General features: G+C 49.7%; 41 protein-coding genes and 1 riboswitch (2 of these 42 running past the window's edge). Of the genes, 28 read left to right on the top strand and 13 right to left on the bottom strand.

Annotation, left to right across the window (positions count from 1 at the left end; translation table 11 throughout):
* Window positions 1-183, top strand: partial view of a Sec-independent protein translocase subunit TatA/TatB gene (locus tag LRP54_RS00900; protein ID WP_231234643.1) — the 3' portion only. 90 nt of this gene lie to the left of the window's left edge; 183 of the gene's 273 nt are visible here — the last part of the coding sequence; its start codon lies off the left edge, out of view; its stop codon occupies window positions 181-183.
* Here the strand turns inward: LRP54_RS00900 and tatC are convergent.
* Entirely contained in the window at window positions 101-883 is a 783-nt protein-coding gene (tatC, locus tag LRP54_RS00895) for a twin-arginine translocase subunit TatC (protein ID WP_231234642.1), read from the bottom strand. The genes LRP54_RS00900 and tatC overlap by 83 nt on opposite strands.
* Window positions 884-906: 23 nt before the next feature.
* Window positions 907-1140, bottom strand: a complete 234-nt coding sequence (locus LRP54_RS00890; protein ID WP_231234641.1) for a twin-arginine translocase TatA/TatE family subunit — start codon at window positions 1138-1140, stop codon at window positions 907-909.
* Between the two features lie 118 nt (window positions 1141-1258).
* On the opposite strand from LRP54_RS00890, the gene efeU reads away from it, so the two are divergent.
* Genes efeU through efeB form a run of 3 tightly spaced genes read left to right on the top strand, consistent with a single transcriptional unit; the run spans window position 1259 to window position 4756 of the window.
* The gene (gene efeU / locus LRP54_RS00885; RefSeq protein WP_231234640.1) at window positions 1259-2149 is read left to right on the top strand and encodes an iron uptake transporter permease EfeU; all 891 of its coding nucleotides are present in this window, start codon (window positions 1259-1261) and stop codon (window positions 2147-2149) included.
* Between the two features lie 40 nt (window positions 2150-2189).
* The gene (gene efeO / locus LRP54_RS00880) at window positions 2190-3386 is read left to right on the top strand and encodes an iron uptake system protein EfeO (RefSeq protein WP_231205451.1); all 1197 of its coding nucleotides are present in this window, start codon (window positions 2190-2192) and stop codon (window positions 3384-3386) included.
* The gene (efeB, locus tag LRP54_RS00875) at window positions 3383-4756 is read left to right on the top strand and encodes an iron uptake transporter deferrochelatase/peroxidase subunit (RefSeq protein WP_231234639.1); all 1374 of its coding nucleotides are present in this window, start codon (window positions 3383-3385) and stop codon (window positions 4754-4756) included. The genes efeO and efeB overlap by 4 nt, the downstream gene beginning before the upstream one ends.
* Before the next feature lie 222 nt (window positions 4757-4978).
* On the opposite strand, the gene LRP54_RS00870 is transcribed toward efeB, so the two are convergent.
* The 4 genes from LRP54_RS00870 to pta form a co-directional block, all read right to left on the bottom strand.
* Window positions 4979-5344, bottom strand: a complete 366-nt coding sequence (locus LRP54_RS00870) for a hypothetical protein (RefSeq protein ID WP_231205449.1) — start codon at window positions 5342-5344, stop codon at window positions 4979-4981.
* 118 nt (window positions 5345-5462) lie between these two features.
* On the bottom strand, window positions 5463-7574 hold the full coding sequence (locus LRP54_RS00865; RefSeq protein WP_231234638.1) for an NAD(+) synthase: 2112 nt from the start codon (window positions 7572-7574) through the stop codon (window positions 5463-5465).
* Window positions 7575-7793: 219 nt separating this feature from the next.
* Complete coding sequence (locus LRP54_RS00860) at window positions 7794-8990, bottom strand: acetate/propionate family kinase (protein ID WP_231234685.1); 1197 nt, start codon at window positions 8988-8990, stop codon at window positions 7794-7796.
* Window positions 8991-9078: 88 nt separating this feature from the next.
* On the bottom strand, window positions 9079-10590 hold the full coding sequence (gene pta / locus LRP54_RS00855) for a phosphate acetyltransferase (RefSeq protein ID WP_231234684.1): 1512 nt from the start codon (window positions 10588-10590) through the stop codon (window positions 9079-9081).
* Between the two features lie 145 nt (window positions 10591-10735).
* On the opposite strand from pta, the gene LRP54_RS00850 reads away from it, so the two are divergent.
* The 6 genes from LRP54_RS00850 (at window position 10736) to LRP54_RS00825 (ending at window position 19593) form a co-directional block, all read left to right on the top strand.
* Entirely contained in the window at window positions 10736-11035 is a 300-nt protein-coding gene (locus tag LRP54_RS00850) for a DUF3017 domain-containing protein (protein ID WP_231234637.1), read from the top strand.
* A gap of 140 nt (window positions 11036-11175) precedes the next feature.
* Entirely contained in the window at window positions 11176-12399 is a 1224-nt protein-coding gene (locus LRP54_RS00845; RefSeq protein WP_231234636.1) for an NADP-dependent isocitrate dehydrogenase, read from the top strand.
* A 205-nt stretch (window positions 12400-12604) separates the two neighbouring features.
* On the top strand, window positions 12605-13921 hold the full coding sequence (locus LRP54_RS00840; protein WP_231205445.1) for a dicarboxylate/amino acid:cation symporter: 1317 nt from the start codon (window positions 12605-12607) through the stop codon (window positions 13919-13921).
* Between the two features lie 217 nt (window positions 13922-14138).
* Window positions 14139-16436, top strand: coding sequence for a 6-phosphofructokinase (locus LRP54_RS00835; protein WP_231234635.1), 2298 nt, complete (start codon window positions 14139-14141; stop codon window positions 16434-16436).
* A gap of 80 nt (window positions 16437-16516) precedes the next feature.
* Entirely contained in the window at window positions 16517-18199 is a 1683-nt protein-coding gene (gene pgi / locus LRP54_RS00830) for a glucose-6-phosphate isomerase (RefSeq protein ID WP_231205443.1), read from the top strand.
* Window positions 18200-18603: 404 nt separating this feature from the next.
* Complete coding sequence (locus LRP54_RS00825; RefSeq protein ID WP_231205442.1) at window positions 18604-19593, top strand: malate dehydrogenase; 990 nt, start codon at window positions 18604-18606, stop codon at window positions 19591-19593.
* Between the two features lie 94 nt (window positions 19594-19687).
* On the opposite strand, the gene LRP54_RS00820 is transcribed toward LRP54_RS00825, so the two are convergent.
* Entirely contained in the window at window positions 19688-20779 is a 1092-nt protein-coding gene (locus LRP54_RS00820) for a cation diffusion facilitator family transporter (protein WP_231234634.1), read from the bottom strand.
* A 132-nt stretch (window positions 20780-20911) separates the two neighbouring features.
* Here LRP54_RS00820 and purU point away from each other — a divergent pair, with 132 nt between their 5' ends.
* From purU to LRP54_RS00795, 5 genes are all read left to right on the top strand, one after another.
* The gene (purU, locus tag LRP54_RS00815; protein WP_231234633.1) at window positions 20912-21778 is read left to right on the top strand and encodes a formyltetrahydrofolate deformylase; all 867 of its coding nucleotides are present in this window, start codon (window positions 20912-20914) and stop codon (window positions 21776-21778) included.
* A gap of 187 nt (window positions 21779-21965) precedes the next feature.
* A riboswitch (ZMP/ZTP riboswitch) is annotated at window positions 21966-22048 on the top strand.
* 64 nt (window positions 22049-22112) lie between these two features.
* Window positions 22113-23402: a serine hydroxymethyltransferase gene (gene glyA / locus LRP54_RS00810; protein ID WP_231234632.1), complete on the top strand. Its 1290-nt coding sequence runs from the start codon at window positions 22113-22115 to the stop codon at window positions 23400-23402.
* Window positions 23399-24304, top strand: a complete 906-nt coding sequence (locus LRP54_RS00805; RefSeq protein WP_231205438.1) for a bifunctional methylenetetrahydrofolate dehydrogenase/methenyltetrahydrofolate cyclohydrolase — start codon at window positions 23399-23401, stop codon at window positions 24302-24304. The genes glyA and LRP54_RS00805 overlap by 4 nt, the downstream gene beginning before the upstream one ends.
* A 235-nt stretch (window positions 24305-24539) precedes the next feature.
* Complete coding sequence (locus tag LRP54_RS00800) at window positions 24540-29642, top strand: SHIRT domain-containing protein (RefSeq protein WP_231234631.1); 5103 nt, start codon at window positions 24540-24542, stop codon at window positions 29640-29642.
* Window positions 29643-30293: 651 nt separating this feature from the next.
* Entirely contained in the window at window positions 30294-31130 is an 837-nt protein-coding gene (locus tag LRP54_RS00795) for an exodeoxyribonuclease III (protein WP_231205554.1), read from the top strand.
* Between the two features lie 273 nt (window positions 31131-31403).
* On the opposite strand, the gene LRP54_RS00790 is transcribed toward LRP54_RS00795, so the two are convergent.
* Window positions 31404-31949 carry a 2'-5' RNA ligase family protein gene (locus LRP54_RS00790; RefSeq protein WP_231205553.1) on the bottom strand — a complete coding sequence of 182 codons (546 nt, stop codon included), beginning with the start codon at window positions 31947-31949 and terminating at the stop codon, window positions 31404-31406.
* Window positions 31950-32356: 407 nt separating this feature from the next.
* Between LRP54_RS00790 and galK the strand changes: the two genes are divergently transcribed.
* The 5 genes from galK (at window position 32357) to eno (ending at window position 40169) form a co-directional block, all read left to right on the top strand.
* A complete protein-coding gene (galK, locus tag LRP54_RS00785) occupies window positions 32357-33625 on the top strand; it encodes a galactokinase (protein ID WP_231234630.1) in 1269 nt (422 codons plus the stop codon).
* A gap of 71 nt (window positions 33626-33696) precedes the next feature.
* The gene (gene pth, locus LRP54_RS00780) at window positions 33697-34305 is read left to right on the top strand and encodes an aminoacyl-tRNA hydrolase (protein WP_231234629.1); all 609 of its coding nucleotides are present in this window, start codon (window positions 33697-33699) and stop codon (window positions 34303-34305) included.
* Between the two features lie 52 nt (window positions 34306-34357).
* Window positions 34358-37999 carry a transcription-repair coupling factor gene (mfd, locus tag LRP54_RS00775; RefSeq protein ID WP_231234628.1) on the top strand — a complete coding sequence of 1214 codons (3642 nt, stop codon included), beginning with the start codon at window positions 34358-34360 and terminating at the stop codon, window positions 37997-37999.
* A gap of 6 nt (window positions 38000-38005) precedes the next feature.
* Window positions 38006-38647 carry a hypothetical protein gene (locus LRP54_RS00770; protein ID WP_231234627.1) on the top strand — a complete coding sequence of 214 codons (642 nt, stop codon included), beginning with the start codon at window positions 38006-38008 and terminating at the stop codon, window positions 38645-38647.
* A 241-nt stretch (window positions 38648-38888) separates the two neighbouring features.
* Window positions 38889-40169, top strand: a complete 1281-nt coding sequence (eno, locus tag LRP54_RS00765; protein ID WP_231205552.1) for a phosphopyruvate hydratase — start codon at window positions 38889-38891, stop codon at window positions 40167-40169.
* Window positions 40170-40288: 119 nt separating this feature from the next.
* On the opposite strand, the gene LRP54_RS00760 is transcribed toward eno, so the two are convergent.
* A complete protein-coding gene (locus LRP54_RS00760; RefSeq protein ID WP_231205432.1) occupies window positions 40289-41356 on the bottom strand; it encodes a LacI family DNA-binding transcriptional regulator in 1068 nt (355 codons plus the stop codon).
* Between the two features lie 103 nt (window positions 41357-41459).
* Here LRP54_RS00760 and LRP54_RS00755 point away from each other — a divergent pair, with 103 nt between their 5' ends.
* From LRP54_RS00755 to LRP54_RS00745, 3 genes are all read left to right on the top strand, one after another.
* Complete coding sequence (locus tag LRP54_RS00755) at window positions 41460-44567, top strand: glycoside hydrolase family 2 TIM barrel-domain containing protein (RefSeq protein ID WP_231234626.1); 3108 nt, start codon at window positions 41460-41462, stop codon at window positions 44565-44567.
* The gene (locus tag LRP54_RS00750) at window positions 44564-45007 is read left to right on the top strand and encodes a hypothetical protein (RefSeq protein ID WP_231234625.1); all 444 of its coding nucleotides are present in this window, start codon (window positions 44564-44566) and stop codon (window positions 45005-45007) included. Before LRP54_RS00755 ends, LRP54_RS00750 begins: the two co-directional genes overlap by 4 nt.
* Window positions 45008-45089: 82 nt before the next feature.
* Window positions 45090-46565: an amino acid permease gene (locus tag LRP54_RS00745; RefSeq protein WP_231205429.1), complete on the top strand. Its 1476-nt coding sequence runs from the start codon at window positions 45090-45092 to the stop codon at window positions 46563-46565.
* Window positions 46566-46749: 184 nt separating this feature from the next.
* Here LRP54_RS00745 and LRP54_RS00740 read toward each other — a convergent pair whose 3' ends face one another.
* Window positions 46750-48261 (bottom strand): zinc-dependent metalloprotease, encoded by a 1512-nt coding sequence (locus tag LRP54_RS00740; RefSeq protein ID WP_231234624.1) that lies wholly within the window; start codon window positions 48259-48261, stop codon window positions 46750-46752.
* 133 nt (window positions 48262-48394) lie between these two features.
* Here LRP54_RS00740 and LRP54_RS08455 point away from each other — a divergent pair, with 133 nt between their 5' ends.
* On the top strand, window positions 48395-49618 hold the full coding sequence (locus LRP54_RS08455; RefSeq protein ID WP_231234623.1) for a YlbL family protein: 1224 nt from the start codon (window positions 48395-48397) through the stop codon (window positions 49616-49618).
* Between the two features lie 65 nt (window positions 49619-49683).
* Here LRP54_RS08455 and LRP54_RS00730 read toward each other — a convergent pair whose 3' ends face one another.
* Window positions 49684-50244: a PPA1309 family protein gene (locus LRP54_RS00730; RefSeq protein WP_231234622.1), complete on the bottom strand. Its 561-nt coding sequence runs from the start codon at window positions 50242-50244 to the stop codon at window positions 49684-49686.
* A 162-nt stretch (window positions 50245-50406) separates the two neighbouring features.
* Between LRP54_RS00730 and LRP54_RS00725 the strand changes: the two genes are divergently transcribed.
* Complete coding sequence (locus tag LRP54_RS00725; protein WP_442984575.1) at window positions 50407-53514, top strand: UPF0182 family membrane protein; 3108 nt, start codon at window positions 50407-50409, stop codon at window positions 53512-53514.
* 206 nt (window positions 53515-53720) lie between these two features.
* On the opposite strand, the gene LRP54_RS00720 is transcribed toward LRP54_RS00725, so the two are convergent.
* Entirely contained in the window at window positions 53721-54308 is a 588-nt protein-coding gene (locus LRP54_RS00720; RefSeq protein WP_231234621.1) for a 1-acyl-sn-glycerol-3-phosphate acyltransferase, read from the bottom strand.
* A gap of 302 nt (window positions 54309-54610) precedes the next feature.
* Between LRP54_RS00720 and typA the strand changes: the two genes are divergently transcribed.
* Window positions 54611-56530 (top strand): translational GTPase TypA, encoded by a 1920-nt coding sequence (gene typA, locus LRP54_RS00715; protein ID WP_231205424.1) that lies wholly within the window; start codon window positions 54611-54613, stop codon window positions 56528-56530.
* On the opposite strand, the gene LRP54_RS00710 is transcribed toward typA, so the two are convergent.
* Complete coding sequence (locus LRP54_RS00710) at window positions 56521-56850, bottom strand: putative acetyltransferase (RefSeq protein WP_231234620.1); 330 nt, start codon at window positions 56848-56850, stop codon at window positions 56521-56523. The genes typA and LRP54_RS00710 overlap by 10 nt on opposite strands.
* A 42-nt stretch (window positions 56851-56892) precedes the next feature.
* Here LRP54_RS00710 and fdxA point away from each other — a divergent pair, with 42 nt between their 5' ends.
* Window positions 56893-57216, top strand: coding sequence for a ferredoxin (fdxA, locus tag LRP54_RS00705; RefSeq protein WP_231205422.1), 324 nt, complete (start codon window positions 56893-56895; stop codon window positions 57214-57216).
* A gap of 54 nt (window positions 57217-57270) precedes the next feature.
* Window positions 57271-57671 carry the beginning of a succinyldiaminopimelate transaminase gene (gene dapC, locus LRP54_RS00700; RefSeq protein WP_442984574.1) on the top strand. It continues 766 nt past the right edge of the window, so the window shows 401 of its 1167 coding nt (coding positions 1-401); its start codon is at window positions 57271-57273; its stop codon lies off the right edge, out of view.

The raw sequence follows: 57671 nt of genomic DNA, 5'->3' as shown, positions 1-57671 counted from the left end.
GCTCGTACCCTGCTCAAAGCTCGCTCTCGCCTTCAAGAATTTCAACAGGCGGCTCATGAACAAATGCAGACAGTGATTGAAGAAACGGAGCTACCGGATATTAGCGTTCCCCAAATTGACGTAATTTCTTTGTCAGAGCAGAAAAAAGAAGCCGACCACGCTGAGCCCACCACATTCGCGTAGCGCATATGCCAACAGCGCAGTAATACAGTCCAAGTAAAGCGAGTGATTGCACGATCATTGACCAGATATCTGGAAGCGGATTCGTAATAGCGGCAAAAGTGAAAGCTCCCATTACTGCCCATCGCCAGCCGCGAATGTATCCGCGAACAGAGACTATGTGTAGCGCATGTAAACCAATGATGACGAGAGGAAAGAGCGCACTGATTCCCATGACAACAGTCAATGTGATGACGAAAGTGATGTAAGAATCAATATCGAGTAGGGAACCGGCTCGTTCAGGTATTTCTGATAAAAGAATCCCAAGTAAACGGGGAAAGAAAAACCAGCCCAGCATTGCTCCGCCGGAAAATAAAATGACGCTTGCGCATGTTAAAGCGATGATGAGGCGACGGTGGTGGCGTTCCAAAGCGGGGGCGATAAAAAACCATACCTGTGCAAGCCACCAAGGGCTTGCACCTATGAGTCCAATCCAGGCAGAAACCGATAAGCGGAGAGTGAGCGGGGAAAGAACTGTCCGAAAATTTACTCCGTCATGATGTATGGGCTGGGTCTGGGCGGCAAAAATCTCATCGAGGGGCTTTACGAGCATCTCAAGCAAAAGGGGATATATGCACCAGCCAGCGATTGCTATAAGAGCAATACCCATTAAAGAGAGCAGGATGCGTTTGCGAAGCTCAAGTAAATGCTCCGTCAGGGGCATGAGACCTGTGGGGTTAGCAGAAATTAGTGTGTGCTTTCTGAAGGGGAAGGGTCTGTCTCTGTAGGTGGGACGGAAGGCGCAGCTTCAGATGTGATTTTTTCTACTTGAGGAGCATCTGAGGACGGCTCATCATCTTGAAGTTCTTTTTTCAGAATTTTTACTGATTGTCCTAGTGATTTCGCCAAATCAGGGAGTTTTTGTGCGCCAAAAATAATGAGGGCAACAAGTAGAAGGATAAAAAAATGTATGGGTCGCATATAAGTATTTCCTTATGAGGGAGGTTGAAACCTTAAAGCAATAAGGTTAGTCTAATCCACACTTTACAAAAAAGGATCATTACGTAAATATCTTTCTCTCGTTCTAGGAGGGTTAGCTGTGTTCCTAGCCAACTTTCTGATTGCCTTACGTGAAGGTGTTGAGGCATCTCTCATCGTCGGCATCATTTTGGCTTACCTAGCCAAAGTTGGACGTAAAGACCTGTTCCCACAGGTTGCTTTAGGCACCATCATTGCTGTCCTCGTTCCCTTGTCTTTAGGTGCCTATATGACCTGGGGACCTTATACCCTGAGCTTCGCTGCCCAAGAAATCATCGGCGGAGGACTTTCCTTAGTTGCCGTGGCAATGGTCACGTGGATGATTTTATGGATGAGTAAAAACTCGCACGCACTCACAGAAAAACTCCGAAGCGACACCAATGCGGCTCTTAAAACAGGGTCCACATGGGGCATCGTGTGGATTGCCGTTGTCGCCGTTGGACGCGAAGGAATCGAAACAGCCCTATTTGTCTGGGCCACAGTGAAATCTTCTGCAACAAACTCGGTCATTGACCCAACCTTGGGTGTACTCACCGGTCTTATCGTTGCAGTACTTATCGGTTGGGCAGTCTATACAGGTGCTGCTCGTATTAACCTCTCCCTTTTCTTTAATATCACAGGATTATTGTTAATCTTCGTGGCAGCCGGAGTCATGTCATACGGCATCGGTGACTTCCAAGAAGCCAATGTTCTGCCCGGCTGGGGAGTACCGATCTACGACTTCACGTACCTCGTTGACGGTTCCCTTGCCTCATGGCTGAACACATCAGCATGGTGGTGGGTCCTCCTTGAAGCCATGTTTAACCTCAATGCGGCCCCCACGCATCTTCAATTCTTCGCATGGCTTATCTACATCGTCAGTGTTTTACCCATTTTCCTCGTGCGTTCACGAATATGTTCACCTGCAGATCGTCCGTCTGCGGTGGCTCACAGCCACGCGGAAACAGCGTAAACACCACTACATCCCAAGAAAAATCTCACAAAGGAGAAACATGAAAATTTCACGTGTGAGCATTGCCGCTTCTACGGCAGGTGTTCTTGCTTTCACCCTCGCCGGTTGCGTGGCAAATAACCCTAGCGCAAATAATCAATCAGAAAAAGCAAATCCTTCCGCTTTGAGCGTAGCCATCAGCGATGACACATGTGTTGTGTCTGCAGCAACCGCCCCTTCAGGTGTCACCACATTCACCTTGACGAACAACGGCACAGTACGCAACGAATTTGAAATCCTCGCTGATGACAAACTCCGTATCGTCGGTGAACGTGAAAACCTTGGCCCCGGCACAACCGTCGAATACACCATCGCATTAGAACCTGGTACCTACTACACCGCATGTAAGAAGAATATGGTGGGTGCCCTCGTAGGAACCGCACAATTCACAGTCACTGACTCAGGCACAAAAGCTGAAGTCAGCGCTGATGAACAAAGCATGATTGATTCAGCTGTCACAAACTACACCGCTTACATCCGTGACCAAGCAGGACAACTCTTAGCTGAAACACAAAAATTCGCCGAAATCTACATCTCCGGTGCCACAGAAGCAGCAAAAGCAGCATATGCACCAACCCGCATGTACTACGAACGTATCGAACCGACCGCCGAAGCATTCGGTGACATCGACCCAGCCCTCGACCTACGCGAAGCTGACTTCCAAGAAGGCGAATCCGGTATGGACGAATGGACCGGCTGGCACCTCATCGAGAAAGACTTGTGGCGTCCCGAAGGCTATGAAGGCCTGAGCGAGGAACAACGCAAAGACACTGCCGGTAAACTCGTTGAAAATACTCAGCATCTGTACGATCTGGTCTATTCGGCAGAATTCTCTGTTTCACTTGACGACATCTCCAATGGTGCAATTGCGCTACTCGAAGAAGTAGCCACCAGCAAGATCACCGGTGAAGAAGAAGCCTTCTCACACACCGACCTATGGGACTTTGTCGCTAACGTCGAAGGTGCAAAAGTTGCCTACGGAAACGTTGAAACCCTAGCAAAGCAAAAAGATCCTGAACTGGCCAAGCGTATCCACGAAGCCTTTGAAGGAATGCAAGCTGAACTCGGTAAATACGTTGAAGGTGACGGATACGCCTCCTACGACACTGTTGATGACGCTGGTCGTAAAGCATTATCAGATAAGGTGAATGCTCTGCGTCTGCCTCTAGCTCAGCTGACGGCGGCGATCATCAAGTGAAAGAGCATCAGAATGCTTCACAGGGCACCCCGCGGGATCAAGAAAATCCTGCGGGGTTTCCCCCTGCTACAGGAAAAACAGAAGCCTCACACGAAACCACTGAAAAACCTCATGGCTTATCGCGGCGACAATTCCTTGGTTTAGCTGGACTTGGGGCATTAACCTTTGGTTTAGGAGGGGCATCAGGATTTGCTCTTGGACGGCAAGCAGGCGACAACATTGCCAGTGACGTGCTGCAGACCTCCTATCCTTTCCGAGGTAAACATCAGCAAGGGATTTTGACCCCAGCGCAGCAGCAAATGCATACAGCTGCTTTTGACCTGACCACAGATAGCCGTGATACCCTCATTGAACTGCTGCGTGACTGGACTTTAGCGGCAGAACGTATGACTCAAGGTGAACCGGTAGCAAATCACGCCACAAATCTTGAAGCTGCTCCACGTGACACGGGAGAAACCATTGGTGCAGGCCCTGCTGCTTTGACTATCAGTTTTGGAGTAGGACGTTCACTGTTCCTCACTGATGAAGGCGTTGATCGTTTCGGCTTAGCTGGCAAGCTTCCGCAAGTCCTCGAACAAGGAATTCCTCGCATGGCAGCTGAGAAACTGGATCCTCAGCGAGGTGGAGGTGACCTGATTATTCAAGCCTGCTCAGAAGACCCGATGGTGAACCTCCATGCCCTGCACAACCTCACGCGCATTGCTTTTGGACGCGCAACAATGCGGTGGACACAGTTGGGATATGGGCGTACTTCCTCGACTTCTTCCACGCAAAGAACACCACGTAACCTCTTTGGTTTCAAAGATGGAACATCAAATATTAAAGCTGAAGATTCCCCTGAAGAACTGAATACTCATTTGTGGATTCAGCCTGAAGACGACCAAGGATCATGGGCAGCAGGGGGCACGTACATGTGTACCCGCAAAATCAAAATGATGATGGAAGTCTGGGATGAACTCAGTCTTGGTGAGCAGCAACGCATTGTCGGACGAGACAAATTCCACGGGGCACCACTGTCTGGTGGGAAAGAATTCAGCGCCCCGGATTTTTCAGCTCAAGCAAATGGCAAACCTGTCATTGATCCCACTTCACATGTGGCATTGATGCACCCAACTAATAATTCAGGTAAACGAATGTTACGTCGCGGGTATAACTACCTTGAAGGCGTTGATTACCTTGGACGTTTGGAAGCTGGCTTGTTCTTCATTGCTTTTGTGCGTGATCCTGCAGTGAATTTCATACCTGTTTTGTCGCGTATGTCTGATGATTTACTGACAGAATACTTGCAACATATTGCGTCGGGTATGTATCTGATACTGCCTGGTGTACGTGAAGGTGATACTTACGTAGGAGAAACACTCTTGGCGTAATAGACCCTTTTTGTAAGCAATTAATCACGTGTTGTGCTGTGCGTTGAAAAACGCAGGTACAGCACGTGATGTTTTATAAGTTGAAGGATAAGTGCGCCCTGATGAGGAAAGCCCAGCCTGAGGAAAGCAGAGACTGAAGAAAGCAGGGACTGAAGAAAGCGCTGACGAAATAAAAATATGGCTTCAGCGTAAGCGCCGTGACTTATGACTTATCAACGCGCATTACACATGATTGGATGTCCACACCGCGACTTTATCAGCTAAAACCCACAGGACGCTCGCGACAAGTATGCCATTGAAAGGCAGGAAAACAGTCAAAGGATGAGCGGGCGCACACCATGCGAAAGCAGCGCACGCAACAGCGTGTATTCCCGTGAAAAAAGCATTAGCGCATAACAGCGGGCATGCAGCTCGATGACCGGCCTGCCAGATCTGCTCAGAGCTGCGCAACGCGCGACTCGGTAAAGCTAAACGCGAAGCAAAAGGCAAAGTTCCACGAAAAATATGGAAAATAATGTAGGCCAAAGCTCCGGTACACAGCAGGAAAAGTACGCTTCCCGCATAAGCGAAGAACAGAGTGAGTGACACGACAATGCCTTTCTATACGTCACAAATTTTACCGAGAAAATTTGCGAGAGTGCTCAGGTTTTAGCCTGCCATACTGCATATGGAGAGCTTTCCCCGGTGATTTGTCACATTTGTGACATTAATTTTCGATAAGGCCCGCCACAGCAGCATCCAGCTCAGCAACCCAATCCGCTCCCGATACATCTGAGGGCATACGCCAATCACCGCGAGGCGAAAGGGACCCGCCTGCCACAACCTTTGGCCCATTGGGCAGGGCACTCCGTTTGAATTGCTGACTAAAATAACGACTCAAGAACAAACGCTCCCAGCGCACAATAGTTGACAAATCGTAGGCAACTTTCTCTGAAGACGGGAAAGTAGCCGGCCAATTTCCTCGTGATATATCTGACCATGCATGATGAGCTAAAAAGGCAATCTTTGAAGGCCGTGCGCCTCGCCGTAAAATGTAAAAAAGGGTGAAATCCTGCAGATTGTACGGGCCGATTCGCTCTTGTGTTGATTGCATATGCCCATCTGAGGTCGCCGGAATAAGTTCCGGTGAAATCTCTTGATCCACAATTGACAAAAGAGCACGATTGACGCGCGCATCAAATTGATTGGATGAGGCCGCCCAACGAATAAGATGTTGGATCAAAGTTTTCGGAACCCCTGCATTTACCCCGTAATGACTCATATGGTCACCGACCCCATAGGTACACCATCCTAAGGCGAGTTCAGATAAGTCACCTGTGCCAAGGACAATACCGCCATGGTGATTAGCTAAGCGAAATAAATAATCAGTGCGCAGGCCAGCTTGAACATTTTCAAATGTCACATCATAAAGGTCAGTGCCGTGAGCATAGGGATGTTTCATATCAGCTAGCATTTGACGGGCAGCGGGACGAATGTCGATCTCCTCAAAAGAAACCCCAAGGGAACGACCAAGTTCCCAGGCTTTCGCGAGGGTTTCAGGACTGGTTGCAAAGCCAGGCATGGTGTAGGCCAAAATATCGGTCCGAGGCCGTTTGAGCTGGTCCATCGCATGTGCTGCAACAATGAGGGCATGGGTTGAATCAAGCCCGCCCGATACGCCGATCACGAGCTTTGGTTGTCCTATTGCACGCAGACGCTGCGCGAGGGCAGTTACTTGAATGTTGTAGGCCTCATAGCAATCATGGTCGAGTCGCTGTGGGTCATTAGGTACAAATGGGAAACGATCAACAACACGTTCAAAACCAATATCCTCACGTGGAGGAGTAAGTGACACCTGCACGCGGACCGGGGAAAAATCTGTAGGCGTATGCCCGTTTACGGCAAGAAAATCAGCATTATCTTGGAAAGTACCTTGACGGCTACGTTCTGTGCGGAGGCGGTCCAGATCAATGTCAGCAGTGATAATATGCGTGTCTTGTATGAAACGTGGTCCCTGCGCTAAAAGATCTCCGGCCTCATAAATTACCGTGTGACCATCCCACGTGAGATCCGTTGAGGACTCACCTAAGCCAGCTGCGGCATATATATAGGCGGCGTTGAGTCGGGCTGAGGCACTTCGTGTGTACAGATCACGGTCATCGGCTCTGCCTACTGTTGTGGGGGAAGCAGAAAGATTTGCTAAGACAGTTGCCCCATGTAGTGCTGCTATAGAAGCAGGGGAGACGGGAACCCACATATCTTCACAAATCTCAACTCCGAGTGTGAATCCAGGTATATCGGTTGCCTCAATAAGTGTGGGGCCAAAAGGAACAAAGAGACGATCAGATTCAGCGAGATTGTCAGCATCTGACAGGTCGCATGCCCAAGGTGTGATATCAATGTGTCGAGGTGTGTGAGGTCCTAGAGTAGCGAAATACCGTTTTTCGTAGAATTCACGATAGTTCGGTAAGTGTGTTTTCGGAATCACTGCGAGGACACGGCCACGATGGAAAATAACAGCACAGTTGTAAATTCGGTGAAAGTGTCGCAGTGGCGCGCCAACGACAAGTAGGGGAGCCATATCAGTGGTTGCTTGACGGAGTGTTTGCAGGGCTTTTTCCACATTGTCAAGGAGCACATCTTGTAAGAAAAGGTCGTCGAGCGAATATCCACTGACGGATAATTCAGGGAATACGGCTACACTCACACCATGTTCGTGACATTGCCTGGCAGCGCTTATGATTTCTTCAACATTCTTGTGCGGGCAAGCAGGATGCACAGGGAATGAGATTGCGGCAACACGAGCAAAACCTTGGTCGTAGATGTTGAAAAAATTCATGGTGACTCCTGTTGCGAGTGTGCGCTGATCTTCAGGTGGAAGTGTACGTGCATATGTGAGTGTCTTCTACTGAAAGATTCACAGATGAGTAGGGCTGTCCTTCCAGCGCGACAGGTCCGTGTCGGTATCGGTAAAACACGAAATTGAGAAAGAATATGGGGTCTGACCCTGAAAGCCAGACCCCATAAGGTGTGAGAAATACCCTTGAATATATGAGGGTCAGACTAGGCTGAGTGCCTGCTGTGCAATCGCATATTCTTCATTTGTTGGGACAACCATGACACGCACAGAAGATTCCGGTGTGGAAATAGTGACGGCTGTATCGTGGCGGGCATTATTTGCTGCCTCATCAAGGAAAACACCAAAAGGTGCGAGGCGTTCAATAATTTCAGCGCGTAAATTGGTGTCGTTTTCTCCGATTCCTGCGGTGAATGTGAGGACATCAAGGCCACCAAGTTCAGCGGTATAGGAACCAATGTATTTCACGATACGGGTGATATACACATCTAATGCCACGCGTGCGCGGCGACGTGTTTGTTCATCGTCGCTGGTAGTCATGGCGCGGACAGCACGCATATCATTTTCGCCGGTTAAGCCTTTCAAACCGGATTTCTTGTTGAAAAGCGTATCGAGTTCTTCTGCTGACCAGCCGGTTTGACGTTGCAAATGGAAAACAACAGCAGGGTCAATATCACCGGTACGGGTACCCATAACTAGGCCTTCTAATGGTGTCAGACCCATAGATGTGTCGATAGCGTGCCCATTTTTGATTGCTGACACAGAAGCGCCATTGCCGAGGTGAAGGACAATCTGACGTAAATCATCGCGTTCAAGTAGGTGTGACACGCTCTGAGAAACGTACTGATGGCTGGTGCCATGAGCTCCATAACGGCGAATAGAGTATTTTTCCGCTACATCACGGTCAAGGGCGTAAGTCGCAGTTTCTTCGGGGAGACTCTGGAAGAAAGCTGTGTCAAAAACAGCGACATGAGGAACATCTGGCATGAGGTCGCGTGCCACATCAATGCCTTTAAGGTGCGCAGGATTATGCAGGGGAGCAAGCGCGCATAGGTCGTGAATGAGGGTGCGCACATCGTCAGTAATTAAAGTGGGTCCATCAAAGTAACGGCCACCTTGTACAACGCGGTGTCCAACTGCGACGATATGTGCTTCGGATAAACGTGGGCCGACCTCGTCAAAAAGACGAAGAACTTCACGCATTCCTACTTCGTGATCTGCGATAGGGGCATTCACTTCAGTGGTATTGCTATCGTATTTGTGGACGATATGGCCTTCTGATTCGCCAATACGCTCAACGAGGCCTTTTGCATATGCTTGGCCAGTTTGCGGATCAACAAGTTGGTACTTAATGGAGGACGAACCTGAGTTTATGACTAGGACAGTTTGTTTCACGATAAATGGGCCTTTCCATAAATGAAAATGAGATGAGTGTGAGGCTGGATTATGTACAACTGATAAAAGCTATACGTGCTGCGCTGACATATTACGAGGCGTTGTTTGAGTTTTGTGCTTGGACAGCTGTCAAAGCAACAGTATTCACAATATCTTCCACAAGGGCGCCGCGTGACAAGTCATTCACTGGTTTATTTAATCCTTGCAAGATTGGGCCAACAGCAACTGCGCCAGATGAACGTTGAACAGCTTTGTACCCAATATTTCCTGCGTTAAGAGAGGGGAATACGAATACGGTAGCGTGGCCTGCAACTGTGGAATGCGGCAGTTTTGTGGCAGCCACAGCTTCATCAACAGATGCGTCGAATTGGATAGGGCCTTCGATTGCGAGTTCGGGGGCCTTTTCTTGAGCAATGCGGGTTGCTTCAGCAACGGCTTCCACATCTACGCCAGAACCGGAGGTCCCTGTGGAATAGGACAGCATCGCAACTTTTGGTTCGATACCGAATTGGCGAGCTGTATATGCAGAGGAAATTGCGATATCTGCAAGTTGTTCAGGCGTGGGGTTGGGATTTACTGCGCAGTCACCGAAAGCCCACACGCGATCAGCCATGAGCATGAGGAAAATTGAGGAGACAATCGATACGCCCGGTGCTGTCTTGATAATTTGGAATGAAGGAACAATGGTGTGAGCAGTCGTATGGGCTGCACCTGAAACCATGCCATCGGCATCTCCCATATGTACCATCATCGTGCCAAAGTAGGATACGTCACGTACCTTCTCGCGAGCCTGCTCGATGGTAATGCCTTTCTTTTGACGCAGACGCGCAAATTCAGCGGCATACTTTTCGTGAAGCACAGGATCGTCCACAGCGACAATGCTAGCCGCAGAAACATCAACACCGAGCTGTTCGCTGCGCTGACGGATAGCTACTTCGTCGCCAACAAGGATGATGTCAGCAATGCCGCGTTGAAGTACTTCTGCTGCTGCTTTGAGGACACGATCATCTTCTGGTTCGGGTAGGACAATGCGTTTACGATCTGAACGAGCACGATCAACAAGATTTGCTTGGAAGGTCAGTGGTGTAACTGCTGATGGAGGGGTGAGGCCTGTCAAAGTAGCTCGTGACTCATCGGTGAGCGGCAGGGAGAGTATGTGTACATCGTCCACTGAAACTGCTTGAGCCATTGCTGCAGGTAAGAGGACGGCGCTGAGTTGCGCATGATGTTTTTGTGCGCGCATACGTGCTGTGCGAATTTCTGCGGCAACAAGGTCGGCAGAATACCCTTCGGTGTCTAAAGCCAAGATGACATGTGCCTGTGTTGCTGCAGCTAAATTAAGACTCCAGTCGAATGTGTCAAAGAGGTGTAGTGCAACGTCGGCTACACCCTCGATAAGTACATATTCACTGTCGCATGCGCGTACAGCTTCTACGGCGAGGGGAAGTGCGCGTTCAGGCGAAGCGGCTGCACTGGTAAGGTCTGTGCCTGCAAAGGCGCTCATGCGGCTGAGCGGCGCTGCAGCAGAGAGGCATTGAGCGAGGTCGTCGGCGGCTCGGGTGGTGTGTATACCTTCCGGGGCGATAACGAGGAAACGGGAAATCACGGATGCTCCTTCGTATACGTGCGACATATGTGTGCAACGGTGGTGGCCGGAATTGGTCACTTCCTTAATGGTATCTGTGCTTGTGGCCCACACGTGCAGAAAATAGTGTGAAGCGCGGCTCGTCCATGCTAGGGTCCGAAAGGTGAATGAGCAAAAAAGATCGCGTTTTTCTGCTTATGCCGCTTGGCTTGAGCGTGCTACTCGCATAGTGACTGTTCTGTGGTTATGTGTCTTTCTTGTTCTCATTGTGACGAATCATCCTCATCGCGCGGTTTTATTATTAGCGGGTTTTTCATTGTTTTATGCCTGTGTACGCGCTATTTTTCCCGGTAGGCCATGGTTTGCTTCGCGGGGGCGTTTTTTTGATTGTGCGTTGTGGATTCTTGTAGCTGTGGCGTGTTGGTGGTTTGCGCCGTGGACTGCCACCGTTGGGGTGGGATAGTCACGTATGAAAGGGGGTTTTCCCAGCTTTTTGTTTGTAAATTGCCCAATAAGGCATACATAGGCCTGACATATATCTTGATATCGAGTAATCTGGGGATTGAGATTGTCAATCGTGACATATTTTATAAAGGAGTGCTCATGTCAAAGATCAAAGTTGCAGGGCCAGTCGTTGAACTCGATGGCGATGAAATGACTCGAATTATGTGGCAATTTATTAAAGAACGCTTGATCTACCCCTACCTTGATATTGACCTTCGCTACTATGATCTGTCAGTACAAAACAGGGACGCCACCGACGACCAAGTGACAATCGACTCCGCATACGCCATTAAAGAACACGGCGTAGGCGTCAAATGCGCAACCATTACTCCTGACGAAGCGCGTGTAGAAGAATTCGGCTTGAAAAAAATGTGGAAAAGCCCTAACGGAACTATCCGCAATATCCTTGGCGGCGTTATTTTCCGTGAACCAATCATCATCTCTAACATTCCACGCCTAGTCCCGCACTGGACAAAACCCATCGTCATTGGACGTCACGCCTTTGGTGACCAATACAAAGCAACAGATCTGACCCTTCCCGGAGCCGGCACATTGACCCTGACCTTCACACCCGAGGACGGTTCAGAACCCATAGAACACGAAATTATCCGCGTCCCCAAAGACGGCGGTGTAGCGATGGGAATGTACAACTTCAACGAATCCATCGCTGATTTTGCGCGCGCCTCTTTTGCCTACGGATTACAACGAGGCTATCCGGTGTATCTCTCAACAAAAAACACGATCCTTAAAGCCTATGATGGAGCTTTTAAGGATACTTTTGCCCGTGTATTTGAAGAAGAATACAAAGAACAATTCGATGCCGCAGGACTTACATACGAGCATCGACTTATTGACGACATGGTGGCATGTAGTTTACGGTGGCCCGGCGGTTACGTGTGGGCCTGTAAGAACTACGACGGCGACGTTCAATCCGACACGGTAGCACAAGGCTTTGGGTCCCTCGGATTAATGACATCAGTGCTGATGAGCCCTGACGGTCGTACGATGGAAGCCGAAGCCGCACATGGCACTGTTACCCGACACTATCGTCGTCATCAAAAAGGTGAACCCACCTCTACCAATCCGATTGCATCAATTTTTGCATGGACCCGCGCACTGGAACACCGAGGAAAACTTGACGGAACACCTGAAGTCATCGGTTTTGCGCAAGCAATGGAAAAAGTAATCATTCGCACTGTAGAAAAAGGACAGATGACGAAAGACCTCGCACGCCTCATCAGCGCAGAATCTCCCTGGCTGACAACCGAAGAATTCCTCCATGTCCTCGATGAAAATATGCAGGAATACAGCAAGAAACACTGAAAGAAACAAAGGGACGGTCATATCCATAAAGAAATGGCCGTCCCTTTACCTATACATGTACTTCACAACTCATCAAGAATGGTAAAGGGTAAGCAGGGCCAATCTGCTACCCCAGAAAGTCCATATGCTGATACGTTCTCCGGTAAAACCTCATCAAAAGGCAGTCTTTAAGCGACCCTTCCTCTACAACACAAGGAAAATAGGTATGCGTAAGTTTATGGAAAAGAGTGGCATCCTCGTATGGGTGCTTGTCGCAATTGTTCTGGCTCTTGTCCTTGGCTCACTCCGCATTGGCGATCAGCACATCATTCCTGAAACACTCGGTCGTTTCTTCTCGACATTCTCTGCGATTTTCAGCCAATTCCTTGGCTTCTCAATTCCGCTCATCATCATTGGGCTTGTTACCCCAGCTATCGCAGATCTTGGTAAAGGCGCAGGTAAATGGCTAGGCATTACAGCGGCAATCGCCTACGGATCCACCCTATTTGCAGGATTTCTTACCTACCTTGCGTGTGCAACCATATTCCCACACGTCCTTGGATCTTCACTTGCTGACGCGAAAGAACCAGGTAGTGCTCTCGCATCGTACTTTGTTGTCCAGATGCCGCCAGTCATGGATGTTATGACAGCGTTACTCCTATCATTCATCATCGGCATCGGTCTTTCATTCGTTCCCAGAGGCGTCCTACGCAAAGGAGTGATCGAATTACGAGCCATCATCACGCGCCTCATTGAAAAAGTAATTGTCCCCCTGTTGCCATTGCATATTTTCGGCATCTTCTTAAACTTCACCTACACAGGTGAAGCATGGGGCATTATGCGCAACATGCTCAGCGTGGTTGTCATCGTTCTTATTCTTGAACTCGTCATCCTTTTGACGCAGTACTTTGTTGCCGGAGCCATCGCACGGAAGAATCCTTTCACATCACTGCTTACTATGCTCCCGGCATACTTCACCGCTTTGGGAACATCATCATCTGCAGCAACAATTCCGGTAACACTGCGCCAAGCACGTAAATTAGGTGTCTCACAACCAGTAGCATCCTTCACGATCCCTCTGTGCGCCACCATTCACCTGGCCGGATCCACCTCAAAGATTTTTGCTTTCGCTTTCGCAATTGTCTACACCCACGGAATGACAATCACAGCAGCTCAATGGGTAGGTTTTGTTTTCATGCTCGGCATTACGATGGTTGCCGCCCCCGGCGTGCCTGGCGGAGCAATCATGGCCTCCACAGGCTTGCTTGCCTCAATGCTAGGCTTCGATGAATCCGCTGTTGCATTGATGATTGCTACCTACATTGCCCTCGACTCTTTCGGTACGGCAACCAATGTCACAGGTGATGCTGCGATTTCACTGGTTGTTGACAAGCTCGCCGGAGGACACCTTGGCAGCGAAGCCGACCCAGAAAATGCGCGTGAACTTGCATTTGATGGAATGGCTTACCTGGATAAAGTGTCAGTAGAAGGAGTCGTCACCCCAGAAGAACGTGCCCAAAGCGCGCTCACCTCTCAGGTATAAACCCCTGAATTCTTGAAAAGAATTGGCTCGCTGACTGCGTGAAATCCTGCAGTCAGCGAGCCATATTTATAGAGTAATCTGTATAACTGTCTGCTATTTACTTTCACGCAAGGAGAACATGTGAAAAAGTCACATATGCTGTTCTCACACATGCGTGCACGTACTATCGCAGACTTCCTTACCCTATCCAGACCAGATGTATGGAACGGAAAAACTTATGGAACACACTACTGATTGCGACGAACAGCAAGGTATGACACCTCGCATAGGTGTCCTTACCTCAGGCGGTGACGCTCAAGGAATGAATGCTGCGGTACGTGCCGTTGTGCGAACCGCACTTGCCCGAGGCGTTCAACCGTACGCGATCCTTGAAGGATGGTCAGGTGCTGTCAACGGTGGTGACTCCATTAAACGCATGGGATGGTCAGATGCCTCAGGGATTCTCTCCCAAGGGGGAACTGTTATCGGAACAGCGCGTTGCCCAGAATTTCGTGAATACTGGGGCCGCCACGCTGCGGCTCTGCACCTGTTAGAACACGGGATTGATCGCCTAGTTGTCATCGGAGGGGACGGTTCCCTTTCAGGCACCAACGAATTCCGTGAAGAATGGTCACAGCATGTGCGTGAACTCGTTGAGGAAGGACACATCAGCCAAGAGATCGCAGATGCGCACCCTATTTTGCATGTCGTTGGACTTGTCGGTTCTATCGACAACGACATGGTAGGTACCGATATGACGATCGGCGCAGATACCGCATTACATCGAATTCTTGATGCCATTGACCAGATTTCCTCTACCGCCGCTTCGCATCAGCGCACATTTATTGTTGAGGTGATGGGACGACACTGCGGTTACCTACCTTTAATGGCGGCTGTCGCTGGCGGGGCTGACTATGTTTTTACTCCTGAAAATCCAGCAGGACCCGGCTGGGAAGACGACATGGCAACCAAACTACGTTTAGGACGCGAAGCAGGTCGTCGTGAATCTATTGTTCTGGTTGCAGAAGGTGCCACAGACCGCGAAGGAAATGCTCTGACAACGGCCCATATTGCGCACGCATTAAAAGAACGAACAGGCGAAGATGCGCGTATCACGATTTTGGGGCACGTACAGCGCGGCGGCTCACCTTCAGCATATGACCGTTGGATGTCAACCTTGCTGGGGTATGCAGCGGTCCAAGAAATCTTAGATAACGATACGCATACACAGGCACGTATTCTAGGGGTGCGACGCAACCGAATTACTCGTCTACCCCTGATGAAAGCAGTAACCGATACGCGCGGAGTGAAAGATTTAGTTGCTGCAGGAGATTTCTCAGGCGCTCAAGCTGCCCGTGGATCTTCTTTCAAAACAATGGTGCGAATTAACGAAATTCTTTCTTCACCTCCGCAACTCATATCCCCACCTCAGGATCATCCTCGTCGAATTGCAATCCTGCACGCTGGCGGTCTAGCCCCAGGGATGAATACGGCCGCCCGTGTTGCGGTTCGTCTGGGTATTGCGCGCGGATGGACCATGCTTGGCGTTGAAGGTTCTTGGGCTGGTTTAGCTGATGGCCAAGTGCGTGAATTGTCATGGGGAGATGTTGAAGGCTGGGCTTTCCAAGGAGGCGCAGAACTGGGCACTCGCCGTCCCGTGCCCTCAGTAGAACAGTTCTATGCACTTGGACGGGCAATTGAAAAACATGAAATTGATGCGCTCATGGTGATCGGCGGGCTCAACGCCTACCTTGCTGTCCATGCGATGAACGCAGAAAGAGATCGTTACCCTGCTTTTTGTTTACCAATCGTTTTGATACCGGCAACGATAGACAATAACTTGCCCGGGTCAGAACTGTCGATTGGCGCCGACACCGCACTCAATAATGCTATATGGGCACTGGACCGTATTAAAGAATCGGCTGCCGCTTCTAAACGCTGTTTCGTTGCTCGACTGATGGGACGGCGCTGCGGCTACCTTACACTGATGTCTGGTATCGCCACGGGAGCTGAATACGCTTACCTTAATGAACAGCCCGTGGCATTGGCAGATATTGATAAAGACGCACGTAAACTTCGTGAATCTTTCCAAGAAGGACGGCGTCTTTTCTTAGTTGTAGTCAATGAAGCCAATGATCCGCACTATGATTCAGAATTCTTGGCAACTGCTTTTGAAGCCGAAGGTCAAGGCATCTACGATGTGCGTCATGCGGCACTAGGACATTTACAACAAGGCGGAGCGCCCAGCGCTTTTGACCGCCTACTTGCCACACGCCTTGTTGATTGCGGCATAGAGGAAATAGCTGACCAGATAGCTTCGGGTCGCGCGCGTCACGTGTATGTCGGGCAAGTAGAAGGCGGTATGGATGTGCGACCGGTAGAACGCATGTCTGATGACCTCGATATGAAGAATCGTCGTCCTGTTACTCAATGGTGGGCGGAATTACGACCTGTTTTAACAACCGTATCCTTTAAAGATCCTGATGTGAATGTGCAACCAGTGACAATTGTGGATGCAGCTGATTTAGCCCACTAACACGAGCAGGACACATGCGAATCATGTGGACCTGATTTACCGACCACGTAATCGAAAACCATAGAAGAAAAAGGAAAACTATGAGTGACCTCGTTCCACTTGACCCCACAATGACATCTGCGTGGGAAAACCTCGATAAAGCAGCCGATACATTTGAACCGGATTTGCGTGCGTGGTTTGCTGCTGAACCTGACCGTGCGCAGCAGTGGACCCGTACAGCTGGTGATCTGGTCGTTGATCTGTCAAAGAACCTCATTACTCATGAAATCATGACAGAACTACTGGCATTAGCTGAACAAACGAAGGTGTACGAATTACGTGATGCCATGTACTCCGGTGTTCACATTAACACCACGGAAGATCGTGCAGTCTTACATACGGCTTTACGCCGCCCAGCGAATGACACATTAGAAGTGGACGGACAGAATGCTATTGCAGATGTCCACGATGTTTTAGAGCGCGTGCACGATTTTGCCGAACGAGTACGTTCAGGGCAATGGACAGGTATCACAGGCAAGCCTGTGCGTACCGTAGTAAATGTGGGGATCGGCGGATCTGATCTTGGGCCAGTTATGGCATATGAGGCATTGAAACCATACGTTCGTGAAGGTTTGGAATGTCGTTTCATATCGAATATTGATCCAACTGATGCTGGTGAAGTAACAAAAGACCTTGACCCTGAAACCACTCTGGTTATCGTGGCCTCAAAGACTTTCACCACTTTGGAAACTATTACGAATGCGCGTGTAGTGCGCGAGTGGTTCCTTAACGCACTGCGTGAACGTAACATTATTGCCACAGGTGATACGCCCGCAGAAAAAGAAGCAATTTCACGTCATTTCGTTGCCGTATCAACAGCTTTAGATAAGGTCGCTGAATTTGGTATTGACCCGAAGAATGCTTTTGGATTCTGGAATTGGGTAGGCGGCCGCTATTCAGTTGATTCTGCTGTTGGCACCTCACTGGCTATCGCTATTGGCCCGCAGGCTTTTGCGGAGTTCTTACGCGGTTTCCATGTAATGGACTGTCATTTTGCTCAGGCGGAGCCAGAACATAATGTCCCGTTGCTCATGGGCTTATTGAATGTGTGGTACTCCAATTTCCTTGGAGCAGATACCCACGCTGTTTTGCCATATTCGCAGTATCTGCATCGTTTCCCCGCATATTTGCAGCAGCTCACCATGGAATCAAATGGGAAATCTGTGCGCCGCGACGGTGCTCCTGTGACTTACGATACCGGTGAGATTTTCTGGGGTGAACCGGGAACAAATGGTCAACATGCGTTCTATCAGCTTATCCATCAGGGCTCACGTATGGTCCCAGCAGATTTCATTGCTTTTGCACGCCCAACATGGCCTTTGCGTGACGGTGAAGCGGATATGCATGAGCTTTTCCTGTCGAATTTCTTGGCGCAAACAAAGGCTCTGGCTTTTGGTAAGACCAGTGAAGAAGTGCGAGCTGAAGGCACTGCGGAACACATCGTGTCGGCACGTGTTTTTACAGGTAACCGTCCAACGACCTCCATTATGGCTGCTGAATTGAATCCGTCAGTTCTGGGTCAGCTCATTGCTTTATATGAGCACATCACATTTGTGCAGGGAGCAGTGTGGGGCTTGGATAGCTTTGACCAGTGGGGTGTGGAACTTGGGAAAGTACTTGCAAAGCAAATCATGCCAGCAATTGCTGGGGATGAAGCTGCGTTAGCTGCTCAGGATTCGTCTACCCGCGCGCTGATTGAGTTTTACCGGGCGCATCGTTCCTAAGTGATAGTTCTCAGCGTTTATACCATCGCTGAGAACAAGGGCGTATCCCATGAGGTTACGCGATGCTACAGAGAGCGAGTACTCTGTGGATCGTTGAACCTCATGGGATTTTCCTATGTAGTGCAGGAGCAATGAAAGTAGTATCCCCTGAGTGCAGGGCTTGTGTGAAAAGAATCCTCTGTAGCTCATGCAGATACATGCACAACATGTATGAGGCGTGTGCCACACGCTTTCTTTTGGTGAAAATATGAGCAACGGCATAAAAATATGGATTTGGGACTGCAGGCATAGGAAAAAATCTGCAGAAACGCCTACGCTTAACATTGTCAGCTTGAATTCACCTGAGGGAACATTACAGCCGCAATATGCGTGCCGCTTGTTCCCCAATTAAGGAGCAAATAGATATGTCACAACCTCGTATTGTCACCGTAACTGGTGCTGCTGGCAATATTGGCTATGCACTGCTTTTCCGCATCGCTTCTGGAGCGGTTTTTGGTCCGGATGTTCCAGTGAAACTGAATCTGCTGGAAATTCCTCAGGGCGCAAAAGCTGCTGAAGGTACCGCAATGGAACTGGATGACTGCGCATTCCCATTGCTCGCAGGCGTAGACATTTACACAGATGCTCATGCAGCATTTGAAGGAACAAATGCCGCATTCCTTGTGGGTGCTATGCCCCGTCGTCAAGGTATGGAACGCGCAGATCTTCTGGAAGCAAACGCCGGTATTTTCGGCCCGCAAGGAGCCGCTATTAACGCTGGTGCTGCTGACGACGTGCGTGTTTTGGTTGTCGGCAACCCTGCAAATACAAATGCGACTATTGCCGCGAATGCTGCTCCAGATGTCCCTGCTTCGCGTTTCACTGCGATGATGCGTCTGGATCATAACCGCGCGATTTCTCAGCTTGCTCGCAAAACAGGTGCTCCTGTTGCTGATATTAAGAACCTCGTGGTGTGGGGTAACCACTCTGCCGATCAGTACCCTGACGTGTCATGGGCAACTGTTGGTGGCACAGCCGCATCAGAATTGGTGGATGAAGCATGGCTGTCTGAAGAATTCCGTCCGGTTGTCGCTAAGCGTGGCGCTGCAATTATTGAGGCGCGCGGCGCTTCTTCAGCTGCTTCAGCAGCGGGCGCAGCAATTGACCACATGCATGACTGGGTGTTAGGCACACCTGAAGGCGAATGGACCACATCAGCAGTGATGATGGATGGCAGCCACTATGGTGTGCCGGCTGGTCTGTGCTTCGGTATGCCAGTAACCTCTAACGGTGGCGAATGGCAGATCGTTGAGGGCCTGGAAATTTCTGAGGCTTCACGCGCAGGCATTGACCACAATATTGCTGCTCTGCAGGAAGAATACGACGCTGTGAAGGCTTTGGGTTTCATTAAGTAACGTTTTCGTCGCTGCATACTTTCTGTGGGCCATACGATGCTGTACGCATCGTATGGCCCACCACACTATGTCTAGCTTCATTTATGCGCACAGACTATGCATGCAGAGGTTTTTCATGCTCAGCATGTGTGAGGCCTTCAATTTGAATAGTAGAATGCGTGATCGTCAGTGGGAAATGACTGAAAGTACACTCTTGCAAAGTATGGAGGATAGTGTCACGCTCAGCGGCACTGAGTTTTTCATCAACACTGACATGAGCGGTCAAAGCTACGATTCCTGTCGCAATCACTGACACATGCATGTCATGGATAGCTTGTACTCCCTCAATTGAAAGAAAATGCTGACGTAGTTCACCCAGATTTAATTCTTGCGGCGTGTGCTCCAATAAAATAGTGACGCAGCGACGCAAGAGCGATAAGGCGCGAGGACCCATTAAAGCTGCAATAACGAGGGAAGCTACAGCATCAGCTGCCCACCATCCCACATAAATGCTCAAAACAGCGGCCACAATAACAGCGAAAGACCCGAGCGCGTCATTGAGGACTTCAAGGAAAGCGCCCCTCATATTGAGTGAATCGTGTCGGCCCCCTGTTAAAATAATCAACGCAATAATATTCGCTATCAGACCAGTAATGCCAAGGACTGACATTACAAGGCCATTAACGGGCGTGGGGGATAGTAAACGCGGAATCGCTTCCCACGCAACACCTACACAAACAGCGAAAAGCATACCCGCTTGCAGTGCCGTCGCTAGGATTTCAGATCGCGCCCACCCCCATGTGTGACGGTCTGAACGGGGTTTTTGAGCTAAAAAAGTTGCGATAAGAGCAATAAGGAGCCCTGAGGAATCCACAGCCATATGCGCGGCATCTGCTGCTAAAGATAAAGAACCTGACAGGGATGAGGCAATGATCTCAGCCAGGAAAACACTTAAAGTGATACCGAGGGCAAGGCTGAGACGAATTGTGGAGGATACGCCCTGCACATGATTGTGTTCATGGTTATGTGAATGCTGGTGAGCGTGGGCTGATGTGTGTGGGCGCGGAGAAGAAGTCGTGCGCTGATGGAGTTCTCGGCGTGAAGGAAATAAGGGAGCGTGTGTATGCGTTGCGTCTGTGGAAGGAATACAGGGGTTCTGAGGGTGTGTTAAATCCTGTGGCAGGTTTTCAGAATCTGTAGAAGCCATTCCTTAAACATACCCGTGAGGGGTATTGAAATCAATGCTGGAATCCTCAGCTCAAAATACCTGCCCAGCAATGATGCTCATGTTTATGGGCCTGTATGACGTGAAAGTAGTGGAAGCGTTACCCTAATGTGCATGACTGACACAACTTCGCAGCGTATTAAACTGGTTGTCACTCTTTCGTGCCCTGACCAGCCAGGTATTGTCCATGCAGTGACAGGTGTGATGACCGGGAATGGATGCAATATTATCCAGTCCCAGCAATTTGGTGACCCTGATTCAGGCCTGTTTTTTATGCGCGTGGAGGTTGATTCCCCTGTCGGTCGTGAACCTGTGGAAACTGGACTAACTGAAGTAGCAGAGCGTTTTGGTGCCCAGTGGAATGTAGATGAACTGGGACGCCCTTTACGTACGGTCATTATGGTGTCGCGTGAGGGACATTGCCTGCAAGATTTACTGTACCGTCAACGCACTCAAGGGCTACCGATTGATGTAGTGGCAGTTGTGGGTAATCACCCGGATTTAGCGCCTGTCGCTCAATTTTACGGGATTCCTTTCCTTCTGGTCCCCGTCACGCCGGAAAGCAAAGCGCAAGCTGAACAACGACTCCTTGACCTTGTTGATGCTGAAAAGGTTGAGCTTGTTGTTTTGGCGCGATATATGCAGATTATTTCCGAACGCGTATGCGAAGTAATGGCAGGCCGGATCATTAATATTCATCATTCTTTCCTGCCAAGTTTCAAAGGTGCTCGGCCATATGCGCAGGCTCATGATCGCGGTGTGAAACTGATTGGTGCAACCGCCCATTACGTAACGCCGGATCTTGACGAAGGGCCAATCATTGAACAGGATGTGACCCGAGTATCTCACGCTGATTCTACTTACGACATGGTGGCTTTAGGGCAGGACGTGGAACGTCGTGTACTGGCTCAAGCTGTGCGTTGGCATAGTGAACACCGCGTGCTGCTGGATGGGGCGCGTACGGTAGTTTTTTCACGCTAACTCGACAATTCATTCGCCCTTCGTAAGCAGGTCAAGTCACGTATTGTGCGCTTATATGCGCGTAGCCCACTCCGTTTCACTTGCTTTCAGAGGGCCATTGTTCCCTGTGTGAATGTGGTGGATTTCCTGCTAGGAGTGTCCGGATTTTCTGGAGAGAAACCACATGGTAGTGCTATCTGCGCTAAGCTGAACAAGTCGTGACTGGCGCACAGGTGGGGGACCACCGGGGAGCGATTATGGAGGTCGTGGCCGCCCGCCTGGGCCTGACTCCGTGGTAGTAAGTACATGTACTACCGCTAGTGAAAGACAGCACTGACAACGCATAGGAGATCACATGGATCGTCTGAACGACCTTACTTTGGCTGAACTTGACCCCGAAATTCGTGCGGTCCTGGACCAGGAACTTCAACGGCAACGCTCGACATTAGAAATGATTGCCTCAGAAAACTTTGTTCCACGCGCTGTTTTAGAAGCGCAAGGCTCAGTCCTCACCAATAAATATGCGGAAGGCTACCCAGGTCGTCGTTACTATGGCGGATGTGAATTTGTTGACATAGCAGAAAATCTCGCAATCGAACGAGCAAAACAAGTCTTTGGTGCAGATTACGTGAATGTGCAGCCTCATGCGGGTGCTCAAGCAAATGCTGCTGCTCTGATGGCAATGGCAAATGTTGGCGATACAATCCTTGGTTTGTCTTTAGCTCACGGCGGTCATTTGACGCACGGGATGAGAATTAATTTCTCAGGGAAAAACTACAATGCGCTCGCCTATGAAGTTGACCGTGAAACCATGCGTATTGAACCTGAAGCAGTACGTGAAGTAGCTGTACGTGAACGCCCGCGAGTCATTATTGCTGGATGGTCTGCGTATCCTCGTCATTTAGATTTCCAAGCATTCCGTGATATTGCTGATGAGGTAGGGGCTGCTTTATGGGTGGATATGGCTCATTTTGCTGGTCTTGTTGCTGCAGGTTTGCATCCAAATCCGGTGCCTTTTGCAGATATCACCACGACAACTGTTCATAAGACACTGGCTGGTCCACGTTCAGGTATGATCCTTTCCTCACGCGGGGAACAATGGGGCAAGAAACTAAATTCCGCCGTATTCCCAGGCCAGCAAGGCGGTCCATTAATGCATGCGATTGCAGCGAAAGCTATCGCAATGAAGATCGCTCAGACCGAAGAATTCCGTGATCGTCAGCGTCGTACTTTGGAAGGTGCGCAGATCATCGCGCAGCGTCTGAATGAACCGGATGCTCAAGCGGCGGGGATACGCCTTGTAACCGGTGGTACAGACGTGCACTTGGTTTTGGTGGATCTTGTTCGCTCTCAGTTGGACGGGAAAGCAGCAGAGGACCTCTTACATGCGGTTGGTATCACAGTGAATCGTAATGCGGTTCCTTTCGATCCTCGTCCTGCGATGACCACATCTGGTTTGCGTATTGGTACTCCCGCATTGGCGACTCGCGGATTTGATGCGCAAGACTTCGCAGAGGTTGCTGACATCATTGCGACTGCGCTGGTACAAGGGGCATCAGGGGTATCTGTCGATGTTGATGCTTTGCGTGCACGTGTGGGGCGTTTGACTGATAAACACCCCTTGTATGCGGGTCTTAATCAATGAGGGCGCCTTGGGTAGGTCCAGCACGTCTCCTTGACGGAGTAAAGGTGGCCTCAGCAATAAAAAATGAGCTTAGTCAGCGCGTAGGCCTCCTGCATGAACGCGGTGTTGCTCCTGGTCTTGGCACTATTTTGGTAGGTGAAGATCCAGGTTCGGTTGCATATGTTGCGGGGAAACATCGTGACTGTTCTGAAGTGGGTATTGAATCAATACGCGTGGATTTACCAGCCGATGCATCGCAAGGTGATATTGAGGCGGCAATAGATCAATTGAATGAGGATCCCTCATGCACGGGATACATTGTTCAATTACCTTTGCCTAGGGGTATTGATACGAATGCTGTGCTGGAACGTATTGATCCAGCAAAGGACGCGGATGGCTTACATCCGATGAATCTTGGCCGTTTGGTGTTGCGCGCAAATGAACCGATTGATTCTCCGTTGCCCTGTACTCCACGTGCTGTCATTGAGTTGATGGAACGCCACGGGATTACTTTGGACGGTAAAAATGTCTGTGTCATTGGGCGTGGCGTGACGGTGGGGCGTTCTATTGGCCTGCTGCTGACACGTCGCGCAGTGAATGCGACGGTGACGTTGTGCCATACGGGGACACGTGATCTTGCGGGCCATGTGCGTCAGGCGGATGTGGTTGTTGCTGCTGCGGGTTTTGCAGGACTAGTGAAACCGGATATGGTGAAACCGGGTGCGGTAGTTTTAGATGTCGGCGTTTCACGCGTGTATGACGAGGCCACAGGGAAATCGCGTTTGCATGGTGATGTTGCTGATGGGGTAGATGAAGTTGCTTCGTGGCTTTCACCAAATCCTGGTGGAGTGGGACCGATGACTCGTGCGCTTTTGCTGATGAACGTGGTTGAAGCTGCTGAACGTCAGGTAGCAATGCGCTGAGCGTATCTGTTTTCTTTGGGGGCATGGTGTAGATTGCACTGTGCCCCCAAAATATGTGCAGATTGCACTTATGATGTACTGAATGACAGCTGGTATAGCATGCGTATGCCCTTTGCTGGCTGAGAAAATATAGGACAGAGCGACTACGTTGTTGTATGGACCATTTGGTCAACTAGTATGCGCTTTTACTACAATGGTATTGATATTTATTTGACACTGAAGTTTGAGAGATTTTATGCGACGCGTAGTGGTTGTGCTGTTTTCTGTCCTGTGCCTGTGTATGTCGGGCCTACTTGCACCAGCCTATGCGGCCAGTGGATTGGATCAGACACAGGTGGCTGAGGTGATTGCCAATGTGCGTTCAACTTTGAGCGCCTTAACCTATGATTCGCCTCAAGTGGCAGGAAAAATCGCGCCCTCACGATTCTCGTATGCCGATGTGACACATAAGCGCATTGCGATTGCTAAAGCAACTGGCCGTAACTTTGTGGAGGTCACAGAGGATGAGGCAAAGCAGGAACTTCATAAGGAATACGTGGCGGGTTCTGGATATGCCCAAGCGTTTGCTGATGTGCAAGCAAACCTTGAGACGTATCTTGCCCAGGTGATTTCCTCGGACTCGCAAAATAGTGGGCGTGACGCTGACTACTACACCAGAACAATTCAGGCTAAACCTGCTGAATTGTTGCTTGGCTTAGCATATGAGCAGCGCCTGTATGACTTTGATTATGGGCAGGTAAATTTTGCTCAGGGCCTACGCACTTCAGGTTCATTTGGTAAAGCCTTCAATCCCCTTGATGTTGCCATCGCTTTAGGGTCGCAAACCGGCGATCAATATGCGATGTCTAAGAATATTGACACATTTACCCGCATACTTGCTGGCACAGTGAGTAACGAGCGAACACTTGACGGTTTCATTAAGAGCGTTGTTCCTGCTGACCAGGTTGATGACTGGTATGCGGGTCAGCTCACTGCGCATGGAAATACTGTCGCAGAAAATGCAAGCCCCAGCATTGCTGATGGTATCTATCGCTTGTATTCAAAAATGGTGTCGTCACGAAAACTCCTGTCTTATTTTTTGCCGCTGGTCACGCGAACCAATAGTGACATGTACGTGCTCTCGAATGTGTCCTCGGTGAGTTGGGGTATGCGTGAAGGGTATGTTGCGGATAAGACCAATACCTCCGATATGGCAACATTCAAAGAACGTGTTGCCCAGCGCGGTCAAGACCAAGCTGCCTATGTTGATTTTTGGGCGCGTATGGTGCCTGAATTTGCAGGAAATTTGAAAACTGACCGTATCGTCACAGAAGGTTACTTTGTGGCTGGCCGTGGGAGTGGTGAAGCCGCATGGTCACCCCAAGGGGGAGCAAACGCGGCTGAAGCGGTCAAGGCTTTCTTTGGTCCAATGAAGCTGTGGTCAGCTCATAAGCATGTTGGTGCTGAAGCATCAGGTAATGACATTACGTTCTGGACAGCACGACTTTTGAATGATACTGGCAGCTCAGCCTACAGTCACGAGCTGACTCATCAGCTTGCACAAAACCCTCCTCATGCGTATCTCAAAGGCAATAGGCACCGTTCAGGTACGTCAACAGAGCTGTTACCACGTGGCTTGTATGAAACTTTGGAAAATAACGACCCGATCTATCAGTTGAACCAGATCATGAACTGGCCGGCCAGTGGATATGCAAATTCAACGGTCACCTCATTTACTGATGAGAGTTCCGTGAAAAACTACATGAAGAACCTACTGGATGTGACCAACACTCTTGACCTGATCGAAGCTCAAGAAATACTTGCGCGTGATGCAGTAACGAAACAGAAATGGTTCAACATTGTTACTCTCACCCCAAGTAACAGACCCTATACGGGCAAGTATGATGAAAATTTCACAGTTTCACGTGAGGAAGATGCCGTGAACTGGACATCTATTAATGACCTCGTTGATGCGAATGCTGTTGTTTCTCGTTATGAAGCTGTCGGTTTAAGGCATGTAGGCACGGTTCCCTATAACAGCTATCCGACGGTCCCCTTATTCAGCCCACTCTTTGGTGCGCCTCAATCACCTGAAGGCGCGACGGGTGATGTCCATATACGACGTATCGCTTGGGAACTCCTTGGTGAGTACGGGTTTAGCAACGGTTGGGTTCCTTACCTGTCTGACCAATACAAACCAGCAGGTACACCAGAAGGTGCTCTCTTTGCTGATAGTGAAGTGCTCAAGAAAATCAGTCCCTACAGCTCAGATGCTGAATTCCGTAAAGCAATGTTTGCTCAGCGTGAAGCTAAGCTCGATCAGCTTTCACCAGTGAAGATCACCTACGGTGGACAGACCATCACGATTGAAAATGCAGCCAAGCTACGCGAGTTGATGAAAACGGCTGTGGATCAAGACCTTGCAAACACTCGCACAGGTGTACGTGCAAAAGACACTTATGTTGAACAGTTGAAGTCTGCTATCTACCTCGCGTATAAGGCGCAAACGAACGAGTTCACAACCTCGATCTACAGTGCGCCGACCACATATCACGTGACCTATCGTTTCGAGGGTGATGTGCCGCAGGATGTGACTGTGCCCGTTGTAACGCAAGAGTACAGGAACGGAGATACTGTACAAGCTGCGCTTGTGACCTCAACCAGTCCTGAACACAATGGTGTGGATGGTACATGGGCTTTTAATGGATGGAAACTAGCCGGTAGCGATGATATTGTCACGCAAGCATCGGTGACAGATCACGATATTGAGTTTGTAGGATCGTGGACATTCACACCTCACACCTACACTGTCACCTACCGGATTGATGGTGATACGCAGCCGGAAAATTCCCCCGCTGTGCCCGTTGATAACAACACGTACACCACAGGAGAAAACGTCACCGTTAATCCGGCTCTCGCAACGAGCGCCACAATGAACAATGGTGTACCCGGCACGTGGACTTTCAACGGATGGATGTATAACGGAACTATCGTTGAACAGCTAAAAGTCAATAAAGCGAATGTGGAACTTGTGGGTATGTGGGTATTCACGCCCGCACACCAGCACACGGTCACGTTTGTTTACAAGGCTGCTGATACTTCTCCGGCTTTACCTGCTGAATTGAAAGCTCCTGAAGCGGCCTCTGGCTATGAAGGTCACAGTGTGACGATGCCTGACCAGCCTCAAGACTATAAGGACACTCAGGCTGATGGCACGTGGCATTTTGTTGGGTGGAACCCGACTATTCGCACTTTTGGCAGTGAAGATGTGACTGTGACGGGTACGTGGACTTTCGCGAGCAATCAGCACACTGCGACTTTCACGTATCGTAGTGGTACTGAGGGTAAGGTTTTGCCTGCTTCACTTGCTGCGCCTGCGCCTGTTGCGGGTGTGAAGGGTGATGTGGTGAGTGCGCCTGTTCCTGTGCCAAATACTGTGGCTGAGGGTGATGGCGTGTGGTCTTTCACTGGGTGGGATCATGATTCTCAGACTTTCGGTGTTGGGGATCTGGCTTTTGCTGGTACGTGGACGTATGCGGAAAACCAGCACACTGCTACTTTCACTTACCAGTCAGGAACACAGGGTAGGGATCTTCCTGCGTCTTTGGTTCATCCACAAAATCAAACTGGTGCTCAAGGAACCGTGGTGAACGCCCCAGCACCTGAGTCGGCTAGTGTGGCTGATGCTGATAATGACGGTGTGTGGTCTTTCACCGGGTGGGATCACGAGAGTCAGACTTTCGCTGACAGGGATCTGGCGTTTGTTGGTACGTGGACTTTTGCGAGTAATCAGCACACCGCGACCTTCACGTACCGGTCGGGTACGCAGGGTAAGGATTTGCCGGCTTCACTTACTGCTCCTGCGCCTGTGAGTGGTGTGAAGGGCGATCAGGTGGCTGCTCCGGCCCCTGCTGAGGCCGTGCTGGCTGTGGCTGATGGCACCTGGTCTTTTACCGGGTGGGATCACGAGAGTCAGACTTTCGCTAGCGGGGATCTGGCGTTTGTTGGCACGTGGACTTTTGCGAGCAATGAGCACACTGCTACTTTCACCTACCGGTCGGGTACGCAGGGTAAAGATCTTCCTGCTTCGCTTACCGCTCCTGCGCCTGTGACAGGCGGGAAGGGCGATGTGGTGAATGCTCCGATGCCTGAGCAGGACAAGATTGCTGAGGATGACGGTGTGTGGACCTTTACCGGGTGGGATCATGATTCTCAGACTTTCGCTGGCGAGGACCTGGCGTTTGTTGGCACGTGGACGTACTTGTTGAATGCTCACCTTGCCACCTTCACCTACCGCTCAGGAACAGAAGGCAAGGATCTTCCTGCGTCTTTGGTCATACAGCATAATCAGAGTGGTTCTCAAGGAACCGTGGTGAACGCTCCGGCCCCTGAGCACTCCACTGTGGCTGATGCTGATAATGACGGCGTGTGGACTTTTGCTGGGTGGGATCACGAGAGTCAGACTATTGATACTGAGGATGTGGCGTTTGTTGGTACGTGGACTTTCGCGAGCAATCAGCACGCCGCGACCTTCACCTACCGGTCAGGAACACAAGGCAGGGACTTGCCTGCTTCACTTGTTGCTCCTGCGCCTGTGACTGGTGTGAAGGGGAGTGTGGTGAACGCTCCGGCTCCTGCTGAGGCCGTGGTGGCTGTTTCTGACGGCACGTGGTCTTTCCAGGGTTGGGATGAGAATGCTCGCACTATTGGGGTTGAGGATGTGGCTTTTGTTGGCACGTGGGTTTTCACTGCGAAACCAACCCCAACCCCAGCTCCGCAACCTCAACCACAACCGCAACCACAGCCGGGTGATATGCCGCAGTCCGGTGATGCGCCACAGTCCGGCGATGCGCCTGAGTCTGGTGACTCACCGCAGTCGGGTGGCGCGTCTGAGCTGGTGGGTGTTGCTCCGGTTGCTCCTTTTGCGTCGGATCCTTCTTCGTGTGTGGTTGCGCCTTTTGTGACGATTCCGTTGACTGAGGGTGTTGTGTACAGGATGGATGGTCGTGTGGTTGATGCGGGTGAGCATGCGTATGAGTATGGTTCTACTGTTGTTGTGACTGCGCAGCCGTTGCCTGGGTTTGTGTTTGTTGAGGGTGCTCGTACGCGTTGGTCGTGGAGTGCTCCTGCGCGCGATCAGCTTGGTTGCGAGGTGGTTGATGCTGGGGCTGAAAGTGGCGCCTTGGACCAGTCGGGTTCGGGTGGCTTGTCTGATGAGGTGACTGTTGTTCCTGTGCGTCCTGTTTCTCGTCATTTAGCGAATACGGGTACGGGTGTGCTGGTTTTGTTGGTGCTGGTGGGTGCTTTGGCTGGTTGTGGCGCTGTGGCGCGTGGTGTGGAGCGTCGTGCCAGGGGCTAGTGCCTGAGTGCTCTCAGCAAAAGAAATCGCGTTGAGCGTGCGTGTCCTTCTTGCTTGTTTAAGGTGAGAAGGACACGCTTTTTATCAAGAAAACCAGCAACAAACCACTTGTGAAAAGTAGGCTGCCCACCCTCAAGCGCAGCATGTGCGTTAGTGTTTCCACAACAAACAAAAACAAAAACCCGAAGCATCCACATCGTTGTGAGTACTGCGGGCCTCCTTTTCGCAGGATTCCTTCATCCTACTCTGTGTAAAATCTCATCAAAATACTTTTGGTGGATCGTTATATTTTCGTAACTCCATATTTTGAAAATTAAGGCATCGTATTTTTTATCTAAAAATTTACGTATAGCCACAATATGTCAATATCGGATGCATAGGTTTTGAGCGCTAAAGGAAAGTCATAAAAATATACATACTTTAACCGTGAAGTTTTTTGAGATAACCCGGCATGCAATAGCAGAAAACAGTGACAATATCGCATGAATCGGATTAGCTCCTGTCATGCCTGCCACATACTTCATAGACAAGCCAATCCTCATAGAACACTCACACTACTGTGAACACCGTGGGCATGAAATGTTTTGAACGGGCACAATAGTCATGCTCATTGAAGGGGGATAAGTGAAACGTTCACAAGATTCAGGGACCATGCGGATAACCACGGTTAACCTCAACGGTATTCGCGCCGCCATGAAACGCGACATGAAACAGTGGCTCGAATATGAAGAACCTGCGCTCCTCCTCCTACAAGAAGTCCGCGCTGACCCTCAGATAGTCACAGATCTTTTAGGGGACCAGTGGCGCACTATCGTTGTGCCATGCCGTATTAAAGGTCGAGCAGGTGTCGCCATAGCGGTACACCGTGATCGTGCTGATCTGCTGCACTGCGAAAACATAAACGGTACTGACCCAATGGACCCGCGTACTTACCTATACGAGGATGAGAACGACGTGGATTCAGGACGCTGGGTTGAAGCACATATTGAAACGCCAGCAGGGAGCACCCTCAAAGTTGTTTCAGCCTACTTCCATTCGGGTGAAAAAGACACACCTAAGCAAGAAGCAAAAATGGCGCATATGCCTCGTATTAGTACACGAATGAGTGAACTGCTCACCCAAGAATCTCATGCACTTGTGGCAGGTGACTTCAATATTGTGCGCTCACGTGCAGATATCAAAAACTGGACACCAAATCACAATAAGAGCGCAGGTGTTCTGGATGAAGAAATTGCCTTCCTAGAACAATGGGTACACGAAGGCTGGCATGACATGATGCGTGACTTAGCGGGTGACGTACAAGGTCCTTATACATGGTGGTCATGGCGAGGAAAAGCATTCGATAATGATTCTGGGTGGCGTATTGATTACCAGTATGTGACTCCTCAGTTAGCTGAGTGTGCGCGTTCTTTCTTTATAGGTCGCGCGCAGAGCTACGATCAGCGTTTCTCGGACCATGCGCCTTTAAGTATTGATTACGCGCTCTGAGGTGGGTAATCCTGTGCCGCGCTCAATTTAAAAAGCCTGTGTGGATTAAACTTTAGTTCGACGTTTGCTCATAGGCATGTGGGCTTTATTCGTGGCCAGCAACCGTGTGCTTGCGCGTATCCGCACACTTTTCCCCTTACACCTGTGCTGTCCCTGTATTTTGAGGTGAGAGATTTTCTTATCGTGACCTGCCGCGACATGCTGCGATGGGGCCCTTTGCATGCCTTGAGCGCAAAAATAGTACCTGAGAGGCGCTTGCTGTAATGTTTCAGATTACATAACAGATTCTAAATCGAATAAAGCTAAAGAAGAATATGTTCCACTTGCATCCACACGATCAAGTCTGAATCCTGGGACCAACCAAGAGGCGTGAATGGACTGCCCATACTCGAAAGCACGAGTAAGAGCGTCCTCGTTAACGCCCTGCGCAAGTGTCGCGTGAGGATGATAAGGGAAACGTAACTGATGATCTAAAGGCCCTGAGCGTATATCCTCTGCCAGCATCGCACATTCAGAAGCGCCTTCTGCGACATGCGCGAAAACCACAGGGGATTCCGGCTGGAACGATCCAGCTCCTTGAAGGGTTAAACGAAAAGGACGGTGCTTTTGCGCCACAGAACGTAAATGCCGAATCACTTCTTCACGCTCGTCAGATGAGATAGCCAAGGGAGGCATGAGTGTAATATGCGCAGGCACTGAAGCACCGAGTTTATCGCCAAAACTCAGGCGCGCTTGTGTCAATTCACTTACCCAAGGCTCAGGGATTGCGATGACGACTCCGAGCCATTCTTCGCCGGGAGACAAAGGCTGCAAGAACATGAAAAAACCTGAAATTGACGACAAAAACATGTCAACATGTCACGGATGTTTACATCATCGCGTTTCAAGCTGACACGCTATCGTAAACTCTGAAGGACTTGGAATCCAACCTGGAGGTTGTTAACGTTGATGGTGCGGTTAGTGATATGCGCACCAGAAGGGGCAATAGTGACCTATCATCTCGACCTTTATCCACTTCGTAAAAGAAAGACGCGCTCATGACAACCGTAGGTGTGGTACCTACCATCGGATGCGCCTCAATGCTTCCTACAGCAGCGTTGATGCTGATTGGGTAGGAGGGGCATGTTCCGCGGTACTGGAACTTCTTGCGTGTATATGCGTAAATTCAGGTGCGCGTGGGCTGGCGTGGATACGTGTGAAAGAAAGAATAAGTGAAGGTAAAAGACATGCTCAGCGACAAAATAATTACATGGAATGAAGCTGTTGATCCCCGTGCAGGTATTGAAAATGCGCGGACGCTTTTCGTTGAAACTTTCGGTACAGAACCGACAGGCGTATGGTCAGCTCCGGGACGAGTCAACATCATCGGTGAACACGTGGACTATAACGGAGGCCCATGCCTGCCAATAGCGCTGCCGCATCGTGCCTATATTGCTGTATCCATGCGAAATGATCGTCGGATACGTTTAGTATCCCCTCAGACACGAGAACAGATTGATGAACTTGATCTTGACCAGATTGGCCCACGTGGAAGCGAATATGAAGTAACGACGTGGGCAGCGTATCTTGCGGGAGTGGCTTGGGCTTTTGAACGCGCAGGTTATGGGCCACTGCAAGGTTTTGATGCTGCTTTATGGTCATGTGTGCCACGGGGCGGAGGCCTCTCATCATCGGCAGCTTTGGAGTGCGCTATGGCTGTTGCCCTTGATGATTTAGGTGATTTTGGCATTGCTGGGACGGTGCAGGCTCCCCATGATGAAGGGCGGAAAATCCTTGTCGATTTGTGTCGGCGTGCTGAAAATGAAATCGCCGGTGCGAATACAGGGGGATTAGATCAGACGGCTTCTTTGCGTTGTCGCGCTGGGCATGCGCTTGCATTGGATTGTCGAGATATGTCGGTTGCACATATTCCTTTTGACCTTGCCAGTGAGGATCTTGCCTTACTGGTTATTGACACGCGGGCAGCACATTCTTTGGCTGACGGCCAATACGGTCAACGTCGTGCAGATAGTGAAGAAGCTGCGCGTATCCTCGGGGTGAATCTGCTTGTTGAAGCTGAGGATGTGGAAGCTGCCACGCGCGTGTTATCTGAGGTAGGTGCTGATTCCCAGCGTTTGGTGCAGCGCACACGGCACGTGATTTCTGAAATTGCGCGGACACGGGCTTTCATTGATGTGCTCACGCAGGGGCCTCTTGAAGGGGAACGTTTGTATGTTGCTGGAGCTTTAATGAATGATTCTCATGATTCTTTACGTGATGACTATGAGGTTTCGTGTGAGGAATTAGATGTCGCTGTAGCTGCTGCCCGCGCAGCGGGAGCTTACGGTGCTCGTATGACTGGGGGAGGCTTCGGCGGTTCAGCTATTGCTTTAGTTCGCCTCAATGAGGCTGAGAAAGTTGCACGAACGGTCGCTCGTGCCTACGCAGATCGTGGATGGGAAAGCCCTCATTTTCTGACAGCAATCGCTGGCGCTCCTGCAGGGAGGGATATCTGAGGCTGTGAAACAGCGAACCTCTTTGTTGTTCACAGAGCCTATGCCACTCAGATAATGAGAGAATCATGGACATGAATTCCTCTGCTCCTTGGCTCATCGTGGGACTGGGAAACCCCGGTGCCCAGTATGCTGATACGCGACATAATGTCGGTCATATGACCGTGCAGCTCCTTGCAGAACGGGCAGGAAATACTATGACCTCCCATCGTGCAAGTAGTACACATACCGCTGATATACGTCTAGGAACACTACCCGGAGGAATCCCCGGCCCACGTGTCACACTCGCCATAAGCGATAGCTACATGAATACCAGTGGCGGCCCAATTTCACGCCTGATGAACTACCTGAATATAGGGCCAGAACAGCTCCTCGTCATACACGATGACTTGGATTTACCTGCGCACGAGTTACGCCTGAAAAAAGGCGGCGGCGAAGGCGGACATAATGGCCTCAAGTCGCTGACCCAGCACCTAGGAACACGCGACTACTTTCGTTTACGCATTGGTATAGGACGGCCCCCAGGTCGTCAAGATCCTGCCGCGTATGTCCTTGCTCGGCTGAATGTGCGTGATCGTGCAGAAATGAATGTCACGATTGAACAAGCCGCAGATGTGGTGCAAGACATGGTGCTGCATGGTTTTGTTGAAACACAACAAAAATTGCATACAGCTCGTTCTTAATATCGTTCTTAATAGTGTTATTCCTAAGTGAACCCGTAGTGAAAGACGTTACGTGAAATTCGCTGGACTTTCCTCCCTGCTAATCCAAGACCCGGCATATGCGCAGGCATGTGAATCAATAGGCCGTGGACTCAGCGGCACACTTGTTATACCTGTAGGCGCACGCCCGGCCTTGATTGCGGAAATCGCGCGCAATCTGGCAGATCATCACAATGCTCATGCGCACAAAGCGCCACTCGTGGTCGTGACAGCCACAGGACGTGAAGCACAATCGCTGGTGCAGGCTCTGCAACAATGGGTTCCCGCACATGATGTTGCTCTTTTCCCAGCATGGGAAACTCTGCCTCATGAAAGACTATCCCCACAGGCCGATACGATCGCTCAACGTGTTGCTGTTTTACGCCGCCTGAAACATCCGATGCACAACAATCCGAATGCGCGTCCTGTCCGTATTCTGGTGTGCCCAGTACGTGCTTTTGTGCAACCTGTGATCGGTGGTTTAGGTGACGATGAACCCGTGTACGTGCGCGTCGGTGACCGTGTTGATATGACTGACCTTGTTGCCCGCTTGACTCACCTGGGATACCAAAGTGTTGATATGGTCGAAAAACGCGGCCACTTCAGCGTGCGCGGTGGAATTATTGATGTTTTTGTTGCACATGAAAAACATCCTTTCCGCATCGAATTATGGGGAGACGAGGTAGAAGATATTCGTATCTTCTCTGTTTCAGATCAACGAACCATTGAACAAGCTACACATGGGATGTGGGCAACTGCTTGTCAAGAACTTCTACTGACACCGCAGGTGCGTGAGCGTGCCCGTCAAGCTGCACAGCACTATAGTGGGGCTGCGGAACTCCTTGAATTAGCTGCCGAAGGTATTCATGCCCCCGGTATTGAATCACTGGCCCCCCTCATTGTTCCCCACATGGAACGCCTCTTAGATTCCATCCCAGAAGCTTCCCCAATCCTCGTATGTGATCCTGAACGTGTACGTTCGCGTGCCCACGATCTCGTGGCAACAACGGAAGAATTTTTAACAGCCGCATGGTCCGCAGCAGCCGGAGGTGGCACCATCCCTCTGGAAGCCGATCATGCCTCATTTATTGATTATGAGGAACTACGAGGCAAGGCTGGCCGCATATGGTGGGACCTGACATCCTTACCGCCCGCAGAATTACTTGAATCACTTCCCGTATCACCTGCCACCACAGGGGACACAGATGATAGCCCTTCATATACGGGTGATACTCAAGCGATTATTGCTTCCCCGACCATCATGGCTGTTGGTATGCGTGAAGCGCATGCTTATCGTGGTGACATTGAAAAAGCAACGAGCGACCTTACAGATTTAGCTCGCCAATCATGGCGAATCGTTCTTGCCTCGGATGCGCCCGGTTCAGCACAGCGCATGACACATGTTTTGAACAGTGCTGGTCTAGCTGCGCGACTGGTTGAAGAACTGTCAGTGTCAGAGATGATCCCAGCGATTGTGCATGTCATTGCGGCGCCGATGGGGAAAGGATTCGTCGCGCCTGACCTGAAATTTGTTCTCCTGACTGAATCTGATCTGACTGGCAGGCAGGGGGCGACAACGAAAGATATGCGACGTATGCCTTCACGTCGCAAAAAAGGTGTGGATCCGCTGACCTTAAAAGCGGGGGATTTAATTGTTCATGAACATCATGGAATTGGACGATTTATTGAACTGGTTGCACGAACTGTTGGTCGTGGTGATAGTGCGGTAACTCGTGATTATCTGGTCATCGAATACGCTCCGTCGAAACGTGGGCAACCAGGTGATCGTTTATTTATGCCAACAGATTCCCTCGACCAAATTTCAAAGTACACGGGGTCTGATACGCCGTCATTGACCAAAATGGGTGGTGCTGAGTGGGCGAAAACAAAAGCTCGTGCCCGCAAAGCAGTCAATGAGGTCGCTAAAGAACTGATTCGCCTGTACGCGGCGCGTCAGGCTACGCGTGGATATGCGTTTTCGCCGGATACGCCGTGGCAACGTGAATTAGAAGATGCTTTCCCGTATGTGGAAACGCCGGATCAGCTTGTTACAATTGATGAAGTAAAAGCCGATATGGAAAAACCTATTCCAATGGATCGCCTGCTCACAGGTGATGTGGGTTACGGTAAAACAGAGGTCGCGGTTCGTGCAGCTTTTAAGGCTGTGCAAGACGGCAAACAGGTGGCAATTTTGGTGCCAACGACCTTGCTTGTCCAACAGCATGTGGAAACTTTCCAGGAACGTTATGCGGGTTTCCCTGTGACGGTGGCGGCATTGTCACGTTTTTCTACGCCTCAAGAAACTGAACGCGTCCGTCAGGGCTTAGCTTCAGGTGGGGTGGATGTGGTGATTGGAACCCATGCGCTGCTCACAGGAACGGTGGCTTTCAAAGATTTAGGTCTGGTGGTGATTGATGAGGAACAGCGTTTCGGTGTGGAACATAAAGAAACGTTGAAAGCCTTGCGTACAGATGTGGACGTGTTATCGATGTCTGCTACCCCTATTCCGCGCACATTAGAGATGGCTGTGTCGGGTATTCGTGAGATGTCGATTTTGCAAACGCCTCCTGAGGAACGTCAACCGGTTCTTACTTTCGTTGGGCCGCATACAGATGCTCAGGTTATTGCAGCTATTCGACGGGAATTACTGCGTGATGGGCAAGTGTTTTATGTGCATAATCGGGTGGATTCAATTAATTCGGTTGCGGATCATATTTCGCAGTTGCTTCCAGAAGCTCGTGTGCGTGTGGCGCATGGTAAGTTAACGGAGCATCAGTTAGAAGAAGTGATTATTGACTTTTGGAATCATGATTTCGATGTGCTTGTATGTACGACAATTGTGGAAACGGGTCTTGATATTTCTAATGCGAATACGCTGATTGTGGATCGTGCCGATATTTTTGGCCTCTCACAGCTTCATCAGTTACGAGGCCGTGTCGGGCGTGGGCGTGAACGTGCCTATGCGTATTTTTTCTATCCGCAAGATCGGACGCTTACTGAAACTGCGCATGAACGTTTGTCCACTATTGCTGCTCATAGTGAATTGGGTTCAGGTTTAGCGGTTGCGCAAAAGGATCTTGAGATTCGAGGTGCCGGTAATCTTTTAGGTGGCGCACAGTCGGGGCATATTGAGGGTGTAGGTTTTGACTTGTATGTGCGGATGGTTGCCGATGCTGTAGCTGCTTATAAAGGTGAGAAAACTGAGAATATGACGGATGTGCGTCTGGATGTGCCGGTGGATGCGCATATACCTGACAGTTATATTCGGGGTGAGCGTTTGCGTCTTGAAATGTATGGTCGTATCGCTTCAACGAAGACGCCTCAGGAAGAATCTGATGTGCGTGTGGAACTTGAGGACCGTTATGGTCCTGTTCCGCGTGAAGTGAATTTATTATTTGCTGTGGCGCGTTTGCGTGAGGTTATTCGTGCTGCTGGGCTTGAAGAAGTGATGCTTCAAGGAAAGTATGTGCGTTTTTCTCCGGTTCAGTTGGCTGATTCGCAGGTGATACGTCTTAAACGTTTGCATCCGGGGGCTGTTATTAAAACAGCGGTCAGGCAGGTACTTATTCCAGCGCCGATGACTTCGCGGATAGGTGGAGTGCCTTTAACCGACGAACCTTTGTTAGAGTGGATACGGGATGTGGTAACGAAGATCCTTGTTCCGTTCTCTGCATGATTTAGAATGAGTGAGGAATCGGCCGGTTGCGTGCTGGCAGTGTGCCGTAAAGCTGGAGGAACAGTAATGAAATTAGTGGCGTGGAAAAAAGCGTGTGTGGTTGCGGGTCTTGCTGTCGCCGCTGTGGGGATGAGTGCCTGTTCAGCGCAGCCTGGTGTGGCTGTATCTGTAGGTGATGTGGTGTACACGCAGGCGCAGGTTGAAGAAGGTGTACGTCAGTATGCTGAAATGATGGGTAAGCGTCCTCAGGCTGATCGTTTGGTTCAAGCATTGCCGGCGTGGGCAGTAGGTATTGCTCTTGGTCAAAGTCAAGGTGTTGCTTTAGATGATACGCAGGTGCGTGAGCAGCTGGGTGTGCTGAAAGAATCGAATAATATTCAGGCGATTCCGGAAAATCCAGGAAAAGTTGTGTCGGATTTGGTGCGTTACTCATATGTGCAGCAACAACTGGCAGCCGTTTCACAAGATTCACAGAAGGCCGCTCAGTTGTTGGATACTTTCAAGGATCTTCAAGCTCATATGCCGGTGAGTGTGAATCCGCGTTATGGGTCAGTGGATATGCAAACGGGTAATCCGATTAAACCATTATTTGGTGATGTGGTAGCCGCTGATTCTTTGGGTGCGACTGCTATGCAGCAAGGCCAGTAAAGACTGAGAATCAAGGGGGAGTGTGCGGGAGTATACTCCCCCTTTTTATGTGATTTACCTCATGTGTATTGTGTAGTGCTGTACATGAAAATGGGGACTAATGTCATCTTCTCTTTCATTTGGTGAGGGTGGATAAGGCTGGTCAGTGTAGGGGAAATGAAATTCCAGGATGACCTCAGGCCCGCCACGTACTAACGTTATCTTTGACCGCAGTCACGCAGTTGATCGATTGGAGAATAACGTGGCAATGATTGAAGGCATTGGAGCACGCGAGATTTTGGATTCGCGCGGTAACCCGACCGTTGAGGTTGAGGTCCTGCTTGAGGACGGAACCCATGAGCGTGCGGCTGTTCCTTCAGGTGCTTCTACAGGCGCGTTTGAAGCTGTAGAGCGTCGTGACGGCGATAAGGGCCGCTACTTGGGTAAGGGCGTTCAGGATGCTGTTGAAGCTGTGAGTGAAGTGATTGCTCCTGAACTTATTGGTGAAGATGCCGCCGATCAGCGCCTCATTGACCAAGTGATGATTGACTTGGATGGTACTGACAACAAAGGCAAACTGGGTGCGAACGCAATTTTGGGCGTCTCCTTGGCTGTTGCTAAGGCTGCTGCAACTTCTGCAGGTCTGGAACTGTACCAGTACCTTGGTGGCCCTAACGCCCATGTCCTTCCGGTTCCGATGATGAATATTCTTAATGGTGGTTCACATGCTGACACCAACGTGGATATTCAGGAATTCATGATTGCTCCTTTGGGTGCAGATACATTCCGTGATGCCTTGCGTTGGGGTGCAGAGGTTTACCACACGTTGAAGGCTGTTATTAAAGAACGTGGCCTGTCCACAGGTTTGGGTGACGAAGGTGGTTTCGCACCGAATCTGTCGTCGAATGCTGCTGCTTTGGACTTGATTGTTGAAGCTATTGAAAAGGCTGGATTACGTCCTGGTGATGATGTGGCTTTGGCTCTGGATGTGGCTTCTACCGAGTTCTTCAAGGATGGTAAGTACCAGTTCGAAGGTGAAGCACGCCCGACCGAATACATGGTGGATTACTACGAGAAGCTCATTACCGATTACCCACTGGTTTCCATTGAAGATCCATTGTCTGAAGATGAATGGGATGCATGGACAGCTCTGACCACTCAGATTGGTAGCCGCGTCCAGTTGGTTGGTGACGATTTGTTTGTTACGAACCCTGCTCGTTTGCGCAAGGGTATTGATTTGGGTGCTGCTAATGCGCTGCTGGTGAAGGTAAACCAGATTGGTTCTTTGACAGAGACTTTGGACGCTGTAGAAGAAGCTCACCGTAATGGTTATCGTTCAATGACTTCTCACCGTTCCGGTGAAACTGAAGACACAACGATTGCTGATTTGGCTGTGGCAACTAACTCCGGTCAGATCAAGACGGGTGCTCCGGCACGTTCAGAGCGTGTGGCAAAGTACAATCAGCTGCTTCGTATTGAAGAACAGCTGGGTGAAGCCGCTGTGTATGCTGGTCGTTCCGCATTCCCACGTTTTGGTCGCTGAAAACTGTAGGTGATGCTACCTAGTTCAGGTGTATCGTCACCGTAAGGCGTAGCGATTATTCAGGGTGAGGTGCTTATGCGCCTCACCCTGAATGTGTTTTTGTGAAAAGTAGTGACTATTTAGGTTGTTTCGCGGATATGCAGGTGTGTTGGCAGTAGTACGCTGCGTGGAGCGTGACCGTTGAGCATATCTTGTGTCAATGCGAATGCGTGCGCGCCTTGTTCGTGCATGGGTTGAGCGATGGTGCTGAGCTGTGGTGAATCGTCACTAGCTGTGGGGTGGTCGTCGTAGCCGATAATTTTTACGTCAGTGGGTACGGTTAGGCCATGCGCAGTGAGGACGGAAAGGGCTCCTCGGGCTATGCGATCTGAGGCAGCAAGGACGCTGTCAAAAGGAATTCCTGAGGCCAAAATGTCACGCATGGCTTGTGCTCCATTTTCTGGTGACCATCCGCCCCAGCGTATGCGTGAGTTATCTAGGTGAGGGAATATTTGTCGGTACCCTTGGAGTCGTTCTTGTGCGGCGGGTTGTTTGGGTGCGCCTAATAAAGCCACAGGATTGCGGGAACCGCGTGAGGCAAGGTGAGTGGCTGCTTGGGCGGCTCCTCGCCTGTCGTCAGAATAGACGAATGAGAATCGGTGGCTCCAGTGGGGAATATGGTCTTGTCCACATAAGACAACGGGGATGGTGTGTGTGAGTAGGGGAGTGAGGAATTCTTGGTCGGCCCAAGGGGAAAGGTGAATGACTGCGTCTACTGCTTGATTTGTTATGAGACGTAAGGCTTTGCGCTGCTCAGCGGGGGTTGCTGTGGGGAGGAGGATGGGCATGTAGGGGGTTGCAGCCATTGCGTCGGTAATTCCGCGGAGTATAAGCGCGAATGTGGGGTCGGCAAAGAAGGTGTCGAGTGGCTCTGATATGACGATGGCGATGGATTCTGATTTGCCTGTGGCAAGTGAGCGGGCGCGAATGGAGGCTGTGTAGTTGAGGGTGTCGATAGCGTCTTGTACTGCTTTTTTTGTGCTGCTGGATACTGGATATGTTCCTGAGAGTACGCGGGAGACTGTTGCTTTTGATACTCCTGCGCTTCGTGCAACGTCATCAATGGTGGGGCGTTTGTGGGGTGTGTGAGGCATATGTGTAGGGGTCTTTGGGTGGGGGAGTAATTCGTATCCCATTGAGTATGCCATATTTTTTATAGTGTGAGTTGTTTCATAATAAAGAAATTTTTTTCACTGTAGTGTGTGATATACGATATAGAAACCGGTTTCTATGCGTCGAAGAGGACACAATATGTTGACGTATCCATGGGAAAACCCCAACAACTTGGCTGCAGGACGATTACCTGCCCATGCCTATTTCTTGCCCTACCGCACACGAACCCAAGCACTACGCGCATGCGCCACTGCCTCACTTATCCCCACACGTGAAGGGGCCAGCGACTACCTTTCCTTAAACGGTCCGTGGCATTTCGCCCTCTATGACAATCCACAGCGTATCCCTGCGGACTTCCCACACATTCTGCAAGAAAACTACGACATCGTCACCGTGCCTCATATGTGGCAAATGGATGGATACGGAAAACTCCAATACACAGACGAAGGCTATCCATTCCCAATAGACCCACCGCATGTTCCATCACAAAATCCCACAGGCGCATACCAACGCGTATTCACCCTCGACCAAATAGATCCCACACGACGCTACATTCTGCGTTTCGATGGAGTGGAATCATACTTCCAAGTAACCCTCAACGGGACAAACATTGGCTTTTCAAAAGGCTCACGTCTAAGCGCAGAATTCGACATCACAGACAGCCTGACCCCTGGTGAAAACCTTGTGACGGTTATGGTATGCCAATACAGCGACGGTACATATATTGAAGACCAAGATATGTGGTGGGCTGCCGGAATATTTCGTGAAGTCTGGATACTCAGCAGGCCCTCTATTTACCTCCACGACTTTTACCTAACGACTGCGATGTGCGAAAAAGCGGCTCAACTCAACCTTGAAGCCACATTGAACAGTGCTGGGACGGATATGCTCCTCGAATGGGAAATCCACGAAAAACACACATCACATGTCATTGCCTCAGGTACTCACAAATTTGATGCCACAGGACACCTCAACCTGACACGCACCATCGACACAGTACAGTGGTGGAACCCTGAAAAACCCGTACTCTACACCCTCATAATGACTGTGCGCCACGCAACGGATAACAGTTTGAGCGAAGTAATTCCCTATCATTTTGGTTTCCGTGACATCAGCATAAAAGACGGGAAACTCCTACTCAACGGTCAATACTTTGTTATGCACGGCGTGAACCGTCACGACCATCACCCTGATCGTTTACGTGCAGTCACAATGGAAGACGTCGCACAAGACCTACATATGATGAAAGCGCACCACATCAACGCCGTGCGAACATCGCATTATCCGAACGACCCCCGCTTTTATCAGATGTGCGACCAACTAGGACTTATCGTCCTCGCTGAAACAGACCTTGAAAGTCATGGCTTTGCCACCGTCGGTGACATATCGCGGCTAAGCAATGATCCCACATGGGAAAAAGCCTACGTAGACCGGATTGAACGTCATGTTCTTGCCCAACGTAACCACCCCTCCATTGTGATGTGGTCACTAGGAAATGAATCAGGATACGGATGCAATATTCGTGCAATGGCAGCCCGCTGTCGAGAACTTGATCCAAAACGCCCAATCCACTACGAAGAAGACAGGCACGCAGAAGTAACAGATGTCATCTCCACAATGTACTCACGGGTATCGCAGATGTACGACTTTGCGCAAAACCCTCACCCTAAACCACGAATCCTCTGCGAATACGCACACGCAATGGGCAACGGTCCCGGAGGCCTGAGCGAATACCAAGAAATAATCGACACATACGACCACATACAAGGCCACTTCGTATGGGAGTGGATTGACCACGGCATACGAATAACAGATGGCGACGGAATAGAAAGCTACAAATACGGTGGCGACTTTGGTGACAAGCCCAATAACGGAAACTTTTGTATTGACGGCCTAGTATTTCCCTGGCGTGAACCAAGTCCCGGCCTCACAGAATACGCTGCCGTTATCGCGCCCATACGTTTGACGTACACAGGAACCCAGCTTCACGTACGCACCCGCCGCTATTTCACGCCACTGGAACACGTCACATTAACGATGACTGTGTATTACGACGCCCAGCCGGTACAGACATGCACAACGACATGCCCTCCTCTATATCCACGAGAAATAACAACACTTGAACTGACAGATTTCTTCGATGAAAAAATCGTGAACGGCCAAGCGGACACCCTCAAAAATAACAGAAGTACCCCGCGCGAAATCTATATCACTGTACGCGCCTTCCAAGGAACAGATGAGGAAACTCAGAGCGCACCAGTGACACTGGGACAAACCCAAATCATGATACGTGAACGCGCTTGGGAGGACGGACATAAGCGAGTAGGCGAAAACACAATCCACACTCACGAAGAAAAACACGTATCCTTTGCATGCCAACAGACAGATGAAGAACACACCGTGAGTGTGCAAACATCACGTGGCCGCTGCACATTTGACCGTATCACCGGTCGCCTTTTGAAATGGTGCTACAACGGGTACGACATACTGACCCATTCGCCACATCTGACCTTTTGGCACGCCTGCATCGACAATCACGCCCAAGAAAACGCAGAACTATGGGCACCACGCTACTTACACCTATGTCAAGAAGCAACACGCTCTGTGCAATGGGAACAGCACGAGGATTACGTGCAAATGACTGTACACACCACTATCGCTCCACCCGCACACGAATACGGAATGAGGTGCATCTACACCTGGTACATACACGACAACGGCACTATTGACCTCCACGTGAGCGGCCAACCATACGGACCTTTCGCGGACGTGATTCCTCGTGTAGGAATACGCATGGGTGTTTCCCGCGACATGTGTTACGTGAACTACTACGGGCGTGGTCCTGAAGAAAACTACCCGGATTCATGCCAAGCACAATTGCTCGGACGCTACAGCACTCATATCGCACATATGGTCACCCCTTATGTGGTTCCGCAGGACATGGGAAATCGAAGCGAAATTCGAGACTTTACGTTGAGTAACGCTCAAGGACACAGCCTGCACATTGAGGCAGTCGATTGCCCCGTGAATATTCGAGCATTGCCTTACACAGATGAAGTATTAGAACAAGCACAACACAGCGATGAATTATCCGAAGCAGATCACATTGAAATGAATATTGACTGGAAACTCCTAGGACTCGGATCAAATTCATGGGGTTCTGAAGTATTAGAAAAATATCGCGTGAGATGGGAACCCTTCTCACATTGGATCCGTTTCTCCGTTACTCAACAGGGGGAAAAATGAAAGTCTTTTCATCACTCCCAAGCGCTATGGATGTGCTCGCCGGCCACAAAAAATGGGATCGCACTTTTGAAGCTATACGCATATGCACACAGCTACCTGCAGGCCCAACATATTCGGTTGGTGACTCACTGACATGGCGCATTGTGAAACAAGAGGACAGCGACAAACATTTTGTCGCGCGACGCAGATACCAGCGTTTGCTCTATTGCCTCAGCGGGCAAGTGGAATACGACATATGCGCGCACTGGGAAAGCACGCAACCCTACAGTGATTTAAGTGATACCCACACAGTCGTAGGGGAGTACTCCACACATACTTTGCCCCCCGGAAACCTGCTCATTGTTGATATCACAGAAGGGACGCGAATACGAATAGGGCCGGACGGTTGCGCACTTTTACTCCATGTCACAGTGGAAGGACATTCTTTTCACAACAAGTAGGTGTCTGCCTCTTATAACACCTGCATCTACCGATCATCAGATCACGGTCACATAACATGTACTCATTGATAAAGGAAAACATATGACTTCATCAGCTCGTGCCAGAGTCGGCACATATGCGCTTCTCACCATGACGGTGGCTGCTGTTTTTAATTTCCGCAACGTGATTAATAATTCAGTGTCCATTGGTTTAGCCTCAGCTCCTGCTTTCCTATGTGCCACATTGCTGTATTTCTTGCCCTACACGCTCATTGTGGCTGAGCTGGTCGCATTGAATAAAAACTCCGAATCCGGTGACTACCAGTGGGTAAAAACATCACTGGGAGGCCGTTGGGCATTTCTTGGAGCATTCTCCTACTGGTTCGTCAATCTTTTCTACTTTGCTTCTTTACTCCCCATTGTTTTGGTGTATGCCTCATACGCCTTCTGGGGTGAAGAAAAAGTACTTTCGCAAACGGCAATCACTGTTATTTCAATTGCGATTTTTGCTCTAGCAACATGGGTGTCCACCAAAGGTGCCTCATGGATTGGCTCAGTGACAAATGTGGGAGCCACACTCATGATGGCAATGTCTTTAGCATTCGTTATTCTCACACTTAGCGCACTGATGGGCGGTCTTGAACCAGCTACTCCCATCACTTTAGAAGCGATGAGCCCCGATACTACATCTTTCGCTACAATGTGGGCCTTTTTAGGTACATTAGCGTGGATCATTCAAGGAGTCGGCGGAGCAGAATCTGTGGGAGTCTACATCAACGACTTACGAGGTGGCGTGCGCACTTTCATTCGGACAATCATCACCGCCGGTTTGCTCATCGGCTTACTGTACGCAGTAGCCTCACTGTTAATGACAGTTTTTGTCCCTGCCGGTGAATTGTCCTATTCATCAGGTATTTTTCAAACAATGGGAGCTTTAGGCTCGTATTTTGGTTTGAGCACTGCACTGGTGAATCGGATTGTTGGTTTCGTTATGCTTGCAGCCACCCTTGGCTCTTTACTGATGTGGACAGCAACACCGGTGAAAATCTTTTTCTCTGAAATTCCAAAAGGAATCTTTGGTTCACGCTTGGTTGAACTCAATGACAAAGGTATTCCGTGGCGCGCCGCATGGGTGCAATTCGCTATCGTGGTACCAATTTTGATTATTCCGGCTTTAGGTTCAGATTCTATTAACGGCCTACTGGAAATCGTTATCAATATGACCGCAGCAACAGCTCTTATTCCACCACTCTTTATTTACCTTGCTTACTTCTTCTTCCGCAAAAACTATGACGCTATTCCGCGTAAATTCCGCGTTGGATCGCGTACTTTCGGCATGTCAATGGCAGGATTCATGATGGTGGTTTTCAGCTTTGTATTTATCACCGGAACACTGCCTTTTGGTCAAGAAGTATGGCTCACGCTTGTGTATAACATCGGTGGCGTTGTGGTCTTTATTGGTGGAGCCTACGTGATATACGCACGCTATATCCGTAAATTACGGCTCACAGACCCTGAAGCAGCTCAACGTGAACTCACGCCTACAGCCGTGTATATGACACCTGCGGATACGCAGTGAAAAAACAGCAGCTAATACACTCAGACCGAAAAGCTCACACAGGTCTGAATACCATTGGCTGAAATAGAAAAACATGCGGGTGGCTTCCTTATCTGTAAGGGAACCACCCGCATGTCGCATATGAGTGCTTTTCCCTTTCATCCGTTGAAGTAATGAGCAAAGGAAAAAGGGTGAGTCGCTACTGTCAGTTCGTTGTGGAATCGTCCTCATCGTCATGATCTGACATGCTCGGTCCCTCATTGCGCATTGAAGCATCGGGATCGGTATTAGCATCAGGCGTTAAACCTTCTGCCCAACCCATAGTTCCATCTAAAAGCGCAGCCAAAGCATCATCAATATCCGCATCTTGTTCTTGCGCTGCTTGCCTCATCACCAGGAAAGCAGAAGGAGAATCTAAATCTTCTGACGTAGGAATCATATGAGGATGCGACCATAGGGCGTCTCGTCCCTGCCGTCCCTGCTCTGCCTCCACTAAGCAGAAAATCTCAGCAGCACCTCGCGCGCGACGTGGCCGCATATGCAAGCCGATAAGGGAACCTAAAATTTCTTCCGCTGGCGCTCCTGAGGCTCGACGGCGACGCATCATTTCACGAAGATTATCGGCATGAGGCAGGTAAGGCATAGCTGCCTGAGTGGTCACGACTTCGACCCATCCCTCAACTAAAGCCAGAAGGGTTTCTAAACGAGTCAGTGCTTCACGTTGCTTAGGTGAAGGTTCAGCAGAAAAAATAATATTCCCATTCAGGGCTTCTTCTAATGAGTCAGGATCGGAAGGATCCACCTGTGAAGCTGCTAAAGAGATAGCATCCATATCGATAGCAATATGCGTAGAATACTTTTCCACTGCGCGAATAAGGTCCCCAGCCAACCACGGTACAGCAGCAAATAAACGCTGATGAGCACACTCACGTAAAGCAATATATTGCTGAACTTCCTCAAAAGGAATATCTAAACCATCAGCAAATGCTTCAATGTTATGCACGATGACGGCAGCAGAACCCGCGCCAGCCAAAGGCAAACCAACATCTGTTGAACCAAAAGACTCTTGCGCTAATGCGGATAAAGCCTGACCAACCTGAGAAGCAAACATGAGGGAAGCTAGCTGAGGCATCATTTGTTGCGTATGTCCAAAGAGCGCGCGAGCCTGCTCAGGAAGATGCTCTATAGCCTCCTCATTGTCGCCGAATTGAGTGCGGATAGCCTCAGATAATGCGCGAGTCACATTTTGTGCTACAGGTTCACATACGCGTTTCCACACGTCAACAGTATTATCAACCCACTGTGTACGTGACCATACGTGACGGCTGACCTGTCCAGGCATAAAATCAGTAACCGCGTCCAACCATAAGTCGGCAACAGTTAGTGCTTGACGAGCCCTTTGGGCTTGAGCTGCCGAAGGTAGTGGATCACCGGCAGTGTAGGCTTGCTGACGCGCCAAATCAGTGGCAACTTTCCAATTGACAGGCTCAGTAGAAGTTGACATGAGGTACTGGAACTGGCCGATAGCTGCTTCCATATGCGCAGGAGAAGGAAAATGCTGAGCAAAATCTTGAGGATTAATCCCTGAGGCTCGTAAAGCCCGAGCAGCTTCATCTGCGGCTTCATCCCCAAGAAGCTGACGCAAGAACTGTGCGAAGGAAGAATTATCAGCGTCAAAATCATCGTATGACAAAGGATCAGTGTGATCGTCATTCATAAAAAAGACATTAGCCTGAACACAGATAACAAGCGCGTTGAAAATATGGGAATTTCCTGTGAGTGTCCTCGCTGTTCGCTGAAATATCATGCGTGAACAGGTGCGCCTGCACTCTAGGAGTCACAATAGAGGCGTGCCTGAAGAAAAGAAAAAAACAGAAGCGGAATACGCAACCCACGCTGTGCAGCATAATGCTCCGGGGCTGCTGCTTCGTCTGAGGCAAAGCCTTCACACGTCAGTAAAAGAAATACGTTTACGCGTATGGCTTACTTTCGCGCTGGTAAGCGGTTTAAGTATTGCTGCAGTGGCAATACCGCTTCCGTATGTCATTACAAGTCCAGGCCCTACAGTTGATGTAGTAGGTATGTGGTCAGGTAAACCGGTCATCGACATCACAGGTACGCACTCCGACACTCATCAGCCTCTTACCTTAGATGCCCCTCATACAGCAGAACAAGCAACAGGGGAGCTTCGTCTGGTAACAGTGTCAGAAATGGGAGGGCCGGGTTATTCGGTCAATGCGCTCACGGTCCTAGTGAAATGGTTGGAAGGGGGAAATACTATCCAACGCTACAGTGACGTGTATGGTCCGCAGGTCACACATGAACAGATCGAACAATTCGGTAAAGCGCAGATGAAAAGCGCCCAATCCACCTCATCAGTGGCAGCATTAGAAGAACTCGGCTGGAGTGTGCCAGCGACAGTGACCGTAGAAGGAACTGTCGAAGGAAGCGGAGCACAGGAAGTCCTCCATGAAAAGGATATTCTTCGGACAATAATTACTCCCGATGGCGTGCGCCATGAAGTAAATTCTGCTTCTGTTCCTTTCCGCCTGATGCGTCATGTTCCTGCTGGTTCACTTGTGACACTTGAAGTGGAACGAGGCGGTGTACTAACCAGCGTGGAAGTACAGACAACAGCCTCTGAAGGAATTGACGAAGGTGAAGGATCAAAAATTGGTGTGTATTTATCAGCAGATGTGATGATGCCTGTTGACATTCACATTGACTTGGAAAATATTACGGGCCCCTCTGCTGGAATGATGTTTGCTCTGGGAATTATTGATCGCATGACTCCCGGTGACATCACGGGTGGACAAAAAATTGCAGGAACAGGAACAGTGAGTTACGACGGGCAGATAGGTCCGATCGGTGGAATACAACAAAAAATGAGGGGAGCTGTACGTGATGGTGCCATGTGGTTCCTTGCTCCGCAGATGAACTGCTCAGAAGTCATCGGTCACATACCTGAAGGATTACATGTATTTTCAGTGTCAACACTCAGTGAAGCAAAAGCTGCTGTTGAAGCAATAGCTTCAGGGCGCACACAGCAACTACCTACCTGCCAGGCTCCCTAAAGGCAATAGAGAAGAGGCTGTGCCCCTCAGTTTTGCTTTGCATGAAGGAAATTGTGTATTCAGACTTATTCCTGCGGAGCAAAAGAAGCCAGTAAAGCCTCTGTCAAGCTGGGAGCTAAAGCCGATCCTTGCCCTACCTTATCGTCGCTGTCATGTGAGCGACTACGAACCGCTGACCAAGATTGGCCAGTACGTAAAACTCCAGCAACCAAACGCACATCTGTACGTGCAGGATGATTCTGGATAAATTGGAGGGCGAGTTCAGGATCTGTCGGAGCTTCTTCTTCTACTTGAGGAGGAACAACAACACGTTCCACACTGACTGCGGCCCCTGCAACTTCCTCAGGCCAAGCCAAATGACCAAGAATATCTTCTAAATCATTTTCATAAAGGTCGTCTTGAATGATGGCGCTCAAATGCTCCGCGCTTCCATCCCACCCGTGTTTTAGTTGCTTTTTCACATCCACAGGCAGGTCACTGCGTTCAAGTAAATCCTGTGTTGGAACCAGCGCATACAGTGAAGGTGCATGATCCCATCCAGCACGTGCAGCAGTTTTTTCAATGTCAACGACGACATTCGCTAAAGCAATCTGTTGGCGTGTAGGCATAAACTCAGTGGAAGTCATAGGAATATTTTCGCATTTTATGTGCTCAAGATCAGTAAAGACCAAGTTTTGGTGAAGGATCGCATGAGGCATTTCAACGCTCCTCCACTTACAACCGGTAGCTTTCCTCATTGAGCATTAGGATGGAAATAAGTAAAAGAAAAAATACGAGAGGACTGCTCAGTGAGCTTCTTCCCCATGTCATCTGATAACCCCCAACCCAAAATGCCACGCGCATTCTCACTCCCTTCTAAAGGAATGAAACCAGGAATTGTTGTCGTCCTCGTTTTGGCGCTGCTTGGTCTATTTGTTTATGCTGCCGCCTCTTTTTGGACAGAGATCTTGTGGTATCAGCAAATGGAATCTACACGAATCCTACTGACACGTTGGATCGCTATTGCTGCCCTATTCCTTATCGGTTTTCTGGTAACCACTCTTGGAACACGATGGGTTTTCGCATGGTCATGGGCACGACGTGAAGCTGCTACGAGAGGGCAAATATCTGCAAATTTACGAGGATACCGTGAAGCCCTTGAGCCTGTTCGTGGCTTAGTTTTCTGGGGCGTGTCCTTGTTCCTTGGTGTCACTACAGGTTTACGTGTAGCTACAGAATGGCAGACCATTCTGACATTTATTCACCGCACACCTTTCGGTACAGCTGACCCCGAATTCGGTTTAGATATTTCTTTCTTTGTCTTTGTTCTCCCGATGTTGCAGCTGGCGGTGGAGCTTCTTTTACGGATAAGCGTCACTATGCTAATTGCTGCATTAGTTGTTAGCTATCTTTACGGCACTATTCGCTTATTCCCACGTCCCCATGCTTCGCGTCCTGCGCGTTTGCTGAGCGGCATCTTGGCAGCAGTCGTTTCTTTATGTTTTGCTGCCTCCCACTGGTTGAGCCGCTATTCCATCATGTTTGCGCGCGGTGAAAAATGGGATGGCGCGATGTACACGAATATTCACGCCACCTTGCCTACACACACGATTCTGTCAGTGATTTTTGTACTCGTGGCGCTCCTTTTTGTTGTCGCGGCTTTCCGTGGGACTTGGCGTTTACCTGCTGCTGGCGTGGTCGTTACAATTGTGTCCTCTCTGGTATTAGGAATGGTATATCCCAGCCTTGTCCAGCAGTTCCGAGTTGTACCGAATGAACGTCAACTGGAATCCGAATACATTCAACGCAATATTGATGCAACTTTGCAGGCCTACGGCCTCGATAATGTTGAATACCAGACTTATGACGCAAAAACAACGGTGGAATCCGGTCAATTACGTGCAGATACAGAAACAACCTCACAAATTCGTTTACTTGATCCCCTTGTCATTGGTAAGGCCGTGCAGCAACTTCAACAGTCACGTCCGTACTACGGTTTTGGTAATGGTTTCAATGTGGATCGTTACACTGTTAACGGTGAAAAACGTGACACTGTGATTTCGATGCGTGAACTCAATCTTGCAGGCCTATCAGAAGAACAACGTACATGGGCGAATCTGCATACCGTGTACACCCACGGTTTTGGGGTGGTTGCTGCTTACGGTAATACGGTGACAGCCGGTGGTTTGCCCTCTTACTGGGAGCAGTCAATTCCTTCGGTCGGAGAAATGGGTGAATATGAACCTCGCGTGTATTTCTCACCCTCGACGACGACATACTCTATTGTCGGGGCACCGCAGGGAGCGCCTAACCAAGAACTTGATTATCCGGACGATAATGCGCCCGGCGGCCAAGTTTCGACAACTTTCCAAGGAAATGGTGGTCCTTCGCTCGGTAATGTCTGGAATAAATTGCTGTATTCCATTAAATTCCGTTCAACCGATATTTTCTTCTCCTCACAAACAAATGAGGCATCACAAATTCTGTACGACCGTGACCCAATGCTTCGTGTCGCTAAAGTTGCTCCGTACCTCACATTAGAACAGGGCGCGTACCCCGCGGTTGTTGATATGGATGATGATTCTTCGACACCAAAGAGGCTGGTATGGGTTGTTGATGCCTACACCACAACAGATAACTACCCTTACGCTCAGCATCGAGCTTTAGATCAAGCAACAATTGATTCCCGTTCCACGGAGGCGGGACAATACATTCAAGAAAATACCGTCAATTACATGCGTAACTCGGTGAAAGCAATTGTTGATGCCTATGACGGGTCAGTTCGCCTGTACCAGTGGGATAAAGAAGATCCTGTTTTGCGCACGTGGATGAATGTGTATCCTGACACGGTTCAGCCTTTGGAGAGTATTTCTGCAGATCTTATGAGCCATCTGCGTTACCCGCAGGACCTTTTCAAAGTGCAGCGGGAGCTTCTCACAAGCTATCACGTCACCAGCGGGTCAGATTTTTACACAGGTGGTGACCGTTGGCGTTTAGCGCAAGAAACTTCTACGGCAGCAGCGTCACATACGCCGGCAGCATCATCTGATACTTCTGCTTCGGGAACAAGCCAGATAAATACTGCTGTGCAGCCTCCCTACTATTTGACGATGCAAATGCCGGGGCAGCCCACGGCTGAATTTTCGTTGACGTCAGTTTTTGTTCCCGGCGGTGAATCGCGTCGTGAAGCTATGGCGGGCTTTATTGCTGTGGATTCTGAAACAGGAAAGCAAGCAGGAAAGATTCGTGAGGGCTATGGGAAAATCCGTTTGATTGCTTTACCCGCCTCAACAACGGTTCCTGGCCCAGGACAGATTCAAAATGCATACGATACGAATAACGCAATCGCGTCGCAGCTCAATATTTTGAACCTGTCTGATTCCACGGTGATACGCGGTAACTTGCTGACACTTCCGGTCGGGGGCGGCTTGTTGTACGTGCAGCCTGTGTACATTCAAGGTTCAGGTAATGCACAGTACCCAATTTTACGTTTCGTGCTCACTGCTTTTGGCGATCAAGTTGGTTTTGCGCCCACGCTTCAAGAATCGTTAGATCAGACTTTTGGGGGAGACTCCGCAGCTGAAACAGCTGATGCGCAATCAAATCAGCAGGATATGTCACATCACAGTACTGATACAGTATCTGGCAGCGCTCAGGAACGCTTACATCAAGCAATCGTTGATGCCTCTGCTGCGATGAAAGCCGCAGAAGAAGCGCGTGTATCAGGCGATTGGGCTGCCTATGGTGCTGCACAAAAGAAACTGGATGAAGCGATTGCACGTGCCTTGTCTGTGCAGCAAGAACTCGGTTTTGATGTGACCTCATCAGCTCATGAAGCTGGCCAGTCATCGGATACGCAACACATGTCTGACCTTGCCCAATCAGCGGCTTCAGGAGCCACTCAGTCTGGCTCTTAAGAAAAACAATGCGTGGATGCGTTCTACCTATGATGCTGTGCAGCGGCAGGGTACATGCGTATCCAGTTGTGTTGAAGCATTGAAAGCATGAATACAGATGATCGGGGAGTAGCTGAAGCTGCTCCCCGATCATTCATACACCTATTTGCTGTGCCTGAAGTATTACTCTTGTGGCCGGTAAGCACCTTTTTAAGTGATGATGAAACTTATTCGTTTTCTTCACCGCGCAGGCGTGGAGTAGAAACCTTTTCAGGATGGACCCCTACTTTATCTGAATAAAAGGTGCGGATAACATCCATGTCTTTACGCATATCGCCACTTAAATGAATGGAATGTGCCCAGCCGAATGTGCGAGTTGTCCGGTCAATGAAGCCAAGCTGTACAGGGAGGTTTGCGCCGCGGGCTATGCGATAAAAACCTGACTTCCAGTACGGACGCGGTGAGCGTGTTCCTTTAGGGGTGAGGACAATTGTGAAAGTTTCCCCGCGATTAGCTGCTTCACGAGCTGCATGTGTAATGGTTTCAACCAGTCCGGTGGAGCGAGTACGATCAATACCGATACCACCAATTTTTTTAACAAATGAGCCAAATAACGGAACTTTTACCACAGAATCTTTCACAAAGAAACAAAAAGGCCGGTCAATGCTCCAAAAAGCTACTGCCATGAAAATAGCGTCCCAGTTAGACGTGTGAGGAGCGCCAATAACCATTGCTTGTTCAGGCAGTGGTTCGTGTACGAAAGTCCATGAAGAAAAACGCATATACGTGCGCGCGATTGCTTTCCTGAGGCGCATATGAGTGCCTTTCGCAAATGGTTGAGGATACGTGTATTCGGGATGTTGTCTTTTGAGAGGATGCATAGGTGGCGTTGAAGTGCCGGCAGCAAATCTCAAACTTTACGACATACAGCCTAGATGTCACAGGCAGCGTGTCCAAGTTCGCAAGGATGAAGATAGGCCAAAGGTGAGGAAACAGATAGGCTGGATGTCAGTGGATCGCGCTCATGTCTGAAAGTGTTTCGGGTAGGAACGTGACTGTGTACGAGCGAAAATATGATTCGCGCGGCCTTAGAAGGCCTCATCCAAGGAGGAAACTTATGCCCCAGCGCTCAGATTTGCGCAATGTTGCTATTGTCGCCCATGTCGATCATGGGAAAACGACTTTAGTAGATGCGATGTTGTGGCAATCAGGCGCTTTCAATGAGCGTGACACTGTTGAAAAAACCGGCGAACGTGTAATGGATTCGGGTGATCTTGAACGCGAAAAAGGTATTACGATCCTCGCGAAAAACACGGCTGTTCATTATCGTGGTCCGGCTGCTCATGAAATCGGGGCTGTAGATGGTGTCATCATCAATGTAATTGACACGCCTGGACACGCTGATTTTGGTGGCGAAGTTGAGCGTGGCCTTTCGATGGTCGATGGTGTGGTTTTGCTGGTTGACGCTTCAGAAGGCCCTTTGCCGCAAACACGTTTTGTTTTGCGTAAAGCCCTCCACGCGCAGCTTCCTGTCATTGTTGTGGTCAATAAAGTTGATCGCCCTGATTCACGTATCGAAGAAGTTGTTTCTGAGACAACAGATTTGCTTTTGTCTTTGGCTGAGGACCTGATGAATGAGGGCATAGAAGCAGATGTCGATGCTTTGCTTGATGTCCCGGTTGTGTACGCCTCAGCAAAAGCAGGTGTGTCCTCGTTGACAAATCCAGGTGACGGTCAGTTACCTACTGAGGATTTAGAACCGTTGTTCCGCACGATTTTAACTCGTATTCCAGGGCCAACGTATGAGGATGACATGCCTTTACAAGCGCATGTGACTAACTTGGATGCTTCTCCTTTCTTGGGGCGTTTGGCTTTGCTTCGCGTTCATAATGGAACTTTGCGTAAAGGCGCGACAGTAGGTTTGGCTCGACATGATGGTTCAGTAAAAACTGTGCGTATTACTGAGCTGTTAATGACAGAGGGTTTGCAACGCTATTCGGCTGAATCAGCTGCTCCGGGTGATATTGTCGCGGTTGCAGGTATTGATGACATCACTATTGGTGAATCTTTAGTCGATATGGATGATCCTCGTCCTTTGCCATTAATTACGGTGGATGATCCTGCGATTTCTATGACTATTGGGATTAATACGTCTCCGATGGCTGGTCGTGTCAAAGGAGCGAAAGTAACGGCTCGTCAGGTAAAAGACCGTTTAGATCGTGAGCTAGTTGGCAATGTGTCCTTACGTGTTTTACCAACAGAACGTCCAGATGCGTGGGAGGTTCAAGGCCGTGGTGAACTTGCTTTAGCTATTTTGGTTGAACAGATGCGTCGTGAGGGTTTTGAGCTCACTGTTGGTAAACCTCAGGTTGTCACTAAAGAAATTGATGGTGTGACGCAGGAACCAATGGAGCGAATGACCATTGATATTCCTGAGGAATATATGGGTGCGGTGACGCAGCTCATGGCTCAACGTAAAGGCCGTATGGAAACAATGGCAAATCATGGGTCCGGTTGGATGCGTATGGAGTTTTTAGTTCCGGCACGTGGCCTTATTGGTTTCCGTACACGTTTCTTAACAGAGACACGTGGCACAGGTATTGCTTCGTCGATTGCTGAAGGTTACGCTCCGTGGCAAGGCCCAATTGAGCAGCGTCTGACAGGTTCTTTAGTTGCTGATCGCGCAGGTCAAGCAACCCCTTATGCAATGATTAACTTGCAAGAACGCGGTACTTTTATTATTGAAGCAGGTTCAGAAGTGTATGAGGGGCAAGTTGTCGGCGAAAATTCTCGCGCAGAGGATATGGATGTCAATATTACTCGTGAGAAAAAGCAAACAAATACCCGCTCAGCTACAGCAGATGTCTATGAAGGATTGACTCCTTCGCGCCGTTTAACTTTGGAAGAATCATTGGAACATGCAGCAAATGATGAGTGTGTGGAAGTGACCCCTGAAGCGGTTCGTATCCGTAAAGTAGTTTTGGATAGTCAAGAGCGTTTCAAAATTGCTGCACGAGAACGTCGTGCTCAGCGGTGATCTTCGTTGCGATGATTATGTGATGCCTGTGCTGTGAAAGTGTCTGTGGAATATGTTTGCCTTATTTCTTCACGTGACATCATAGTGGGGATTTGAGGCGGTGGGGGTACAGTTTTTCCCGTGACCATAGTGGAAGCTTCAACGCGAACCAATCCTCGCTTTGTGTAGATAATCACATGATCTGGTGCTGTTTCGCGGACTTCTCCCAGCGCATCATGAAGTCCATCAGCCAAACGGTAGCGGACAACAACACGTGTCCCAGGCTTCCATTGCATCCACGGTAACGATGGAATGGGCATGGACTCGGCATTACGTGACATGTGGGAGATAATAGTCGTAATACCTGTGAGAAGGAGGAGTCCATGACGTATGTCATCGCCCAGCCCTGTGTTGACGTGAAAGACCGGGCATGTGTAGATGAGTGTCCGGTGGACTGCATTTATGAGGGTGCGCGTACTTTGTACATTCATCCTGAAGAATGCGTAGACTGTGGGGCATGTGAGCCTGTGTGCCCGACAGAAGCAATTTTCTATGAGGATGACCTCCCTGAAGAATGGTCAGATTACTATCGGGCAAATGTTGATTTCTTTAAGGATTTAGGTTCGCCTGGCGGTGCTCAGCGTGCTGGTGTGCAAGATTTTGATGATGAGATGATTGCGGCTTTACCTCCGCAGAACCAGGATTAAAAATCGCATCTTGCGCTGTAATGTGCTGCGAGTGACTTGAGAGAGATGGTTCAAGTGAGTGTGCCTCGCCCGTTGAATTTACCTGATTTTCCATGGGATTCTTTGCGCCCCTATCGCAAGAAAGCTGCTGAGCATCCTGACGGAGTATGTGACTTGTCGGTGGGGACGCCTGTGGATGAAACGCCGCTGTGTGTGCGTGAGGCTTTAGCGCAGGCTTCCCAAGCGCCTGGTTATCCGACGGTTATTGGTACTGATGAGGTACGCGAGGCAATTCTGCGCTGGTGCCGCCGCCGCTCCATGATTGATGTGGGGCATACGGGTGTGATTCCTACGATTGGTTCTAAAGAAGCGGTTGCGTGGCTTCCTTTCATTTTGGGTGTGCGTCCAGGGGATGTCGTTTTGGTTCCAGAATGTGCGTACCCTACCTATGATGTGGGGGCGCGTTTAGCGGGTGC

Origin of the sequence: Schaalia sp. lx-100, from assembly GCF_021083625.1 — a bacterium.
Taxonomy (GTDB): domain Bacteria; phylum Actinomycetota; class Actinomycetes; order Actinomycetales; family Actinomycetaceae; genus Pauljensenia.
Note: the sequence above shows the minus strand (reverse complement) of the source record. Positions and strands in the feature narration are given on the sequence as shown.

Coding starts and splice junctions, on each gene's coding strand:
- tatC (WP_231234642.1), bottom strand. CDS start 883: ATGCCCCTGACGGAGCATTTACTTGAGCTTCGCAAACGCATCCTGCTC.
- LRP54_RS00890 (WP_231234641.1), bottom strand. CDS start 1,140: ATGCGACCCATACATTTTTTTATCCTTCTACTTGTTGCCCTCATTATT.
- efeO (WP_231205451.1), top strand. CDS start 2,190: ATGAAAATTTCACGTGTGAGCATTGCCGCTTCTACGGCAGGTGTTCTT.
- LRP54_RS00865 (WP_231234638.1), bottom strand. CDS start 7,574: ATGAATTTTTTCAACATCTACGACCAAGGTTTTGCTCGTGTTGCCGCA.
- LRP54_RS00845 (WP_231234636.1), top strand. CDS start 11,176: ATGTCAAAGATCAAAGTTGCAGGGCCAGTCGTTGAACTCGATGGCGAT.
- LRP54_RS00840 (WP_231205445.1), top strand. CDS start 12,605: ATGCGTAAGTTTATGGAAAAGAGTGGCATCCTCGTATGGGTGCTTGTC.
- LRP54_RS00835 (WP_231234635.1), top strand. CDS start 14,139: ATGGAACACACTACTGATTGCGACGAACAGCAAGGTATGACACCTCGC.
- pgi (WP_231205443.1), top strand. CDS start 16,517: ATGAGTGACCTCGTTCCACTTGACCCCACAATGACATCTGCGTGGGAA.
- LRP54_RS00825 (WP_231205442.1), top strand. CDS start 18,604: ATGTCACAACCTCGTATTGTCACCGTAACTGGTGCTGCTGGCAATATT.
- LRP54_RS00820 (WP_231234634.1), bottom strand. CDS start 20,779: ATGGCTTCTACAGATTCTGAAAACCTGCCACAGGATTTAACACACCCT.
- purU (WP_231234633.1), top strand. CDS start 20,912: ATGACTGACACAACTTCGCAGCGTATTAAACTGGTTGTCACTCTTTCG.
- glyA (WP_231234632.1), top strand. CDS start 22,113: ATGGATCGTCTGAACGACCTTACTTTGGCTGAACTTGACCCCGAAATT.
- LRP54_RS00805 (WP_231205438.1), top strand. CDS start 23,399: ATGAGGGCGCCTTGGGTAGGTCCAGCACGTCTCCTTGACGGAGTAAAG.
- LRP54_RS00800 (WP_231234631.1), top strand. CDS start 24,540: ATGCGACGCGTAGTGGTTGTGCTGTTTTCTGTCCTGTGCCTGTGTATG.
- LRP54_RS00795 (WP_231205554.1), top strand. CDS start 30,294: ATGCGGATAACCACGGTTAACCTCAACGGTATTCGCGCCGCCATGAAA.
- LRP54_RS00790 (WP_231205553.1), bottom strand. CDS start 31,949: ATGTTCTTGCAGCCTTTGTCTCCCGGCGAAGAATGGCTCGGAGTCGTC.
- galK (WP_231234630.1), top strand. CDS start 32,357: ATGCTCAGCGACAAAATAATTACATGGAATGAAGCTGTTGATCCCCGT.
- pth (WP_231234629.1), top strand. CDS start 33,697: ATGAATTCCTCTGCTCCTTGGCTCATCGTGGGACTGGGAAACCCCGGT.
- LRP54_RS00770 (WP_231234627.1), top strand. CDS start 38,006: ATGAGTGAGGAATCGGCCGGTTGCGTGCTGGCAGTGTGCCGTAAAGCT.
- LRP54_RS00760 (WP_231205432.1), bottom strand. CDS start 41,356: ATGGCATACTCAATGGGATACGAATTACTCCCCCACCCAAAGACCCCT.
- LRP54_RS00755 (WP_231234626.1), top strand. CDS start 41,460: ATGTTGACGTATCCATGGGAAAACCCCAACAACTTGGCTGCAGGACGA.
- LRP54_RS00750 (WP_231234625.1), top strand. CDS start 44,564: ATGAAAGTCTTTTCATCACTCCCAAGCGCTATGGATGTGCTCGCCGGC.
- LRP54_RS00745 (WP_231205429.1), top strand. CDS start 45,090: ATGACTTCATCAGCTCGTGCCAGAGTCGGCACATATGCGCTTCTCACC.
- LRP54_RS00740 (WP_231234624.1), bottom strand. CDS start 48,261: ATGAATGACGATCACACTGATCCTTTGTCATACGATGATTTTGACGCT.
- LRP54_RS00730 (WP_231234622.1), bottom strand. CDS start 50,244: ATGACTTCCACTGAGTTTATGCCTACACGCCAACAGATTGCTTTAGCG.
- LRP54_RS00720 (WP_231234621.1), bottom strand. CDS start 54,308: ATGCGCCTCAGGAAAGCAATCGCGCGCACGTATATGCGTTTTTCTTCA.
- typA (WP_231205424.1), top strand. CDS start 54,611: ATGCCCCAGCGCTCAGATTTGCGCAATGTTGCTATTGTCGCCCATGTC.
- LRP54_RS00710 (WP_231234620.1), bottom strand. CDS start 56,850: ATGTCACGTAATGCCGAGTCCATGCCCATTCCATCGTTACCGTGGATG.
- fdxA (WP_231205422.1), top strand. CDS start 56,893: ATGACGTATGTCATCGCCCAGCCCTGTGTTGACGTGAAAGACCGGGCA.